Source organism: Sinorhizobium medicae, from assembly GCF_007827695.1.
GTDB lineage: Bacteria > Pseudomonadota > Alphaproteobacteria > Rhizobiales > Rhizobiaceae > Sinorhizobium > Sinorhizobium medicae.
In genome coordinates, this window is sequence record NZ_VITA01000005.1 from 341,911 (window position 1) to 398,515 (window position 56,605).

The 56,605-nt window shown below is 62.7% G+C and carries 51 protein-coding genes, 1 tRNA gene and 1 pseudogene (2 of these 53 running past the window's edge); 24 read left to right on the plus strand and 29 right to left on the minus strand.

Translation table 11 applies throughout. The features are described 5' to 3' along the window. Positions 1–890: the 5' end (the start) of a FecR domain-containing protein gene (locus FB009_RS11310; RefSeq protein ID WP_028054030.1), read on the minus strand. 2,707 nt of this gene lie to the left of the window's left edge; only the first 890 of its 3,597 coding nucleotides appear in the window; it begins with the start codon at positions 888–890; its stop codon lies beyond the left edge, outside the window. A 130-nt stretch (positions 891–1,020) separates the two neighbouring features. Between FB009_RS11310 and FB009_RS11315 the strand changes: the two are divergent. Next, positions 1,021–1,565, plus strand: a pseudogene (locus FB009_RS11315) (Pycsar system effector family protein). A 53-nt stretch (positions 1,566–1,618) separates the two neighbouring features. On the opposite strand, the gene FB009_RS11320 reads toward FB009_RS11315, so the two are convergent. From FB009_RS11320 to FB009_RS11340, 5 genes are all read right to left on the minus strand, one after another. Beyond that, positions 1,619–2,215 carry a hypothetical protein gene (locus FB009_RS11320; protein WP_011974274.1) on the minus strand — a complete coding sequence of 199 codons (597 nt, stop codon included), beginning with the start codon at positions 2,213–2,215 and terminating at the stop codon, positions 1,619–1,621. After that, on the minus strand, positions 2,202–3,395 hold the full coding sequence (gene dapE, locus FB009_RS11325) for a succinyl-diaminopimelate desuccinylase (RefSeq protein ID WP_024325029.1): 1,194 nt from the start codon (positions 3,393–3,395) through the stop codon (positions 2,202–2,204). Before dapE ends, FB009_RS11320 begins: the two co-directional genes overlap by 14 nt. Before the next feature lie 182 nt (positions 3,396–3,577). After that, complete coding sequence (locus tag FB009_RS11330) at positions 3,578–6,763, minus strand: efflux RND transporter permease subunit (RefSeq protein ID WP_011974276.1); 3,186 nt, start codon at positions 6,761–6,763, stop codon at positions 3,578–3,580. 127 nt (positions 6,764–6,890) lie between these two features. Then, positions 6,891–8,099 carry an efflux RND transporter periplasmic adaptor subunit gene (locus FB009_RS11335; RefSeq protein ID WP_011974277.1) on the minus strand — a complete coding sequence of 403 codons (1,209 nt, stop codon included), beginning with the start codon at positions 8,097–8,099 and terminating at the stop codon, positions 6,891–6,893. A gap of 66 nt (positions 8,100–8,165) precedes the next feature. Beyond that, positions 8,166–8,978, minus strand: coding sequence for an alpha/beta hydrolase (locus FB009_RS11340; protein WP_018209034.1), 813 nt, complete (start codon positions 8,976–8,978; stop codon positions 8,166–8,168). Positions 8,979–9,117: 139 nt separating this feature from the next. Between FB009_RS11340 and FB009_RS11345 the strand changes: the two genes are divergently transcribed. Further along, positions 9,118–10,026, plus strand: a complete 909-nt coding sequence (locus tag FB009_RS11345) for a LysR family transcriptional regulator (protein WP_011974279.1) — start codon at positions 9,118–9,120, stop codon at positions 10,024–10,026. A gap of 9 nt (positions 10,027–10,035) precedes the next feature. Here FB009_RS11345 and FB009_RS11350 read toward each other — a convergent pair whose 3' ends face one another. The 4 genes from FB009_RS11350 to dapD all read right to left on the minus strand — a co-directional run bounded on the left by FB009_RS11350 (position 10,036) and on the right by dapD (position 13,573). Further along, positions 10,036–10,191: a hypothetical protein gene (locus FB009_RS11350; RefSeq protein WP_011974280.1), complete on the minus strand. Its 156-nt coding sequence runs from the start codon at positions 10,189–10,191 to the stop codon at positions 10,036–10,038. A 102-nt stretch (positions 10,192–10,293) separates the two neighbouring features. Next, positions 10,294–12,174 carry a DEAD/DEAH box helicase gene (locus FB009_RS11360; protein ID WP_011974281.1) on the minus strand — a complete coding sequence of 627 codons (1,881 nt, stop codon included), beginning with the start codon at positions 12,172–12,174 and terminating at the stop codon, positions 10,294–10,296. 152 nt (positions 12,175–12,326) lie between these two features. After that, a complete protein-coding gene (locus FB009_RS11365) occupies positions 12,327–12,713 on the minus strand; it encodes a DUF805 domain-containing protein (RefSeq protein WP_011974282.1) in 387 nt (128 codons plus the stop codon). A gap of 2 nt (positions 12,714–12,715) precedes the next feature. Beyond that, on the minus strand, positions 12,716–13,573 hold the full coding sequence (gene dapD, locus FB009_RS11370) for a 2,3,4,5-tetrahydropyridine-2,6-dicarboxylate N-succinyltransferase (RefSeq protein WP_145161593.1): 858 nt from the start codon (positions 13,571–13,573) through the stop codon (positions 12,716–12,718). 261 nt (positions 13,574–13,834) lie between these two features. On the opposite strand from dapD, the gene FB009_RS11375 reads away from it, so the two are divergent. Continuing rightward, a complete protein-coding gene (locus FB009_RS11375; RefSeq protein ID WP_011974284.1) occupies positions 13,835–14,734 on the plus strand; it encodes an LOG family protein in 900 nt (299 codons plus the stop codon). Here FB009_RS11375 and FB009_RS11380 read toward each other — a convergent pair whose 3' ends face one another. After that, positions 14,735–15,448, minus strand: a complete 714-nt coding sequence (locus tag FB009_RS11380) for a pyrimidine 5'-nucleotidase (protein ID WP_011974285.1) — start codon at positions 15,446–15,448, stop codon at positions 14,735–14,737. 208 nt (positions 15,449–15,656) lie between these two features. Between FB009_RS11380 and FB009_RS11385 the strand changes: the two genes are divergently transcribed. The 3 genes from FB009_RS11385 (at position 15,657) to FB009_RS11395 (ending at position 18,573) form a co-directional block, all read left to right on the plus strand. Then, positions 15,657–16,571 (plus strand): DMT family transporter, encoded by a 915-nt coding sequence (locus FB009_RS11385; RefSeq protein ID WP_102045675.1) that lies wholly within the window; start codon positions 15,657–15,659, stop codon positions 16,569–16,571. Positions 16,572–16,646: 75 nt separating this feature from the next. Next, a complete protein-coding gene (locus tag FB009_RS11390) occupies positions 16,647–17,759 on the plus strand; it encodes a bifunctional transcriptional activator/DNA repair enzyme AdaA (RefSeq protein ID WP_102045674.1) in 1,113 nt (370 codons plus the stop codon). A 37-nt stretch (positions 17,760–17,796) separates the two neighbouring features. Next, positions 17,797–18,573: an isocitrate lyase/PEP mutase family protein gene (locus FB009_RS11395; RefSeq protein ID WP_011974288.1), complete on the plus strand. Its 777-nt coding sequence runs from the start codon at positions 17,797–17,799 to the stop codon at positions 18,571–18,573. 99 nt (positions 18,574–18,672) lie between these two features. Here FB009_RS11395 and argB read toward each other — a convergent pair whose 3' ends face one another. Then, complete coding sequence (gene argB, locus FB009_RS11400) at positions 18,673–19,560, minus strand: acetylglutamate kinase (RefSeq protein ID WP_011974289.1); 888 nt, start codon at positions 19,558–19,560, stop codon at positions 18,673–18,675. Between the two features lie 353 nt (positions 19,561–19,913). Between argB and FB009_RS11405 the strand changes: the two genes are divergently transcribed. Next, positions 19,914–20,624: an anti-sigma factor gene (locus FB009_RS11405; RefSeq protein WP_011974290.1), complete on the plus strand. Its 711-nt coding sequence runs from the start codon at positions 19,914–19,916 to the stop codon at positions 20,622–20,624. Between the two features lie 98 nt (positions 20,625–20,722). On the opposite strand, the gene FB009_RS11410 is transcribed toward FB009_RS11405, so the two are convergent. From FB009_RS11410 to rpmH, 5 genes are all read right to left on the minus strand, one after another. After that, positions 20,723–21,262, minus strand: coding sequence for a DUF1269 domain-containing protein (locus tag FB009_RS11410; protein ID WP_011974291.1), 540 nt, complete (start codon positions 21,260–21,262; stop codon positions 20,723–20,725). A gap of 142 nt (positions 21,263–21,404) precedes the next feature. Further along, positions 21,405–22,058 carry a ribosome biogenesis GTP-binding protein YihA/YsxC gene (gene yihA, locus FB009_RS11415; RefSeq protein ID WP_011974292.1) on the minus strand — a complete coding sequence of 218 codons (654 nt, stop codon included), beginning with the start codon at positions 22,056–22,058 and terminating at the stop codon, positions 21,405–21,407. Positions 22,059–22,205: 147 nt separating this feature from the next. Continuing rightward, complete coding sequence (gene yidC / locus FB009_RS11420; RefSeq protein ID WP_024325034.1) at positions 22,206–23,996, minus strand: membrane protein insertase YidC; 1,791 nt, start codon at positions 23,994–23,996, stop codon at positions 22,206–22,208. Continuing rightward, positions 23,996–24,394 (minus strand): ribonuclease P protein component, encoded by a 399-nt coding sequence (gene rnpA, locus FB009_RS11425; protein WP_011974294.1) that lies wholly within the window; start codon positions 24,392–24,394, stop codon positions 23,996–23,998. Before rnpA ends, yidC begins: the two co-directional genes overlap by 1 nt. 21 nt (positions 24,395–24,415) lie before the next feature. Then, positions 24,416–24,550: a 50S ribosomal protein L34 gene (gene rpmH, locus FB009_RS11430; protein WP_003531576.1), complete on the minus strand. Its 135-nt coding sequence runs from the start codon at positions 24,548–24,550 to the stop codon at positions 24,416–24,418. A 317-nt stretch (positions 24,551–24,867) separates the two neighbouring features. Between rpmH and FB009_RS11435 the strand changes: the two genes are divergently transcribed. The 8 genes from FB009_RS11435 to FB009_RS11470 all read left to right on the plus strand — a co-directional run bounded on the left by FB009_RS11435 (position 24,868) and on the right by FB009_RS11470 (position 34,674). Continuing rightward, entirely contained in the window at positions 24,868–26,865 is a 1,998-nt protein-coding gene (locus FB009_RS11435; protein ID WP_011974295.1) for a methyl-accepting chemotaxis protein, read from the plus strand. A gap of 286 nt (positions 26,866–27,151) precedes the next feature. Continuing rightward, positions 27,152–27,952, plus strand: a complete 801-nt coding sequence (locus FB009_RS11440; RefSeq protein ID WP_011974296.1) for a TVP38/TMEM64 family protein — start codon at positions 27,152–27,154, stop codon at positions 27,950–27,952. A gap of 25 nt (positions 27,953–27,977) precedes the next feature. Continuing rightward, on the plus strand, positions 27,978–29,399 hold the full coding sequence (locus FB009_RS11445; protein ID WP_011974297.1) for a dihydrolipoyl dehydrogenase family protein: 1,422 nt from the start codon (positions 27,978–27,980) through the stop codon (positions 29,397–29,399). Positions 29,400–29,420: 21 nt separating this feature from the next. Next, a complete protein-coding gene (locus FB009_RS11450; protein ID WP_011974298.1) occupies positions 29,421–30,902 on the plus strand; it encodes a sensor histidine kinase in 1,482 nt (493 codons plus the stop codon). Between the two features lie 132 nt (positions 30,903–31,034). Further along, positions 31,035–31,111, plus strand: a tRNA-Arg gene (locus tag FB009_RS11455). Positions 31,112–31,729: 618 nt separating this feature from the next. Continuing rightward, the gene (locus tag FB009_RS11460) at positions 31,730–33,397 is read left to right on the plus strand and encodes a YadA-like family protein (protein ID WP_234824761.1); all 1,668 of its coding nucleotides are present in this window, start codon (positions 31,730–31,732) and stop codon (positions 33,395–33,397) included. A gap of 1 nt (position 33,398) precedes the next feature. Beyond that, positions 33,399–33,974: an invasion associated locus B family protein gene (locus FB009_RS11465; RefSeq protein ID WP_011974300.1), complete on the plus strand. Its 576-nt coding sequence runs from the start codon at positions 33,399–33,401 to the stop codon at positions 33,972–33,974. A gap of 13 nt (positions 33,975–33,987) precedes the next feature. After that, positions 33,988–34,674 carry a hypothetical protein gene (locus FB009_RS11470; protein WP_011974301.1) on the plus strand — a complete coding sequence of 229 codons (687 nt, stop codon included), beginning with the start codon at positions 33,988–33,990 and terminating at the stop codon, positions 34,672–34,674. A 26-nt stretch (positions 34,675–34,700) separates the two neighbouring features. Here the strand turns inward: FB009_RS11470 and FB009_RS11475 are convergent, their stop codons facing one another. From FB009_RS11475 to FB009_RS11505, 7 genes are all read right to left on the minus strand, one after another. Further along, positions 34,701–35,171, minus strand: a complete 471-nt coding sequence (locus FB009_RS11475; RefSeq protein ID WP_011974302.1) for an aminoacyl-tRNA deacylase — start codon at positions 35,169–35,171, stop codon at positions 34,701–34,703. Positions 35,172–35,494: 323 nt separating this feature from the next. Further along, complete coding sequence (locus tag FB009_RS11480; RefSeq protein WP_011974303.1) at positions 35,495–35,926, minus strand: DUF1810 domain-containing protein; 432 nt, start codon at positions 35,924–35,926, stop codon at positions 35,495–35,497. Positions 35,927–36,112: 186 nt separating this feature from the next. After that, positions 36,113–36,697 (minus strand): IMPACT family protein, encoded by a 585-nt coding sequence (locus FB009_RS11485; RefSeq protein ID WP_011974304.1) that lies wholly within the window; start codon positions 36,695–36,697, stop codon positions 36,113–36,115. A 73-nt stretch (positions 36,698–36,770) separates the two neighbouring features. Further along, complete coding sequence (putA, locus tag FB009_RS11490; protein ID WP_011974305.1) at positions 36,771–40,472, minus strand: trifunctional transcriptional regulator/proline dehydrogenase/L-glutamate gamma-semialdehyde dehydrogenase; 3,702 nt, start codon at positions 40,470–40,472, stop codon at positions 36,771–36,773. Positions 40,473–40,649: 177 nt separating this feature from the next. After that, positions 40,650–40,970 carry a YkgJ family cysteine cluster protein gene (locus FB009_RS11495; RefSeq protein ID WP_011974306.1) on the minus strand — a complete coding sequence of 107 codons (321 nt, stop codon included), beginning with the start codon at positions 40,968–40,970 and terminating at the stop codon, positions 40,650–40,652. 58 nt (positions 40,971–41,028) lie between these two features. Beyond that, positions 41,029–41,835, minus strand: a complete 807-nt coding sequence (gene spdA / locus FB009_RS11500; RefSeq protein WP_011974307.1) for a 2', 3'cyclic nucleotide phosphodiesterase SpdA — start codon at positions 41,833–41,835, stop codon at positions 41,029–41,031. Between the two features lie 109 nt (positions 41,836–41,944). Then, the gene (locus FB009_RS11505; protein WP_011974308.1) at positions 41,945–42,508 is read right to left on the minus strand and encodes an SEL1-like repeat protein; all 564 of its coding nucleotides are present in this window, start codon (positions 42,506–42,508) and stop codon (positions 41,945–41,947) included. 192 nt (positions 42,509–42,700) lie between these two features. Here FB009_RS11505 and FB009_RS11510 point away from each other — a divergent pair, with 192 nt between their 5' ends. Then, positions 42,701–43,315, plus strand: a complete 615-nt coding sequence (locus FB009_RS11510) for a FecR family protein (RefSeq protein ID WP_011974309.1) — start codon at positions 42,701–42,703, stop codon at positions 43,313–43,315. Positions 43,316–43,363: 48 nt separating this feature from the next. Here the strand turns inward: FB009_RS11510 and FB009_RS11515 are convergent, their stop codons facing one another. Together FB009_RS11515 and FB009_RS11520 are read right to left on the minus strand one after the other, a co-directional pair. Then, positions 43,364–45,232, minus strand: coding sequence for a CHASE2 domain-containing protein (locus FB009_RS11515; protein ID WP_028054035.1), 1,869 nt, complete (start codon positions 45,230–45,232; stop codon positions 43,364–43,366). A gap of 127 nt (positions 45,233–45,359) precedes the next feature. After that, positions 45,360–46,064, minus strand: a complete 705-nt coding sequence (locus FB009_RS11520; RefSeq protein WP_011974311.1) for a Crp/Fnr family transcriptional regulator — start codon at positions 46,062–46,064, stop codon at positions 45,360–45,362. 238 nt (positions 46,065–46,302) lie between these two features. On the opposite strand from FB009_RS11520, the gene FB009_RS11525 reads away from it, so the two are divergent. After that, positions 46,303–46,740 carry a DoxX family protein gene (locus tag FB009_RS11525; protein WP_011974312.1) on the plus strand — a complete coding sequence of 146 codons (438 nt, stop codon included), beginning with the start codon at positions 46,303–46,305 and terminating at the stop codon, positions 46,738–46,740. A gap of 84 nt (positions 46,741–46,824) precedes the next feature. Here FB009_RS11525 and FB009_RS11530 read toward each other — a convergent pair whose 3' ends face one another. Continuing rightward, positions 46,825–47,253, minus strand: a complete 429-nt coding sequence (locus FB009_RS11530) for an RbsD/FucU family protein (protein WP_011974313.1) — start codon at positions 47,251–47,253, stop codon at positions 46,825–46,827. 4 nt (positions 47,254–47,257) lie between these two features. Continuing rightward, positions 47,258–48,487, minus strand: a complete 1,230-nt coding sequence (locus tag FB009_RS11535) for an ROK family transcriptional regulator (protein ID WP_011974314.1) — start codon at positions 48,485–48,487, stop codon at positions 47,258–47,260. A 219-nt stretch (positions 48,488–48,706) separates the two neighbouring features. On the opposite strand from FB009_RS11535, the gene FB009_RS11540 reads away from it, so the two are divergent. The 7 genes from FB009_RS11540 (at position 48,707) to FB009_RS11570 (ending at position 55,476) form a co-directional block, all read left to right on the plus strand. Continuing rightward, positions 48,707–49,732, plus strand: a complete 1,026-nt coding sequence (locus FB009_RS11540; protein ID WP_011974315.1) for a sugar ABC transporter substrate-binding protein — start codon at positions 48,707–48,709, stop codon at positions 49,730–49,732. A gap of 276 nt (positions 49,733–50,008) precedes the next feature. Further along, positions 50,009–51,091, plus strand: coding sequence for an ABC transporter permease (locus tag FB009_RS11545; protein ID WP_011974316.1), 1,083 nt, complete (start codon positions 50,009–50,011; stop codon positions 51,089–51,091). Continuing rightward, positions 51,091–51,873, plus strand: coding sequence for an ATP-binding cassette domain-containing protein (locus FB009_RS11550; protein WP_011974317.1), 783 nt, complete (start codon positions 51,091–51,093; stop codon positions 51,871–51,873). The genes FB009_RS11545 and FB009_RS11550 overlap by 1 nt, the downstream gene beginning before the upstream one ends. Beyond that, positions 51,870–52,490: a nucleoside triphosphate hydrolase gene (locus FB009_RS11555; RefSeq protein WP_011974318.1), complete on the plus strand. Its 621-nt coding sequence runs from the start codon at positions 51,870–51,872 to the stop codon at positions 52,488–52,490. Before FB009_RS11550 ends, FB009_RS11555 begins: the two co-directional genes overlap by 4 nt. Positions 52,491–52,680: 190 nt before the next feature. Then, positions 52,681–53,724, plus strand: coding sequence for a dihydroorotase (pyrC, locus tag FB009_RS11560; RefSeq protein ID WP_011974319.1), 1,044 nt, complete (start codon positions 52,681–52,683; stop codon positions 53,722–53,724). A 73-nt stretch (positions 53,725–53,797) separates the two neighbouring features. Next, complete coding sequence (locus tag FB009_RS11565; protein WP_011974320.1) at positions 53,798–54,496, plus strand: orotate phosphoribosyltransferase; 699 nt, start codon at positions 53,798–53,800, stop codon at positions 54,494–54,496. A gap of 53 nt (positions 54,497–54,549) precedes the next feature. After that, positions 54,550–55,476 carry a carbohydrate kinase family protein gene (locus tag FB009_RS11570; RefSeq protein ID WP_024311559.1) on the plus strand — a complete coding sequence of 309 codons (927 nt, stop codon included), beginning with the start codon at positions 54,550–54,552 and terminating at the stop codon, positions 55,474–55,476. A 111-nt stretch (positions 55,477–55,587) separates the two neighbouring features. On the opposite strand, the gene pgi is transcribed toward FB009_RS11570, so the two are convergent. Next, positions 55,588–56,605, minus strand: partial view of a glucose-6-phosphate isomerase gene (gene pgi / locus FB009_RS11575; protein WP_127581863.1) — the 3' portion only. It continues 608 nt past the right edge of the window; 1,018 of the gene's 1,626 nt are visible here — the last part of the coding sequence; its start codon lies off the right edge, out of view; its stop codon occupies positions 55,588–55,590.

Here is a 56,605-nt window from a genome sequence, read left to right on the forward strand (position 1 = left end):
AGGCGCGCCGCCTCGCGGTACTGATTGGAGGAACCGGCGATCAATGCCCTGATGAGGTCGGCACGCGCCGCCTGCGCACCGGTAAGGCCCCGGCTCGTTGCCTGCGCGAGCGCGGCCAGTGCCTTGCGGCGGCCATCGAGCGACAGATAGATCTCGGAAAGTGTCAGCCATTCCTCCGCCGTGCGGGACGCTGCCGGCTCGGTCTCGATACGCGCCCGTTCGCGGCGCATCTCGGGAACGCTGAAAGGGGTGGCCGGCATCCAGACGAAGGCGTTGCGGAGCGACAGATGGAAGAGCATCTGCTCACGGTCTTTCGGCGTAACGATCACGACTTTTGTGGGCGCGCTGCCGATCGCGGCAACCGCGCCTTCACCCTGATTCACCGTGACGCTGCCATGGGCATTGCTGAGTTCGACCACCCCTTCGAGGACGACAAGTGACGTCTTGCCGTCTGTGCCGACAGAGAGCGTCCAGTCAGTGCCGCGGATGGCCGCGGCTGCTGCCGGCGTATCGATGACAAGGCCGTCGCCGCCACGTTCGGCACGTGCCCAGATCGTACCCGATTCCAGGCCGAGCTTCGTGTCGCCCGCGCCGATCTGCTTCACGCGCAGCGCGGTATTGCGCCCCAGCCTTATCTGCGTGTGATCTTTGAAGAGGACGGCGAGCGCACCGGTCGCGTTGGTGCGCAGCACATCGCCGGGAAGCAGGTCCTGAGCGAGATCCACGATCCGCCAGCTGGAAACATCGACGAAGCGCACCTCTTCGCCGGATTTCCGGGCAATGACGGAACCGGCTGCGGGTGAGGGGCGTGGAACGGGCTCGGCAAACGCAGACCAAGGCACAAATAGAGTCGCCGCGGCAAGCAATGCCCCCGTTCTTATTACCTGCATTCGTGAGATACCCCTACCTATATTGGATCCAGTGTATTTATAGGGAGGAAAAGTCAAGAGCCCAGTTTTGGGCCTATCTCTTTACTGGAGTGGTGTAATAAAGAGGAGACGGAATAAAGGGGAGCGGTGCATGGAAGCAGGGGGAAATCTGTACAGACTCGATCCTTCCAGTGAAGGAGCGGGCCCCGAGGTGGCGTCGGGGGCCTATTACGACCACATCAGGAAGATCAACGACGTCTTTGCCGATCAGATAAAGACGTCCGACCAGAAAGCGGCCTATATCTTCACTTTCATGTTCGCCTTTCTGGTTACTTCGCAAGAAGGGCGCAGCGTCTTTGCCTGGCATCGCTACATGGAGGCCAGCAGCATTTCGATGGTATTCTCGGCTATGCTGGCGCTTGCGTCTATCTTCTCGATCATATCGGCCATCCTCGTGGTGCTTCCCAGGAAGAGCGCAACCTCGACGACATTGTTCTGGGGCGCCTGGTCCAAGCACCGCGACAGCTTTATCCGGGCGGCGGGAAGCGGCGACCAGCCTATCTTTTCCGCCAATATGCCGAGAATGCGGATGCGCTTGCTGCGATCGCCTGTGGAAAATACCGCTGCGTCAGCTTCGCCTTCCGCGGGCTGCTCGTGACAGTGCTTTCCTTTATCTGTCTCCTCGCGGTGAAATAGATTGCGCGGATTCCTTCTGCCCATCGCGAATGATGATCACGAATGCAGCCCAATCAAACCGGCATCAGTCCGAGCAGGCGCTGCAGGAACTGCATGATCATCAGCGGTGACAGCAGAAAGATCGCGGCAAGCGTGGCGGCGAGCAGATTCTGGTTGGCGGTAACGGTCCGCAAAAGGCGGAAGAGCAGCGCGGAGCAGGCGACGAGCAGCAGGAGCCACAGCAGGGCGGCCATGCCGACGCTGCCGGGGAGGACCAGCAGAAGCGCGGCCGGCACCGCCATTGCATAGGTCAGCGGGACCTGGAGCCAATTGGTCGTGACGATCACCGGCACAACCAGCACCGAGAAGCCGAGCGGGCGCGAGAGGAGCGCAATCAGCACGATCGGCAGCAGCCAGCTCACGAGATCGACGATGAGAAGCTTCCCGAAGAATGCAATGCCGACGGTCGCGCCGGTCGGCAATGCCGAGAGATAATAGAGCCGCCACGAGGCCCAGCCCACGGCAAGCGCCGGGAGCGTCCAGAGGATCGCCGTGAAGGAGCGCCACAGACCGCTCTCGCTGATGTCCAGCCAATGATAGCCTTCCTGGTTCCCCTGGATCAGCAGCCACAGTCCTTTGATATAGACAAGGACCTCATCAAGCAGCGGCATGATCGAACCAGCGAGCGATGAAGGTTTCGTAGATACCCGTCAGGGTTTCGAGATCGGCAAGCGCGACGCGCTCGTCGACCATATGCATGGTCTTGCCGACGAGACCGAATTCGACGACCGGGCAATAGTCCTTGATGAAGCGCGCGTCCGAGGTGCCGCCGGTGGTCGAAAGCCGCGGCTGCTGGCCTGTGACGGCCTCGACGGCGCCTGAAAGCGATTCGATGAGCGCATCGTTGCGCGTAAGAAACACATGGCTGGGACGCTCGTTCCAGACGATTTCGTATTTTACCGGAGCGCGGCCGGGTCTGAGCGCGCCGGCACTTGCGGCGCGATCCAGGCGTGCGACGATCTCGGTCATCAGGCTTTCGGCCGTCCAGAGGTCGTTGAACCGGACGTTGAATGCGGCGCTCGCCTTCGCGGGAATGACGTTTACGGCAGCATTGCCGACATCGATGGTCGTGACTTCGAGATTCGAAGGCTGGAAATTCTCCGTGCCGTCGTCAAAAGGCGGGTCCATCAGTGCGTGGGCGAGCTGCAGGATACTGCGTACGGGATTGTCCGCGAGATGCGGATAGGCGGCGTGGCCCTGGACCCCTTGAACGGTAATCCGGCCGGAGAGCGAGCCGCGCCGGCCGATCTTGATCATCTCCCCGATGCCGCCCGGATTGGTCGGTTCTCCGACGAGGCACGCGTCCCAGCGCTCTCCCTTCGCGGCCGCCCATTCGAGGAGCTTCACAGTGCCATTGATCGCCGGGCCCTCCTCATCGCCGGTGATGAGGAAAGAGATGGATCCCTTCGGGGCACCATGCTTTTCGATGTGGCGGGCGACCGCCGCTACGAAACAGGCGATGCCGCCCTTCATGTCCACGGCGCCGCGTCCATACATTTCGCCCTCGGCGATGGCGGCGGAAAAGGGCGGGTGGCTCCAGGCAATCTCGTCGCCTACCGGTACCACATCGGTGTGGCCGGCAAACATTAGATGCGGGCCACCGACGCCGATCCGCGCGTAAAGGTTCTCGATATCGGGTGTGCCCGCCTCCCTCGCCACGATGCGGTCGGCCTTGAAGCCGATCGGCGTCAGCATGGATTCGAGTGCCGTAAGCGCACCTCCCTCGGCCGGAGTGACGGAGGGGCAGCGAATGAGGGTGGCGAGATTGGAAACGGGATCGGTCGGGAACATGGAGGGTATGCCTGCGAAGCCGGTGGGCCAGGAAACGAAGCCGGAAACAAAGAGTGCCGGTTTATCCGATAGGCCGGCTGCTGTCACGCCCGATCAGCCAACGGGTATGCGGGTGTGGCCGAAAGTGAACGGGCCGGACGCATGTCCGGCCCGTTCATGGCGCCGTGTGGGGCAAGGGAAGGTCACTCGCCCGGAGCGAGATGCGGGGCTTCGAGATGCGCCCCGGTATGCTTCAGCGGCCGTTCGCCGGACACTTTGCGGATGAGCACATAGAACACCGGCGTCATGAAGATCCCGAAGGCCGTGACGCCGATCATGCCGGCAAACACCGCCACGCCCATGGCCGAGCGCATCTCGGCACCCGCGCCGGTGGAGGTGACGAGTGGAACGACGCCCATGATGAAGGCCATCGAGGTCATCAGGATGGGCCGCAGGCGGAGCCGGCTTGCCTCGATCGCGGCGCTGACGGCATTGCTGCCGGACAACTCCAATTCGCGTGCGAATTCGACGATCAGGATCGCATTCTTGGCCGATAGACCCACCAGAACGATAAGACCGATCTGGGTGAAGACGTTGTTGTCGCCGCCTGTCAGCCAGACGCCCGTCAGCGCCGCCATGATGCCCATCGGCACAATCAGGATGATCGCGATGGGAAGCAGCAGGCTCTCGTATTGGGCGGCAAGCACGAGATAGACGAGCAGCAGCGCCAGCGGGAAGACGAGGATGCCCGAATTGCCGGCGAGGATCTGCTGATAGGTCAGGTCCGTCCACTCGTATGTAATGCCGGGCGGCAGCGTCTCGGCCGCAATCCGCTCTATCGCTGCCTGTGCCTGGCCGGAGGAGAAGCCGGGTGCCGGCCCGCCGTTGATATCCGCGGCCAGGAAGCCGTTGTAGCGGATCGCCCGTTCGGCGCCGACCGTCTGCTCGATGTTGAGCAGAGCCGATAGGGGGATCATCTCGCCCGTCTGCGAACGCACCTTCAGCTTGCCGATGTCGTCGGCATGGCTGCGATAGCTCGCATCGGCCTGGATGCGCACGCTGTAGGTCCGGCCGAACGCATTGAAGTCGTTGACATAGAGCGAGCCCAGATAGATCTGCAGCGTTTCGAAAACGTCCGTCACCGCCACGCCGAGCTGCCGCGCCTTGGTGCGGTCAAGATCGGCATAGAGTTGCGGCACGTTGATCTGGAAGCTCGAATAGAGTCCGGCCAGTTCCGGGGCCGCCATTGCCTTGGCGAGGACGGCCTTGGCCGCGTCGTCGAGCGCCCGGTAGCCGAGGCCGTTGCGGTCTTCGATCTGCAGCTTGAATCCGCCGGTCGTACCGAGACCCTGCACGGGCGGCGGCGGGAACATGGCAATGAAGGCGTCCTGTATCGCACCGAATTCCTGGTTCAACTGCATGGCGATGGCGCCGCCCGAAAGCTCGGCCGTCTTGCGCTCCTCGAACGGCTTCAGCGAGACGAAGACGATGCCCGAATTGGACGAGTTGGTGAAGCCGTTGATCGACAGTCCCGGGAATGCGATGGCGTGCTCGACGCCCGGGTGCTTCAGCGCGATCTCGCTCATGCGCCGGATGACGTCTTCCGACCGGTCGAGCGTCGCTGCGTCCGGCAACTGCGCAAAGCCGATGAGGTACTGCTTGTCCTGGGCCGGCACGAAGCCGCCGGGCACGGCGCGGAAGAGCACGAAGGTGACGCCGAGGAGGACGACATAGACGCCCATGACCAGCGACTTGCGGGTGAGAATACCACCAACGCCGCGGCCATAGGCCTCGGAACTCGCTCCGAAGAAGCGGTTGAAGCCTCGGAAGAACCACCCGAACAATCCGTCCATGACTCGCGTCAGCCAGTCCTTAGGCGCGTGGTGGTCCTTCAGAAGAAGGGCAGCGAGCGCTGGCGAGAGCGTCAGCGAGTTGAGTGCGGAAATCACCGTCGAAATCGCGATGGTCAGCGCGAACTGGCGATAGAACTGGCCGGTGAGCCCGGTGATGAAGGCGAGCGGCACGAATACCGCGACGAGCACGAGCGCGATCGCGATGATGGGCCCGGAAACCTCCTGCATGGCGCGGTAGGTTGCCTGTACCGGCGAGAGACCCTGGGAGATGTTACGCTCGACATTCTCCACGACGACGATGGCGTCGTCGACGACGATGCCGATCGCCAGCACCAGGCCGAAGAGGCTGAGCGCGTTGATCGAAAAGCCGAAAACATACATCACCGCGAAGGTACCGACGATCGATACGGGTACCGCGACAAGCGGGATGATCGAGGCGCGCCAGGTCTGCAGGAAGACGATGACGACAATGACTACGAGCGCGATTGCTTCGAGCAGAGTATGGATGACCGACTCGATCGAGGCACGGACGAACTGCGTCGTGTCGTAGACGATCTCGTAGTCGACGCCTTCCGGCATGGTCTGCTTCAGCTCGGCCATAACCTTGTGGACGTTTTCGGATATCTCGATGGCGTTCGATCCGGGAGCCTGGAAGACGCCCATGCCGACGGCGGCCTTGTTGTCGAGAAGCGAGCGCAGCGAATAGTCCGCCGCCCCCATCTCGACGCGGGCGACATCGCCGAGCCGCGTGATCTCACCGCCCTCGCCCGATTTGACGACGATGTCGGCGAAATCTTCGGGTGTCTTGAGGCGCCCCTGGGCGTTGACGGAGAGCTGAAGATCGAGGCCCGGAACAGACGGCGAAGCGCCAATGACGCCGGCGGCGGCCTGAACGTTCTGCCCCCGGACAGCATTGGCAATGTCGCTCGCGGCCAGGCCGCGCTCGGCCGCCTTTTCGGGGTCGATCCAGACGCGCATCGAATAGTCGCCGCCGCCGAAGATCTGCACTTGCCCCACGCCGTCCACCCGCGCCAGCCGGTCCTTGACGTTGAGGACGCCGTAGTTGCGCAGATAATTGATGTCATACTGTCCGTTCGGCGAAATCAGGTGCACGACGAGCGTCAGGTCGGGCGAGCTCTTGACTGTGGTGACGCCGAGCCGACGGACCTCTTCGGGCAGGCGCGGCTCAGCCTGCGAGACGCGGTTCTGCACCAGCTGCTGGGCCTGGTCCGGATCGGTTCCGAGCTCGAACGTGACGGTCAGGGTCATCAGGCCGTCAGCGGTCGCCTGGCTCTGCATGTAGAGCATGCCCTCGACGCCGTTGATCTGCTCTTCCAGCGGTGTGGCGACGGTTTCGGCGATGACGGCCGGATTGGCGCCCGGATATTGCGCCCTGACCACGATCTGCGGCGGCACGACTTCCGGATATTCGGAAATAGGCAGACCAGTCATGCCGATCAGGCCCGCGACGAAGATGATCACGGAGAGAACGCCCGCGAAGACCGGGCGGTCGACGAAGAAGCGTGAGAAATTCATGGCATCCCCCTTGGGAAACTTCAGGCAAGCAAAAGGGCATCTGCGGCGAAGACGTTCGCCGCGAGCACCGCTGCATGCCGTTGGAAAGTCTGTCCGGCCCTGCCTCTATGATCTGGCAGGATCTGATCTATGGTTTGGCGATCGAGGCGGTTGCCTGTTCGACCGGCTGCGGGGCGACGACTACACCGGGGCGTACGCGCTGCAGGCCGTTGACGACGATGCTCTCGCCGGGCTTCAGCCCGTTCTCCACGATCCGAAGACCGTCGGCGACGGGTCCGAGGGTGACCTGGCGATACTCCACCTTGTTGTCAGCCCCGACGACCAGGACGAATTTCTTGTCCTGATCCGAACTGATGGCGCGGTCGCTGATCACCAGCTTTTCCTCCGGCTGCGGATCTCCGATCCGGATACGCACGAATTGACCCGGGATCAGGCGGCCGTCGGCATTGGCGAGTTCCGCCCGCAGCCGAATTGTGCCGGTTGCCGCGTCCACCTCGTTGTTGATGAGCTGAATGTGGCCTGTAATCGGCGTCCCCTCGTCGGCGGCCGTGCCGATCTCGACCGGGATGCGCTCGATCGCTTCGATGCTGCCGGCCGAGGCGGAAAGTTCTGCCAGCGCGGTCGCGACGACTTCCTCGCTGACGTTGAAGCTCGCATAGATGGGGTCGACCGAGACGAGCGTCGTCAGGACCGGCGAGGCGGAGCCGGCAGAGACGAGATTGCCGGCCGTCACATTGAGTCCTCCGACACGGCCTCTGATCGGCGCGCGCACTTCGGTGTAGGCTAGGTCGAGTTTGGAGGTCCGCAGGGCAGCCTTCGCAGAGCGGAGGTTGGCCTGGGCCTCGTCGTAAACGCTAAGCCTCTGGTCGACGCCGCTCTGCGGGATCGCGCTCGTGGTCACCAGCTTGCGGCCGCGTTCGAGCTCGGTTTTAGCGAGCGCGACACGCGCTTCGGCGGCGGCAACCTGCGCCTCGGCCCGCTCGACTGCAGCGGCGAAGGGCTCGGGGTCGATGGTGACCAGCAGATCTCCCTTTTCGACCAGGGCCCCTTCGCGGAAGTGAGCGCTCAGGATCGCGCCGCCGACGCGGGGACGGACCTCGACGCGCTCGATCGCTTCAAGACGGCCGGAGAAGCTCTCCCAGGTCGTGATCCGTCTCGACTCGGCCTTGGCGACGGAGACCGGAACGGCTGGAGCCGCGGCAGCGGGCGCCTCGACCGCGGCGTCCGCATGAAAGCGCTGAGGCAGTCCGAAGAAGACGGCTGCGCCGCCGCCGACGGACAAAAGAATGCTCAAACCGGCGCCCCACAGGACCCGGCGGGTTACTGTCGATGTCATGTTTTCTCCTCGCCGGTTGGGAGTCCGGCTCTATGCTTAGTGCTTTATGGCTTACTGTTTACGTGTTTACTCTTTGCCCGGCTTCTCTCCCGCCTGCTTGAAGAAGCGGGAGAAAATGTCGGATATAATTTCCTTGTGTGACGGCCAGTTTTCCTGTGCGGCGCCGGCAGGCAGCCACGAAGTGCGCCCCGGCAGGATGTGCGTTTCCACCGGAACGCCGGCCTTGCGGAGGCGCTCGGCATAGGCTTCGGCCTCATCGCGCATCGGACATTCCTCGCTGGTGATGACGAGGGCGGGAACGAGGCCGCCAAGCCGGCTGCAATGGCCCGGTGCGGCATAGGGGTGCGTCAGTCCGCTGCGTTCGCCGAGATATTGCTGCCACCCGTCTGCGATGGATTGCACTGAGCTCTGCGGGCAGAACTTGCGAAACGAAGCGGTTGCCAGGCATGGGTCCAACAGCGGCGAAAGCAGGATCTGGCCCTTGAGATCGGTCAGGAACTGGTCACGCGCCATCAGCGCCAGACCGGCCGCGATATTGCCACCCGCCTCCTCGCCGGCGACGAACAGCATCGACTTCTTGTGTGCGAATTGCGGGCAGCGGCTGCGCATGGATGAAAGCATGGCATAGGCACAGTCGAGTGCCGCAGGAAAGGGGTTCAGGCACGCGGAAGGGTATTCGGGCGAGATGACGACCGCGCCGGCCGCCGCCAGCGCATCGGCCACCTTTTCACCCGCCGCCACTGAGTCTCCGACGAACCCACCGCCGTGGAGATGCAGCACCAGCGGCGGCGGCGACAACAGCGAAGCGCCGCGGTAGACACGCGCGCGGCACGAGCCCTGGCTCGTCTGCATCGTCTCTTCCGTAAATTGCGCGTTCATCTCTCTTGTCTCCTACACGGGTGAATCCCTAGATGAGGGACAACTCGCGATGTTTGCAGCATAACATTGTCTTCTGTCTGGAATAGTCTGTGGGTTCTGATTACACTATTCGGTATTTCGAACAATTCGGTTATTGAAAATGGACCAGCTTACGGCCATGCGCGCTTTTCTTCGGGTGGTGGAGACGGGGAATTTCACCCGCGCTTCCGTCTCTCTCAATATGCCGAAGGCGACCGTCACCAATCTCATCCAGGGGCTGGAGGCGCATTTGCGGACGAAACTCCTCAACCGCACAACGAGACGCGTCCTCGTCACGCCCGATGGCGCGCTCTACTACGAGCGCGCGGCACGGTTGCTTTCCGACCTGGATGAACTCGACGGCAGCCTTTCGACCGCCCAGAGCCTGCCGAAGGGAAGACTGAGGGTCGAGACGGCGAGCGCCTTCGCCAATCTGGTCATCATTCCGGCGCTTCCCGAGTTCCACAACAAATACCCTGACATCCAGATCGATCTCGGCGTGTCCGATCGCACGATCGACTATCTTGCGGAGAATGTCGATTGCGCTATCCGCGCCGGCACCCTTACCGATCAATCGCTGATCGCCCGGCGCATCACCGAAATGCAGTTCGTCGCCTGCGCTTCCCGGGACTTTCTCGAGCGGCATCCGGTGCCGCAGCATCCTTCCGACCTGGAGAAGAATTGCTATGTCGTCGGCTACTTCCTGCCGAAAACCGGTCAGCAGATGCCGTTCCATTTCCGGCGGGGAAACGAGGAGATAGAGGTCAGTGGCCGCTATACGGTGGCCGCGAACGAGTCGACCAGCTACATCGCCGCCGCCCGGGCGGGGCTGGGGGTCATCCAGGCGCCGCTCTTCATGGTACGTGAGGACCTTCGCAACGGAACGATGCTTCCGGTTCTTCCCGACTGGCAGGTCGATCCGATGCCGGTTTATCTCGTCTATCCGCCGAACCGTCACTTGAGCAGCCGCCTGCGTGTGTTCGCCGACTGGGTTGTGAAGGTGATGGCGCAGTCGCAGAACGGCGCGTGACGACCGTTCTCAACGACCTGCGTCGCAGCGTTCGCGAGCGGGATCGAGCTCGCCGAAATGGATCTCCGCCCAGCGGCCGAGTACGATCAACGCTTCGCTCAGCCGGTACCCGACATGCGGCGGCACCGATCCCGTGTCTTGGCTCAGGCTTGCCTGCATCGGCATGATCGTCGCCGTCGCAGGCTTGCGGCTTCTGGAGGCTTAATCAGCCGAGGGGTTCAGGGACAATGTCCCGGCTGGGTGCTTGCCATCCGGGACAATCCCGCCTCAAGACTGACGATTCTTCGCATTATTGCGCTTGGCGCCGGATTTGAAGTCGCCGGTTTTCTGCGCCTCGGGCTTGCCCTTCTTCTTGCTCCAGGGCTTCTCGTTCGAAGGTGCATCGTTCGCGACGGAAGGCTGCTTTTCGAACTTGCGTTTCGGCTTGAAGTCTTTTTGCTCGCGCTCCGATGCGGGCGCCGGCCGTTTCTTTTCGAAATCCGGTCTGTCCTGTCGCGATCTGGAGACGTCGGGAGCGCCTGGCAGCGCTTTGACACGAATGCCCCTTTCCAGCATCCGGTCGGGGCCGATTGCGGTAAGAAGGCGTTCGGCCCCGTCGGCCGTCATCTCGACGTAGGTTTCCTCGGGCTGCATGCGGATCGCTCCGATGTCGCGTTTGCTCAGCTTGCCGTGACGGCAAAGCATCGGGATGAGCCAGCGGGGTTCGGCGTTCTGCTTGCGCCCCACCGAGAGGGAAAACCACCGGCCGTCCGCGAAATCGGCGCGGGGGGCGGGATCGCTATCGCCTGAGAAGGCCGGGCTCTCGCGACGGGCCTTCTTACGGTCGTCGTAAACGGCGACCTCGGCAAGCTCCTCTGGCGCGGAGCGGTTCGAACGGAACTGCCGTACGAAGGCAGCGGCAATCTTCTCGGCACCATAGAGGCCGATCAGTGTCTCCACGATCGCCTGTTCGTCCTCGCGCGGAGGCTCGGCGAGCGCCGGGTCGGCGGCGATTCGCTCGTCGTCGCGCAACGCCACCTCGTCGGCGGACGGGGGCTTTGCCCAGGCCGCGGTGATTCGTGCATTTTCGAGCAGCCGTTCCGCCTTGCGACGCGCATTCACCGGGACGATCAGCGCGCTCACGCCTTTCTGGCCGGCGCGGCCGGTCCGGCCGCTGCGATGCAGCAGCGTGTCGGAGTTGGTCGGCAGGTCGGCATGGATCACCAGCTCCAGGCCCGGAAGGTCGATACCGCGCGCCGCGACGTCGGTCGCGATACATACGCGAGCGCGGCCGTCGCGCATGGCCTGCAGCGCATGGGTTCGTTCGTTCTGGCTGAGTTCACCGGAGAGCGCCACGACGGAAAATCCGCGATTGTTGAAGCGCGCGGTCAGATGGTTGACCGCAGCGCGCGTCGAACAGAAGACGATCGCATTGCGCGCTTCGTAAAAGCGCAGCACGTTGATGATGGCATTCTCGCGGTCGCTCGGCGCGACGAGCAGCGCGCGGTACTCGATATCGCCATGCTGCTTCTGTTCGGAGGTGACCCCTATGCGCACGGCATCGCGCTGGTAGTTCTTTGCAAGCGTCGCGATCGAACGCGGCACGGTGGCCGAGAACATCAGCGTGCGGCGATCCGCCGGTGCCGCCTCGAGAATGAACTCCAGATCCTCGCGGAAGCCGAGATCCAGCATCTCGTCGGCTTCATCGAGCACGACGGCTTTCAGCTCCGATATGTCGAGGGATCCCCGGCGGATGTGGTCGCAGAGCCGCCCCGGCGTGCCGACGACGATATGGGCGCCGCGATCGAGCATGCGCCGCTCGCTGCGCATGTCCATGCCGCCCACGCAGGAGGCGATGGTGGCTCCGGCAATCTCGTAGAGCCATTCAAGCTCGCGCTTGACCTGCAGCGCCAGTTCGCGCGTCGGCGCGATCACGAGTGCAAGCGGAGCGCCCGGCTGCGCGAATTGTCTTGCCGAACCGATGAGTGTGGGCGCCAGCGCCAGGCCGAAGGCCACCGTCTTGCCGGAACCGGTCTGGGCCGAAACCAGCGCGTCGGCGGTGCCCAGCGCCGGGTCCAGCATGGCCTGCTGAACCGGTGTCAGCGTTTCGTAACCGCGTTTTGCCAACGCCTCGGCGATCGCTGGTGCGATCCCTGCTAGTTCTGTCATGTCTCTTCTTTCGGATTTCGGTCGTCGCCGGCGGAAGAGCGAACCTTGGTGCAGGTTGTCATCAGGCGTCGATTGCCGCGGCCAACGTGGTCGCGGCCCTGTTCAGTTGCCGCGCTACATACTTGGTGAGCAGGCAAATGTACAGGGCGGAATCAATCGCCGGCCGGAGCGTTGCGCCGGCTCCCGTATTCGTTCGCCCGGTTCGCGCCAGGCCAGAGGCAGAGACCTATGAAAACGATCGGGCTCAGAACCGGGATGAAGAGGCAGAGCGCCAGTGGCCCGGGATAACCGATGTCGTGCAGGCGCTTGATTGCCAGCATGGCGATGGAGACGGTTGAAATTACGCCGGAAACGATCAGCGCCAGCGTCCAGAGGGCGAGCGCCGTATCGTCCCCCTCGTCCTTCATCATCTGCACCAGAAAAATGGAGCCGACGGCGAACCAGAACAGCCAGGCAAGGAAAAAGGGGAGGCGGCCGATACGGCCGGAGGGGCTGAAGAACAGCCACGTCATGCTCGGCTGACGCCCCTCCTTGGCCATAGTCAGTCCCGGAGCAGTTCGTTGATGCCGGTCTTGGAGCGGGTCTTCTCGTCGACCCGTTTGACGATGACGGCGCAATAGAGGTTCGGAGCCGGCTGGCCGTTGCCCATGGCGGAACCGGAGGGCATGGAGCCTGCCACGACGACGGAATAGGGCGGCACCTCGCCGTACATCACCTCACCCGTCGCCCGGTCGACGATCTTCGTCGACTTGCCGATGAAGACGCCCATGCCGAGCACCGAACCCTCGCGCACGATGCAGCCCTCGACCACCTCGGAGCGCGCACCGATGAAGCAATTGTCCTCGATGATGGTCGGACCGGCCTGCATCGGCTCAAGCACGCCGCCGATGCCGACGCCGCCCGAAAGATGCACGTTCTTGCCGATCTGTGCGCAGGAGCCGACGGTCGCCCAGGTGTCGACCATCGTTCCCTCGCCGACATAGGCGCCGAGATTGACGAAGGAGGGCATTAGGACCGCATTCGGCGCGATATAGGCCGAGCGGCGGACAACGCAGTTCGGAACGGCGCGGAACCCGGCCTTCTCGAACTCGTTGACGCTCCAGCCGTCGAACTTGGAGGCAACCTTGTCCCACCAGACGGCTTCGCCCGGCCCGCCTCTGACGAGTTCCATCGGATTGAGACGAAAGGAGAGGAGTACCGCCTTCTTGAGCCACTGGTTGACGGTCCAGGTCCCGTCCGCAGCGCGTTCGGCGACACGTACCTTGCCGCTGTCGAGCAGGTTCAGTGCCGCTTCCACGGCATCGCGAACCGCGCCGCGGGTGCCGGTATTGACGGCATCGCGATTTTCGAAGGCGGTCTCGATCGTCTGCGACGGGGAGGCGAGGTCGTGGTTCGTCATCGGAATTCCTTGAGTTCGGCGGTTTGTGCTGCAAGCTCTACTGCATAATTCCCGGAATCGGAACCGGCTTCGCCGGATTTTGCAGCGATTCGGGGCGGCATGGTTTTTCGGCTCACGCTTGCTAACGGGGCTTGGTCGGCTAATGGGACTTGGCAAGTCTCGGCAATTCCGGCAGTAGGAACCGGACTGTGGTCGAGAATGGAACGAAAGCACGCGTCCGGACGAGGTCTCCGGTGTTCGAAACGCGACGGGAAGCGAAGTATGGCACGCATGAAGAAGCGCACTTTGCGGCGCAAGGATGGGGTCTGGGACCCGCTCGCAGACAGCTCGCAGAGCAAACAACGCGCATCGGGCGTGCCGTTGACGCCGCAGTCGGCGTCCCCGACCTATCGTCTCGCCTATGTCGACGATGACTTCCTGTGCCGCGAGGAACTCAGGCCGGTCCGCCTGCAGCTCGAGCTCCTCAAGACCGAGATGATGCTCGAGGAGCGCGGCATAAACTCAACCGTGGTGATGTTCGGCGGCGCCCGCATTCCGGAACCCGGCGGCGAGGCCTGGGCGGCCAAGAACGACATCCAGCGCAAGAATCTCGAGGCCGCTTCGATCTATTATGATGAGGCGCGCAAGTTCGCGCGGCTGTGCTCGGAACAGTCCGCAAAGCTGGACTACAAGGAATATGTGGTCGTCACCGGTGGCGGCCCCGGCGTCATGGAGGCGGGCAATCGCGGAGCGGCAGACGTAGGCGCTCCCTCAATCGGCCTCAACATCGTGCTCCCGCACGAGCAGGCGCCGAACCAGTTCGTCACGCCGGAACTGTCCTTCAACTTCCACTATTTCGCCATCCGCAAGATGCATTTCCTGTTGCGGGCCAAGGCGGTGACGGTATTTCCCGGCGGCTTCGGCACGCTCGATGAGCTTTTCGAGACCATGACGCTGATGCAGACCGGCCGCCTTGCCCTGGTGCCACTCATCCTCTTCGGCGAAAAGTTCTGGCGCAGCATCATCAATTTCAAGGCACTGGCCGAATTCGGCACCATCGCGCCCGACGACATCGACCTTTTGCATTTCGTCGAGACCGCCGAAGAGGCCTGGGACATCATCGCCGCCTTTTACGAGAAGGTCGATCCCAAGTCGGTGCCGATGGCCTCCGGGCGGCGGTAACTACACGGCCGGGACCACGCAGCGCAGGAAAGCGGCGAGATCCTCCGTGACATAGTCGATCTGATCGTCGGCGTCGCTCGAGGTCTCCCAGGCCTCGGCGAACTCGTATTCGAGATTGCGCGGTACGAGCAGCACCGTTTTCATGCCGAGCGCCTTCGGGACCACCAGGTTGCGCGGCAGATCCTCGAACATGGCCGCGTTCTGCGTATCGATGCGGTGAAGGCCCATGAATTTGTCGTAGGTGTCGCCGGCAGGCTTCGGTATGAAACCGGCCGCGACGATGTCGAAAATGTCGTCGAAGTGCTCGAGGATACCGAGTGCCCTTGCCGTCATCTCCGCATGGGCGACGCTGCCATTGGTGAAGATGAACTTGCGTCCGGGTAAAGCCCTGATCGCCTCGCCGAGCGCCGGGTCGGCCGGCACGACGCTGTAATCGATGGCGTGGGCTCTTTCGAGAAAATCGTTCGGGTCGATGCCGTGGTGGAGCATCAGGCCCTGCAGCGTGGTGCCGTGGTCGCGGTAGTAGTCCTTCTGAAGCTTCTTCGCTTCCGCCGGTTCAAGCGACAGGAGTTCGGCGACATAGGCCGTCATGTTGCGGTCGATCTGCGAGAACAGATTGACGTGATGCGGATAGAGCGTGTTGTCGAGGTCGAAGACCCAGTCGGTGACGTGGGCGAATTCGGCACGGGTCGGCTGACGGTCGAGCTTTTTCATGGCCGGCTTTATGACACGGTGAGGCTTGCGAAGCAAAACGGTTTGTCGAACTCTGCCTCGATAGGCGATGGATTGTTTCCCGCTTGCATGTTAGAGCGTCGCACTGTTTCGCTCGAACGCTGAAAAAATCAACTAACCTCTTGAACTGTAAGCGCTTCCGGACGGAAGGTCGTTACACGTTTTCCTGGGAGTACTTTAGCAGGTAAATATGGAAACCTGGGTTCTCATCACCGTCGCAGCGGCCTTCCTTCAAAATGTCCGCTCCTCCATGCAGAAGCACTTGAAAGGGGTCATGGGCACCACCGGCGCGACATTCGTCCGCTTTGGTTTCGGCCTACCTTTCGCACTTCTTTACCTCGTTCTGCTCTGGCGTGTCGGGGGGCACCAGCTGCCCGTGCCGAACGGCACATTCTATCTCTGGGCGGTGGTCGGAGGTTTGGCGCAGATCGCGGCGACTTTCCTGCTCCTGCATCTCTTCTCCTTCCGCAACTTCGCGGTCGGGACCGCCTATTCCCGGACCGAACCCGCCCAGGCGGCGCTCTTCGGGTTGATTTTCCTCGGTGAAAAGGCGAGCCAGGGAGCGCTGATTGCGATCGCCATTTCAGTCGTCGGCGTTATGCTGATCTCCGTCGCGCGGACGACGCTCAGCGCGCGCTCCCTGGTGACCTCCGTTCTCAGCCCTACGGCCGGGATCGGCTTGCTCTCCGGTACTTTCTTCGGGCTCTCAGCCGTTTCCTATCGTTCGGCCTCGCTTGCACTGGAGCCAAGTCTGCCTCAGCCGGACTATCTGATCCAGGCGAGCTTCACGCTCGGCTTCGTCATCCTGCTGCAGACGATCATCATGCTCGTCTGGATCGTCGCGCGCGAACGCGACGAACTGAAACGCATAGGCGCCGCCTGGAAGCCGGCTTTCGTCGTAGGCTTCGTCGGCGCGTCCGCTTCCTTCGGCTGGTTCGCAGCGATGACTTTGCAGCAGGCGGCGATCGTAAAGGTGGTTGCACAGGTGGAGATGATCTTCACCTTCGCCTCGTCTTTCTTCATCTTCCGGGAATGGATCAACCGGCTCGAACTCTTCGGCTGCCTGCTGATCGTGCTCGGCGTGGTCATGCTGCTCGTGATATGAATCACCGGCGCGGTTGCACGAAATAGATGCCCGAATTTCGGCGGACGTCGCGCCTGACGGATGCTACAAAGCAATATGCTTTTCGATCTTCCGAATGATGATATCCTTTACGATGCGCTGCTGGCCCGCAGTTCCGATTATGAGGGCCAGGCCTTCGTCTGCGTCAAAAGCACCGGCATCTTCTGCCGGCTCTCATGTCCCGCGCGCAAGCCGAAGCGGGAAAACAGCATTTTCTTCGACAGTGTGTCCGCCTGCGTCAATTCCGGCTTCCGGCCGTGCCAACGCTGCCGACCGCTGGAGCAGGTGTCCGGTAAGGATCCGCTGGTCAAAGACCTCCTGCGACTGCTCGACAGCCGTCCGGATCATCGCTGGACCGAGGGCGATCTCGTTCGGCGCGGCTTCGATCCCTCCACCGTGCGGCGCGCCTTCAAGCGCAGCCTTGGCGTTACCTTTCTCGATCTCGCCCGGCAGCGGCGAATGGGTGAGGCCGCGCGCCAGCTCTCCGTCGGCTCCAGCGTCATCGAGGCGCAGATCGACGCGGGCTACGAGTCTCCGAGCGGTTTCCGCACCGCCTTCGCGCGGCTGGTCGGAGAGGCTCCTGCGAAATCGCAGGGCCGCGTGCTGCTGTTTGCCGACTGGGTAGAGACGCCGCTCGGTCCGATGGTGGCCGTTGCCGACCGGACGCATCTTCATCTGATCGAGTTTCATGACCGCCGCGCGCTTCCCGCGGAAATGGAAAAGCTCAAGCGCAAGACGCTCTCGGCGGTGGTGCGCGGTAGAACGCCCCCCATCGACCAGGCGGAGCGTGAGCTCAAGAATTATTTTGCCGGTCGCTCTGCCGATTTTCGCACGCCCCTTGCGATGGACGGCAGTGCTTTCGAGCGCCAGGTATGGGCAGAACTGGTGGCGATACCCGCAGGGGAGACGCGATCCTACAGCGACATCGCGCGGAAAATCGCCAGCCATCAGGCGGTCCGGGCCGTTGCCAGGGCCAATGGCGCCAACTGCTTTGCAATTCTCGTGCCTTGCCACCGCTGCGTCGGTGCGGACGGATCTTTGACGGGCCATGGCGGTGGGCTGCAGCGCAAGCGATGGCTGCTGCGCCACGAGGGCAGAATGCATCCTGCGGAGCTGTTCAAAGGTTGGGACGGGGAGGAGCCGGTGCAGGCCGGCGCTCTTTCGGTTTGACAGGATCGATGAACGCATTGGATTGGGAGAAGACACGATGAGCCAGGAAGAAAATGCGCTTGCCTTCGAGGCACTGCACCGGAAAGGCGATCCGGTGATTCTGTACAACATCTGGGATGCGGGCAGCGCCCGCTGCGTGGCAGAGGCCGGCGCCAAGGCGCTTGCCACCGGGAGCTGGTCGGTCGCTGCGGCACACGGCTATACGGACGGGCAGAAGCTGCCGCTGCCTCTGCTGCTCGAGACCGTGCGCGAGATCGTCGCGGCAACCGGCCTCCCGCTCTCGGTGGATTTCGAGGGTGCCTATTCGGAGGATCCGGCTCAGGCTGCGGCGAACGTCGCGCAAATTATGGATGCGGGGTGCATCGGGATCAATTTCGAGGACCAGGTGATAGGAAAGGGCGGTGTCCATCCGATCGACGGGCAGGCGGCTCGCGTCCGCGCAATCCGCGAAATGGCCGAGCGACGGGGCGTTCGGTTGTTTATCAACGCTCGCACCGACCTCTTCCTGCAAGAGGGTGATGCGGAGCGCCACACGGCACTGATGGAGGACGCGATTGCCCGCGCCGAAGCCTATGCCGATGCGGGCGCGAGTGGTTTCTTCGCGCCGGGGCTCGCCGATGAGACCCTCATCGCCAGGCTTTGCGCGGCTTCGCCTTTGCCTGTCAACGTGATGATGAAGCCGGGAGCGCCGGATATCGCCAGGCTTTCCGCTGCCGGCGTGGGGAGAGTGAGCTATGGACCGTTCCCTTATCGGGGCATGATGGCTTGGCTGCGCGGCGAGGCCGAGAAAGTCTATGCGAGCGCGGGGAAGTAGCGAAGGGCGGGATAGGGTGCGCTGATGTACAAGAGATTCGCTCCTCTCCTCGGGTTGAACCCGAGGAGAGGAGCGAAATGACGCGAATTAAGGCGCGCCTCACGGCACGATGAGTGTGCCCGCACCGTGCTCGGTGAAAATTTCGAGCAGTACTGCATGTGCCGTCTTGCCGTTGAGGATGACGACGCCCTGCACGCCGGCCCCGATGGCCTCGATGCAGGTCTCCACCTTCGGGATCATGCCGCCCGATATGGTACCGTCGGCAATCAGCGCCCGTGCCTCTGCGACAGAGAGCTGCTTGATGAGCTCGCCCTTCTTGTTCAGGACGCCGGGGACATCGGTCAGGAAGAGGAGGCGCGTCGCGTTGAGTGCGCCGGCGATCGCGCCGGCAAAGGTGTCGGCGTTGATGTTGTAGGTGTGGCCGTCCCGGCCCGGCGCGACCGGAGCGATCACGGGTATCATCTCGGAGCGGGCAAGCAGATCGAGAAGCGTGCGGTCCACCTCGACCACATCTCCGACGAAGCCGAGGTCGAGTACGCGCTCGATATTGGAATCCGGGTCGCGGATCGTCTTCTTCGCCTTTTCCGCAAAGACCATGTTGCCGTCCTTGCCGCAAAGGCCGATCGCCCATTCGCCGGTCTGATTGATCAGCGCGACGATCTCCTTGTTGATCGATCCGGCAAGCACCATCTCCACGATCTCGACCGTCTTCTCGTCAGTGACGCGGAGCCCGCCTTCGAACTTTGATTCGATGCCCATCTTGTTGAGCATGGCGCCGATCTGAGGGCCGCCTCCATGCACGACGATCGGATTGACGCCGGACTGTTTCAGAAGCGCGACATCGCTTGCAAAAGCGCGCCCGAGCTCGGCATTTCCCATGGCGTGGCCGCCATATTTGACGACGATCGTCTTGTTCTCGTAGCGCTGCATATAAGGCAGTGCCTGGGCGAGCAGACGGGCCTGGATTTCACTTTCTGATGCGGACATGGCGGATCCTCGAAATTATCGGCTGCTGTTTAGCGCAACTTTCCGGCGGATGGAATGATCCGGCCGCAACATAAAGCCATTGTGACGGCGGTCGCCTGCTGTGCGAAGGGTGGTGCCGCATAGCCGATAAGCCGATTGACGAGCCCCGTAATTTGGCTGATCCTGCGTTGAGCCGGAATGTCATAGGTGCGGGGAAGCTTACGCGCGTTCGGCGGAATACGCGCCGCCGCATGCTCGAAAATGAGCTGCGGGGTGCGGAACGAGATGATTGCGTTTCCGTTAATTGCGATGCGGATGCGTTGACGCGCGCTGCGGTTCCAGGACCATCGTGATCTGAGAGAGTGCAGGGATCCATGACGACGCAGAAGCCCGAAAGCGGGGATTCCCGCCGCGACGAGGTGATCGCGGGGGAGTACGTGCTCGGCGTCCTGTCGGCCGAGGATCGCCGCAAGGCCGAAGCGCGCATGGCAACGGACCGCAATTTCGCGGCCATGGTCGCTCGATGGCAAAACAATCTTGCTGCCTTCGGCGACCCCTATGAAACGGTCGCGCCACGGCGCCGATACGGTGGCTCAGTCGGGCGCGGAGCCTTCGAAGAACGCCGAGGGGCGCACGACCAACGCGGTGTCTGGGGCTCGCTTGCTCTCTGGCGCAGCCTCGCCCTCGCATCGCTTTCGGCAATCGTCGTAATGGCCGGCGCGATGGCCGGACTTTTCAGCAGCCGCCCAGGCGGCACTCCGCTTGTGGCAAACCTCGAATCGTCTGGCGGCCCGGTCAACCTGGTCCTGCACTTCGAACCGGATACGGGACGCCTGTGGCTGTCGCCGACCGCCGCGGTAAGAGACAGATCGCTCGAACTCTGGCTGACCAAGGGCGACGATGCACCCGTCTCGCTCGGCGTGCTGCTGCCCCCGAGTGAAGGCGCAACCGTGCTCGAGCCGCGATTGCGTGGCCGAATAGCCCCGGGGTCCAGGCTTTTCGTAAGCGTCGAACCACGGGGAGGATCGCCGAAAGGCGCGCCTACCGGAGCGGTCATCGCGCAAGGCATGGCGCGCGTCTTCTGAGCCGAGATCACGGTGCGTTGGAGCAGCGGGGATGCGATTGGAACCGCACGCGATTGTCATCCCGCTCCAGGGCTGCCCCTTGCCGCGCCGCGCAGCCTTCAGAACGTCCCCGCCTGCGGCGATGGTGTCTGCGCTTGTGAGAGCGCTGCCTGAAGCCTCTGCTCCTGTTCCGGAGAGAGCGACGTCTTCAGCACGCGGCCGCGAAGGCCCGAAAACTCGGCGAGCACCTTTTCGGGCTGCACCTTGCGCACCAGAACGAAGAGCGCCGAAGAACCGTTCGGGATGGTGTTGCCGAGCGACTTGATGAATTCGTCGTCTATGCCGTAGTCGGCAAGCGACCCGGAAAGCGCGCCGGCACCTGCTCCGAGAGCGCCGCCGATGGCAAAACCGGCGATCGGATTGAGGAAGAGCAATCCGACGAGCCCGCCCCAGAGCGAGCCGGACAGAAGACCGGAAGTGGCGCCGACGGCGGTGAGGTTCAGGCTCTGCTTCAGGTGCACCTTTCCTTCTGCGTCGCGCACGACGACCACCGCATCTTCGAGGTCGATCAGATATTCCTTCCGCAGGCTGTTGAGCTTCAAGAGGACCTTGTCGGCCTCATCCGTCGAATCGAATCCCACTACAATCAAATCGGACATGTCTCTCTCCTGATCTTCGGGCAGACAATCTGACGCCGCGAAGCAGAGAGATAAAGCGATTTTCATGTCGGGGTAGTGACGCGGGTCAGCACGCGCGCTGAAAGCCGCTCGATATAGCCGGTGTGGCTGTCGTGATGTCGTGTCAGCGCGCCACGGCAAGCTCGATCGCCGCGCGGAGCTCCTCGATGCCTTCGCCCTTTTCCGACGATGTAGATAGCACCTCGGGAAAAGCGGCCGGCCGCTTCCTGATCTTCTCGAGCGTTTCGGCGAGCAGCCTCGGCACGCCGGCAGCCTTGATCTTGTCCGTCTTGGTCAGCACGATCTGGTAGGACACCGCCGCCTTGTCGAGGAGAGCCAGCACCTCCTCGTCGTTCTTCTTGATACCGTGACGTGCGTCGATCAGCACATAGACGCGCTTCAGCGTGGAACGTCCGCGCAGATAGTCGAACACCAGCTTTGTCCAGGCATCGACCTGTTCCTTGGGCGCCTGGGCATAGCCGTAGCCCGGCATATCCACAAGCGCCATCGGCGGCAGGTCGTCGGCTTCTCCCGAATAACCGTCCGGCACGAAATAGTTGAGTTCCTGAGTGCGGCCCGGCGTGTTCGATGTGCGTGCAAGGCCTTTATGGCCCACGAGTGCGTTGATCAGGGACGACTTGCCGACGTTGGAGCGGCCGGCAAAGGCGATCTCCGTCGGCCCTTCCGGCGGCAGGAACTTCATCGAGGGCACGCCGCGGATGAAGATCCAAGGCCGGCCGAAGACGCTTGCGGCATTCTGGTTGTTCGTCGCGGACATGATCTGGCGTACCTCTTTGCCTCGCCGGCATCCGGCTTTTAGGGTGGCTTGTCAAGCTTTAGAGAGCTTGTCGGCCGGGTGACGAGGATCTAAAAGAAAAGCCCCGGAACGCATCGCTCCGAGGCTCCATGCGAGCGTATCTGCCGGCTATTCCGCCGGTTTCGGTTTCTTCGAGAACAGCGACTTCAGATTGTCGAAGAGTTCGACCTTCACGCCCTGACGCTTCATAATGATGCCCTGCTGCAGGATCGAGAGCGTGTTGTTCCACGCCCAGTAGATCACCAGACCGGCGGGGAACGACGCCAGCATGAAGGTAAAGACCACCGGCATCCAGGTGAACAGCATCGCCTGGGTCGGGTCCGGCGGGGTCGGGTTCATGCGCATCTGCAGGAACATGGTGACGCCCATGACGATCGGCCAAATGCCGAGGTGCAGGAATGCCGGTCCCTCGAATGGCAGAAGACCGAAAAGATTGATAATCGTCGTCGGATCCGGGGCGGAGAGATCCTGGATCCAGCCGAAGAACGGTGCATGCCGCATCTCGATGGTGACGTAGATCACCTTGTATAGCGCGAAGAAAACGGGGATCTGGATGAGGATAGGCCAGCAGCCCGCCAGAGGGTTGATCTTTTCTTCCTTGTAGAGCTGCATCATCGCCTGCTGCAGACCCATGCGGTCGTCGCCGAACTTCTTCTTCAGTTCCTCCATCTTCGGCTGAACCTTCTTCATGTTCGCCATCGAAGCGTACTGCTTGTTGGCGAGCGGGAAGAAGATGAGCTTCACCACAATGGTGGTGATCAGGATGGCGATGCCGAAATTGCCGAAGAGACGGAAGAAGAAATCCATCATTTTGAACATCGGCTTGGTGATGAAGTAGAACCAGCCCCAGTCGATCAGCTTGTCGAAATTGGGGATGGAATAGGTCAATTCGTAATTGTCGACGACCGGAACTTCCTTGGCGCCGGCGAAGATGAGGTTCTTCACCTCTGCCGATTGACCAGGCGCAACCGTGACGGCATCGCTCTTATAGTCGCTCTGGTAGCGCGGGCGGCCGTCGGCAAAATGCGAGAAGCGGATGTCGAAGGGTGTGTCCTGCGGAGGGACGATGGTCGCCGCCCAGTATTTGTCGGTGATGCCCAGCCACCCGCCGGTCGATTTGCCCGGTTCGACCGGCTCCTCGTCCTCGACGTCGGAGTAGCCGACTTCCTGGAGGCCATGCTCTCCCGCGACTCCGACAAAGCCTTCGTGGAGCACGTAGATGCTCGGTGTGCTCGGCTTGTTGAAGCGCGTGACGCGGCCATAGGAGGAAAGCGAAACCGCGGCGGCGGCGTCGTTCTTGATGCTGTCGACCACTTCGAACATGTAGCGGTCGTCAACCGAGATGGTCCGGGTAAAGGTAATGCCCTTGTCGTTCGTGTAGCTCAGCGTCACCGGCGTCGAGGGCGTGAGCTTGTCGCCGCCCGAAAGCATCCAAACCGTTTGAGGGCCCGGAACCGACCCGGTCGCATCCGACCCGATATACCCGATTTCGGTGAAATAGCCGTCGGCGGTCTCCGCCGGGCTGAAGAGCGTGATGACAGGGCTCTTCGGATCCACCGTTTCGCGGTAGCCCTTGAGCTTCAGGTCGTCGAAGCGTGCGCCGGTCAGGTTGATGGAGCCGGAAAGCGCCGGCGTGTCGATCGCTACGCGGGCCGACTTGCCGATCGCCTGATCGCGGCTTTCGGCGGCGCTCGGGATTGCCCCGCCGGGCAAGGCTTGTCCCGGTGCAGCCTGTCCGGGTGCCGCCTGCTGCGTACCCGGTTGCGACTGGGCCTGCTGGGCTTTTTCCGCGGCAATGCGGTCCTTCTCCATCTTCGGGCTGACATAGAAGAACTGCCAGGCGATGAGGATCAGCACGGAAAGGGCGATCGCCACGAAATAATTGCGGTTGTTTTCCATCATGATTTCCTGGAACCGGCCGGTGGCCGCTTCTGTTTCGGCTTGATTTCGATGCGATCCCGAAGCGCCCGAGTCAATGCGTCGAATGGGGCATTCAGGAGATCGCGCCGGGCGACAATCACATAGTCGTGTCCGGGTTTCATTGCAAACCCGGCCGAAAGCCGCACCGCTTCCTTGAGTCGTCGGCGCATCCGATTTCGCTCGACGGCATTGCCGTGCTTCTTGGTAACGGTGAAGCCCACGCGGGCTTCACCCTCCGGATCGTTCCGGTCAAGAACCTCGAGAAGAAATAACGGCCCTCTGCGGCTTTCGCCAGCCCGGACCGCCAAAAACTGCGGACGGCTTTTCAGCCGCCCGACAGCTATCTTGTCTTTATCTGTCGTCATTTGCCCGGACATAAGGTTTCGGGCAGATCCGGCTTACGCCGAAAGACGCTTGCGGCCACGAGCCCGGCGGGCTGTCAGGACCTTGCGCCCACCCTTGGTGGACATACGTGCACGGAAGCCGTGACGGCGCTTGCGAACAAGCTTGGACGGTTGGTAGGTACGCTTCATTTATTTAATACCGCGGTGTGCGGCCCTTCTTGGGTTTGCATGACTTGCAAGAGCGTTTACGCGCCGGGCATGGCTCCGCCGACGGGCGGATCGACCGGACGTGCGCGGCTTATAGGTATAAATGTCCGGCCGAGTCAATTCCCGAGTGCCGGCGACATGCTCACCGTCGCCAGCCCCCGACGAAGAACACCCCTAAAAATAGGCTGCCTGATGGATGCTTTGTTAACCGTGCGCATTTTAGCATTTACTCAGTTGCGTGCAGGCCGTGAGTTGTTCCCGTCTGGGGCGAGTGGGCGGCTGGGGGACAGGAACAGGACATGAAAATACGCGGGAAAATTAACTTGATCGTCGGCATCATGAGTCTGCTGGCGATAGCGATCACCGGTATGTCGTTGCTTATCGTGAGCGAGTACAACCAGCGGCTCGGTGAATACCAGAACGCTTCCGACCGGGCCTTCAAAGGCGAGCGGCTCAATCGTCTCGTAACGGCCGTGGTCATGGAGGCGCGGGGCATCTATGCGGCGCCGACGGTTGAAAAGGCAAAGCCATTTGCCGAGGGCATTCTCAAAAATCTCGGCAAGATAGATACGCTGCTGGAGGAGTGGCGGCCGCTGGTGCCGGCCGACGTCCTGCCCGCCTTCGATACCCTCGTAAAGCGCGCGGAGGAATTCAAGGTGTTCCGAAGTGAGACGGCGCGCCTGGGCACGGAAGTTGCGCCGCAGGCGGCCAACGAGCAGGGCAACAATGAAGCCAATCGGGCCAACCGCAAGGCTTTTCAAGCTGAGATCGACGTCGTCGTGGACGCGAACCTTGCCTTGCTTCAGACGATTACCGCCGACATCGCCGAATACAAGCGCTCGATCGTGCTGATCGTGCTTGCAACCGCAGCTCTTGGCATGCTGGCCGGGATCGGCGCTGCCTTCTACATTGCGACCAACCACCTCAGCCGCCCGATTCTCGATCTGACGGCCAAGATGAAGGTGCTTGCCGGCGGTGACCTCACGGCGGATGTGCCCTTCGCCGGGCGCAAGGACGAGATCGGCGATATGGCGGCAGCGGTCGAAGTCTTCAAACAGAACAGCCTTGCCGTTCGAGAGCTCAACGCCCAGGAAGAAGTCCTGCGTGGAAAGAGCGCGGACCTGCAGTCGAGCATCGCCACGGTCGTCGCGGCGGCTGCGGCGGGCGATTTCACCCAGCGCATCAGCAAGGACTATGACAACGACGATCTCAACCGTTTTGCGGCAAGCGTCAACGAACTGGTCAACAGTGTCGATACCGGTATTGCCGAGACCCGAAGGGTCATTGCGAGCCTGGCAACGGGCGACCTAACGCAGAGCATGAAGGGTCAGTTCCAGGGCGCATTCGCGGAGCTGCAGACGAACGTCAACGACACCTTGCAGACGCTTCAGAAGACGCTCCGCGAGGTCCGCACGACGACGGACTCGATCAATGGAAACTCTACCGAGCTGCGCAGTGCTGCCGACGACCTTTCCAAGCGGACGGAACAGCAGGCCGCGGCGCTTGAGGAAACCTCGGCAGCGCTCGACCAGATAACCGCCGCAGTCCGCAATTCGACCGAACGGGCTCATGAGGCGACCGTGATGGTTACGGAGGCGAAGGACAGTGCTGCGCAGTCGGCATCGGTCGTCCGCAATGCCATCGATGCCATGGGCCGGATCGAACAGGCTTCGAGCGAGATCGGCCAGATTACCAACGTCATCGACGAAATTGCCTTCCAGACCAACCTGCTGGCCCTGAACGCAGGCGTCGAGGCGGCACGCGCCGGAGATGCCGGCAAGGGTTTCGCCGTCGTCGCCCAGGAGGTCCGTGAACTCGCCCAGCGTGCCGCCAGCGCCGCCAAGGATATCAAATCGCTGATTTCCAAGTCCGGTGACGAGGTGTCAACCGGCGTCAAGCTCGTACAGGCAACGGGAGCGGCGCTCGGCCAGATCGAGACGCGCGTCCTCAAGATCAACGATCACATCCATTCGATCGCGACGGCCGCGCGTGAGCAATCGACGGGCCTTGGCGAAGTCAGCACTGCCGTCAACCAGATGGATCAGGTCACCCAGCGCAATGCCGCCATGGTGGAAGAGGCGAATGCTGCCACGCATAAGCTATCCGCTGAAGCTGACAACCTTGCCAACCTGATCGCCTATTTCAAGATCGAGCGCGACCCGGTGCGTACGATCACGCCGGCAAGGGAAACGAACCGCCCCGTTGCATCGCCCGCCCGCCGTATGATGGGGTCGGTCGCGCGCGCTTTCGGCAACGGTTCCGCCGCGGTCGCCCGTGATGATTGGGAGGAATTCTGAACGGCTCGGAGCTCAACCAGGAAAGTGCACACACTATTCTTCATCCCGCTCCGGCTGTGATCCCCTCGGGTATCGGCATAGGGCTTCTCGCGGCGGCCGGACAGTCGCCGCGAGCAACTTTCGGGGCGGGAATTTCCCGGCGTGCGCGTGCCGCGGTTTTGTCACGTTATCGTGAATTGGGGCCGCGGCGTGGTCACGCCGACTTTTGCGGACGCGACCATTCTTTATTGGTTCCGAATATGAAATCCTTCTAACCCAAGGGGTCATCTCACCGGAAGCGAATCGCATGAGTCATGGTGTCAGCAACGGGACGGAAGAACGTCCGGCTCCGAAATCCCGGAAGAGCCGGGGGGCTCCCACACCCGGTCCGCGCCGTTCCCCCGTGCGGTTCGTGCCCCTTGCCATCCTCCTGGCCGGTGGCGTCCTGGCATATGCACTTGGTCTGCAGGACTATGTCTCGCTTTCCGCGCTCGTCGACCAGCGCGATGCACTTGCCGCCCAGGTCGCCGCCCATCCGATCCAGTCGGCTCTCGTCTTCTTCGCGGTCTATGCCGCGGTCGTCGTCTTCTCCATTCCGGCGGCATCAGTGCTGACGATCTTCGCAGGCTTCCTCTTCGGCTGGCTTGCCGGTGCGGCCGTTGCGGTTCTTTCGGCCACGCTCGGTGCGTGCCTGTTGTTCCTCGCCGCGCGCGGCGCCTTCAGGGATGTCCTCAGGCGCCGCGCAGGCGGTTTCCTGGACCGGTTCGCCGTAGGATTTCGGGATAACGCCTTCCTCTATCTCCTGGTTCTGCGGCTGGCACCGGTCTTCCCGTTTTTCGTGATCAACATCGCGCCCGCCTTTTTCGATGTGAAACTGCGCACCTTCGCGACCGCTACGCTGATCGGCATCGTGCCCGGCACTCTCGCCTATGCCTGGCTCGGCTGCGGCCTCGGCGACGTGCTCGCCATGGCGGCTGCAAGCGGGCGTTCGCTCGCCCTTTCCGATTTCGTCACCAGGGACGTATCGCTGGCGCTCATCGCCCTTGCGCTGATTGCTACATTGCCCCTGGCATTCAGGCTTATACAGTCGCGCCGCAAAGAAGCGTGACGGAGATACGGATAGGGTAGAGGGCGTGGTGAAACAATTGACACCGGACATCTGCGTAATTGGCGGCGGTGCAGCCGGGCTCACGGTAGCCGCCGGAGCTGCCGCCTTCGGCGTGCCCGTCGTGCTGGTGGAAAAGGGGCCGATGGGCGGCGACTGCCTGAATCACGGCTGCGTGCCTTCGAAGGCTCTGATCGCGGCGTCAAGGCATGCGCATTCCATCAGGGTTGCAGCGGAATTCGGCATCGCCGCAGCAGGGCCCGTCATCGATCAGGAACGCCTGACGGCGCGCATCCAGTCCGTCATAGTCGGCATTGCACCGCATGATTCCGTCGAGCGCTTCACGAGCCTCGGGGTCGAGGTCATCAAGGATGAGGCTTGCTTCGTCGATAACCGCACCATCGCTGCCGGTGACCGCCTCATCCGCGCCCGGCGTTTCGTGATCGCTACCGGCTCATCGCCGGCAATTCCCCCGATCCCGGGGCTGGCGGAGACGCCGTTCCTCACCAATGAAACGCTCTTCAGTCTGAAACGCCTGCCGCGCCATCTTGTCGTCATCGGCGGGGGGCCGGTCGGACTCGAAATGGCTGGGGCTCACCGCCGCCTGGGCGTCGAGGTGACGGTCGTGGACAAGACGGAGGCCCTGTCCGGGCAGGATCCGGAACTGGCGGCGATTGTGCTCGACGGGCTGAGAGCGGAAGGCGTGCACCTCCATGAACGCACGGCGATCCACGCGGTCGAACGGACGGAGCGTGGTATCCGGCTGCGGTGCGAAAACGGGAACGGTCCTTTCGGGATCGAAGGAAGCGATCTGCTGGTGGCCGCCGGCCGCGCGCCCGTTCATGCATCTCTCGGTCTCGATGCGGCAGGGATCAGACACGATCCGAAGCGTATCGAGGTCGGTCCGAATCTAAGGACCAGCAACCGCCGGGTCTATGCGATCGGCGATGCGGCGGGTGGCCTATTCACGCATCAGGCGAGCTATCATGCCCGCCTGGTGCTGCAGCAGATACTCTTCCGCCTGCCGGCGCGCGAGAAGCCGTTCATCGTTCCACGGGTGATCTTCACCGAGCCCGAACTGGCTCATGTGGGGCTGACGGAAGAGCGTGCGCGCGAAGCAGCCCCGGGGGCGACGATCCTTCGCCTGGATTATTCCGCGAACGACCGCTCCCGTACCGATGGTCTTGGCCGAGGGTTGATCAAGGTGGTCGTCGGCAGGCGGGGCCGGGTGCTCGGTGCAGCCATTGCGGGTTCCGGAGCCGGGGAGATGATCAATCTCTGGGCCTTCGCCGTTGCCAATCGCCTGACCCTCAAGCATTTCCAGACTTATGTCGCACCCTATCCGACCCTCTCGGAGATTGGAAAACAGGCGGCGATCTCCTATTATTCCCCGATGGCGCGAAATCGCCTTCTGCGGACCGTGCTTCGGTTCCTCAGACATTTCGGCTGACGGCAGGGAATATTGAGAGTCATGGTGGAAGATGCGCGTCCGGCCGATCCGAGTGCGGCGCCACGAGCGGCGGCCGGCTATCTTGGTGGCCTTTCCGGCAAATTGCTGCTGCTGACGGTTGCCTTCGTCATGCTGGCCGAGGTGCTGATCTTCGTGCCCTCCGTCGCCAATATGCGCATTCGCTGGCTGCAGGACCGCCTGAACACCGTGGCGGCGGCGGCTGTCGTCGTCGACGGCCTGCAGAATGTCGAGCTGCCCCGCGCCGTTCAGCGCGAGACCCTGATGGCGACCGGCACGAAAGCCATCGTCATCCGCCGAAAGGATGCCTCGCGGATGATCGCCAGCGTCGATATGCCCCCGGCCATCGACGGGGAGTACGACCTTGCCGACTTCACGGCCCTCGGCGCAGTCCGGGACGCTTTCGACACGCTTCTTTTCGGGGGCCACCGGGTGGTGCGAATCTATGGGCCGCTAGGCGAGGGCGATGCGACGATCGAGCTGGTGATGAAGGATGCCAAGCTGCGCACGGCCATGCTCGTCTATTCCCGCAACGTCTTCCTGCTGTCGATCGTCATATCGCTGATCACCGCGGCCCTCATCTTCCTGGCAATCAATCGCATGCTGATCGTTCCGATACGACGGCTGACCAAAAGCATGCAGGAGTTCTCGAACGAGCCGTCGAACCCCGAACGCGTGCTCGTGCCGCCGGACGGCAAGGATGAACTGGCGGTGGCCGGGCAGCACCTTGCCAGCATGCAGCGCGAATTGCAGAGAACTTTGAAACAGCAGAAGAGCCTTGCCGAGCTCGGCCTTGCCGTTTCCAAGATCAACCACGACATGCGCAACATCCTCTCTTCCGCGCAGCTCATTTCCGACCGCCTGGCCGCTGTCGACGATCCGGTGGTCAAGCGCTTCGCACCGACATTGCTCAGGGCCATCGATCGCGCCGTCGGCTACACGCGCGAGGTTCTCTCCTACGGGCGCACCACGGAGGCGGAGCCCCATCGCCGCTTCGTGTCGCTCCGGCCGCTTGTCGAGGACGTGGCCGAACTGCTTTCCGTCGACCGGCAGGACGGCATCGATTTCCAGATACAGGTGCGAGAAGACATCGAGGTGGATGCGGATAGCGAGCAGCTCTTTCGCGTCGTCCACAATATCTGCCGCAATGCCGTCGAGGCGCTTGCAAACTACACGCCCGAGAACGGTTCCGAGAGACGGATCTCCGTTTCGGCGGTGCGGACCGGCAGCGTTGTTACGATTTCGATCGAGGACACCGGTCCTGGCATGCCGGCCAAAGCGCGCGAAAATCTCTTCGCCGCCTTCCGGGGCTCGGCCCGATCGGGCGGCACGGGCCTGGGTCTCGCAATCGCACGCGAACTGGTGCTCGCCCATGGCGGAACCATCGCCCTCGTCGAAAAGCCCACCCCCGGCACGCTGTTTCGCATAGAACTGCCGGACCGCCCGGTACGGCTCGATGCCTTCCGCGCCAAGGGACGGTCCTGATGAGGTTCTCGTCCGCACCGGAGGAGACGCAGGGATACCGTCGCAAAAACAGAATTTTTGGCTAAAGGCGCTTGCAATCGCCGAAAGGACCCTTTAGAGGATCGCCACGCAAGCGGTTCACCGCTTAGGCACGCACCCGTAGCTCAGCTGGATAGAGCACCAGACTACGAATCTGGGGGTCAGGAGTTCGAATCTCTTCGGGTGCGCCATTTTCTTTTTTTCCCTGCGAACATGCAAAAGCTTAAGAGCATCTTTGGCTCTTAGGGGTTCGGACCGGCCATTGCGGCACAGGTAATTGCTCCTTGAGCGCCGATTGCCTCGCGCCATCGGTGAGTTCCGGCCAAATCGGGCCGGGCCATTTCCAATCAGGGGTTATAGAGCGCCTTTCTCTATGATTCGGATTAGCCCGCGGCCAGCGCGAGAGAGCGAGTTTTTCCGACCGCTCACGCAAACCGGCCCGTTCTTGGGCGTCCCATCTACTTATTTGCACATAACCTTCTATTCGATCACTTCTATGCGTTCAACCTTTGGGTGAATCATGCGTCCGAGCGCCTGTTGTCGTGGTGCCAGGTTCCACACTTGGGCGAGAGCGAAGCAGAACGGCTGCTCTTCTCGGGCTTGGGTACCGAACAGGACTTATTCCCGAGCGACGGTGAGCGCTGGAGAGAGCAGGATCATTCTTGAAGGAGGTTATCTTGGTAGTAGCGACTTGCACACGTTCTGTTGATCGCAGGCGAGATCGAGGTGTCTCTTCAAGCTGGTTTCGGCTTGCGCTGGGGAGACGACGGCTGATTGGGCCGGGTACGGCCGTCTTGCTGGCAGCTGCCGTGGTGACAGGTTCCGCGCCGGCAGTCTCGGCCGCCACGCTGACCTCGATCTTCGCGACCGAGGCCAACAGAACCGGCGAAAACGGCGCGACCGCCAACTCTGCATGTGATTCGGAGCTGAGATTTTGCTCCACTGCGATCGGCACTGGTGCCGACGCAAGCGGTGTCGCTTCAACCGCGCTTGCTTCCGAGGCCGTGGCATCCGGAACGAAAGCAATTGCGATCGGCGGACGCTCGTCAGCGTCCGGGGAGAACAGCATTGCTCTAGGCACGTCTGCGCAAGCCGCGGGAAGTCAGGCCACCGCCGTCGGTCTGCAATCGAATGCCGGTGGCGGCAATTCGATCGCCTTGGGCTTTGGGGCGCAGACGAGGGCCGGGGATGCAACGGATCCGGACGGCGCGACCTCAGCCGTAGCGATCGGATCCGGCGCGCAGGCCAATGGCGAACAATCCCTGAGCTTCGGCTCATTAGCCGAGGCGACCGGTGAAGGAAGCGTCGCCATCGGTCCGCTCAGCAAAGTGTCGGCCAAAAATGGCGTCGGCATCGGTAACGATAACAAGGTTTCAGGCATCGACAGTGTCGGTATCGGTACCGGCAATTCGGTGACAGGTGAAAAAAGCGTCGGCATCGGATACGCCAATACCGTCTCGGGCGATAGCAGTGGTGCAATAGGCGACCCGACCACCATTACGGGCACCGGTTCCTATTCTCTCGGCAACGACAACACCATCGACGCCGACAACGCCGGCACGTTCGGCAACGACAACAAACTGGCGAATACGGCCGATGGCAGCCGCATCGTAGGCAACGGCAACGACATAGATGTCGGGGACGCTTTCGTGCTCGGCAATACGGCCGACGTCACGGTCGAGGGCGGCGTCGCGCTCGGTACCAGCTCTGTTTCCGACACCGGCGCGGTGGACGGCTACGTGCCGTTTGGTGCATCGGAAGCGGACAGAAACGCAATCGCCGAAACGAAAAGCACGAGCGGCGCCGTGGCAGTGGGCAATGATGCCCCCGGTGCCGAAATCTATCGCCAGATCACGGGGCTTGCCGCCGGTACGGCGGATTCCGATGCCGTCAATGTCTCACAGCTCAAGGCCCTCGAAGGCGGCGTGAAAAATGCCGTATCCTATGACACCGACGCCGCCGGCCAGAAGCTCAACACGATCACCTTGAAGGGTGGCGACCCCAACCAGCCGGTTCTCGTGGCCAATGTCGCCAAAGGCGTAAAGGACACCGATGCCGCCAATGTCGGTCAGGTCAAGGAAGGGATCGCCGAAACCAAGCACTACACGGACGAAAAGACCAATTGGGCGATAGATCAGTCGGCCAGCTATACGGATACCGTCACGGACACCAAGGTCCGCGCGGCGAACCACTACACGGATCAGAAATTCTCGCAGCTGTCGGGCGAGCTCGGGGAAGTTCGCGGGGAAGCCCGCCAGGCCGCCGCAATCGGCCTCGCGGCATCCTCCCTGCGTTTCGACGACCGGCCTGGCAAGCTAAGCGTAGCGCTTGGAGGCGGGTTCTGGAGGAGCGAAGCAGCACTCGCATTCGGCGCCGGCTACACGAGTGAGAACGGCCGCATGCGGGCAAATCTCACCGGAACGGCGGCCGGGGGGCACGTCGGCGTTGGCGCGGGGCTCAGCATCACTTTGAACTGAGATGTCCAGGCAACTCGCCACCGTGCTTCCCGTCGCGGCTTGCATGGTCCTGTCCGGCGGCGCTCCCGCCGTCGGGCAGGGTGCGACGCCGGAACCCCGCTACTGGATCAAGCCGTCCGAGGTCGCGATTCCGCCCGACGTGCCGATCGGCATGTATCGCCGCCTCATCCGTCCTTTCGAGAACTGGACTCTGATTTGTGACGAGAATCTCAAGTCCAAACAGAGAATCTGCAACGTGTCTCAACTCGTCGTCGATAAGGCCGGCAACACTGTTTTCAGCTGGTCGCTGGCCGCAACCGCACAAGGCAAGCCGGTGATGATCCTGCGCGTCCCCCCCGCGGCGGGAAAAGGTTCGATCATCCGTCTGTCTTTCTCCGACCGAAAGGAGCCGGTCGAGGTGCGGGTGGAGAGCTGTGACTCCGTTGTATGCCTGGGAACGGTACCGGTAGGCCCGATCCTTCGCTCCCATATCGCTCGGCAGTCGACGGTCCGCCTGTCCTATGGCGCCGATCAGGGGGACGTCAGTTTCAATCTGCCCTTCCAAGGGCTGCCTCAGGCATTGGAGGCGATAGAGTAGAAATGCAGACGACATGAACAAGATCGACGGAAATGATCAGTCTTCTGCCGGCAGCTTGCGCGATGGCGCCCCTGCCGAAACGGCCGATCCGCGCCCGGCTTCCCGGGAGCACATCTGGCGGAGGCTCTTCTATGGCGCTGCCGGCGTTCTCGTTCTCGGCAGCGCCGCGGCGGCCGTGATGTATTATCAAGGTGTGATCGGCTTGAGCGCTTCGTCCGGCGGGTCGGGTCAGGCCGCGGAAACGAAGGACAGGCTATCGACGAGCGTTTTTGCCCGCCATATGCACCAGGCGGGGATGAAGAAGTGTACGACAGTGTTTCCGCTCCTCGGCGACCTGCTGGTCGCCGGATCCCGCCACAGCGCGCGCACCTACTGGAACGCGGAAGAAGCGGATGCGCACATGGTGCAGACACTTGTCGGCCTTGATTACAGGACACCCGGTTATCAGGGTTCGGCAGGCGGCCTGATATTCGCAGCTCCCCTGCCGAATGGCGGCTGCGAGGGGGCCATGGTTCGCATCGCGCCTTTTGCGAAGTCCTGCAAGGACATGGTATCCCTCCTGCCGAAGGGCAGCGCGCCTGCCGATAATCTCTCGGGCGTTCAGACCTACGCTCTCGGTAATGGCCAGGGACAGGCGATGCTCATTCCCGTAGGCGATGCACATTGCATCGCCGTCTCGACGACAGCGCTTGCGCAATGATTTGCGAGATCGACGGCACCACCAAATCACGACGGATGGCTGAACCGGGCTACCTGCGCGTCCTTGGTCAGGTTGCGGAAATTCGGGCCACTCATATGCACGAGCGTCCTGTGGTCGCCTCCTTCGAAATAGACGTCGCTCGCCCGGTCTAGGCTTTCATCGAGAATAACGGCAACGCCGTAGGCCGATCCGATGGGCGGAACGGCGCCCGTCTCGCAATCGCTGAACAGCTCGCTGACCTCTTCCTCGGAGGCGAGGCCCAGCCGGCGGTTCATGACCTCCTGCAGCGTGGACAGCTCGACCCGGTGCGAGGCCGGCACGACGGCAAGCACATAGCCCGTCTCGTGGTGAACGACCACGGATTTGGCGAGTCTGTTGCCCGGTACATGGGCCGCTTCGGCAGTCTGACTGGTGGTCGCGGTGCGGTGATGAGCGAGCGTGTCGTAGTCGATGCCCTCGCTGTCGATATAGTCCTGAAGTTTCCTGGCTATCGTCATCGCAGGCCCCCTTTTCTTCGTGGTGGCGCGGAAACCAGCATTTTCCTCTCATCATTCGCGGAGTCAACGAGGAAAGGAACGTCCCGACGGCGCGTGTGTTTTGTAAATGTGGCGTTCACGGTCTTGTGCTTGGCAGGTGCCTGAAATGCGCTGGCCGGAAACCCATATGAATTGAGTGCAGATCGCCGCCCGTAAGGAGGGACGCGATGTATCGCTATATGATGAAGGAACTGATGCTCATCATCGCCGGCCTGACGGTCTGTGCGGTGCTCTTCCTGCTTGTGCTCTCCCAGGGAGCGGCCGCGTCTCTTTGAGTGTGCGGATCAGCTTCGGCCGAGAATTTCGAGTGTCTTCGGGTCCCGAACGCCGTTGAAGTAGAAGTCCAGCGCGCGGGCGAATGCATCGGCCTCAGGCGCTGCGGCTTCGAAGAGCGTCATCGACGATCGGAATTTGAAGTCGTCCGGCCGGCCGAAAATCTCCAGAGCGCTACGCCCTCTGACGCCGTTTACCGCTTCGGTGCATTCGAGGATGCGACGGCCGAGGAGAGGGTGCCCGAAATAGGCCCGCGCCTCGGGAAGACCCGGCAGGGCATAATATATCGCCGTCGGCGAGCGACCGAGGCCGGCGATTTGCGGAAAGATGAACCACATCCAGTGCGTATGCTTGGCTCCGGCGCGAAGCTCCGCCAGTGCGGCCGGATAACTGCCTTCCTGCGCCGCGGTAAAGCGTTCGAGATCGAAAGCCGCGCCTGCCATGAATGAGGGATTCTCCGCCCGTGCTCGTTCCAGTGCTGCGGAGCATAGACCTTCGATCACGATGTTTTTAGGTCGTCTCGACCTAACACATGAACGTGCTCGATTTCAAAAAATTTCCATCGATCAGGCGCGACGGGCGACCGCATCCGGTGCGCGCCTGTGCTTGCCGCAGACGAAAGGCTCGGGTCAGTCGCAGAGCTTCAGGAGCGCCTTGCCGCGGCTGAGGTCGCTTACGAGAGCGCTCACTTCGTCCACAGCATTCTGCGGTATCTCGACCGAAAGCACCGAACCCGTGTCGGTGAAGGTCTCTGCGGCAGTCGTCACCCCGCGCGCCGCAAGCCGCGCCCTGATCAGCGCGAGATCGGCGAAGTCGCAGGCAATCTCGGCGCGCTGTCGTTCCACGAGTTCAATCTTCTCCGCGGCCCGCAGGCAAAGCGCCGCAGTGCCGCCATAGGCACGAACCAGTCCGCCGCTGCCAAGCAGGATGCCCCCGAACCAGCGCGTGACGACGACGGCCACCCGGTCCAGCGACTGGCCGTCTATCGCCGAAAGGATCGGCTTGCCCGCCGTGCCGCCCGGTTCGCCGTCGTCACTGAAGCGATAGTTCTGGCCGACCCGCCAGGCCCAGCAATTGTGATTGGCCGCAGGGTCGGCGTGGGCGGCAAGGAAAGCTTTGGCGGATTGCTCGTCCTCAACCGGCCCGGCGATCGCCAGGAAGCGGCTCTTCCTGATTTCCTGTGTCGAGGACTCGATGCGTTGAAGGGTGAACATCCGCTTTTTTCCGTTTGCGATCCGATAGCGGATTTGCAGCCGAGAGGCCAAGAACGATGTTCCCGGCCGGCCCTCACCCGATCGCCATAAGACTCGCATTGCCCCCGGCTGCTGCCGTGTTGATCGAGGCGGAGACCTCTTCCACGAGCCAGTTCAGGCAATAGGCGTCGGGGTTGCGGGCGATCTCTTCACTCGATGCTGCCTGGACGAGCAGCAGCGGCCCCGGCAGTGCGGCGATCGCTTTATTGACCGCGCGGATTCGCTCGCCATCGCCTTCGACGAGGGCGCCGGCGAACGGACCGTCGGCAGCCCAATCCTTGGACCAGGAGACACGCAGGCCGACGGTTTGCGGCAGGTCTTTCAGCGAAGGCTGCAGGCCGGAGGCAGCATCGATCACCACGCTGTTGCCGGTTGCAAGGGCGGCGGCAAGCTGGTGATAGAGCCCACTCGCCGTTGCCGGCACGAGGAGGATGCGGCCGCGCGCATGGAGGGTATAGAGATTGCGTTCGCCGACCGGGCCGGGCAATTCGAGATCAAGGCCGAGAGCCGAGCTGCTCCCGGCATTGCGGGCCGCTTCGGCCTCCGCGCATGCGCCTTTGCCATCCAGCCATTTCGTGAAGTCGAGAAGGACCGGGTCCGTGTGCACCGAGCTGTGCTGCGGCGGGACCGGTGCGGTGGCGACAAGGCGGCCGAGATAAAGCGGACCGCCCGCCTTCGGCCCGGTGCCGGAAAGACCGCGGCCGCCGAAGGGCTGCACGCCCACGACCGCGCCGATGATGTTTCGGTTGATGTAGAGGTTGCCTGCCTTGATGCGGCTTGTCACATGCGCGATCGTCTCGTCCAGGCGGGTGTGCAGGCCGAAGGTGAGGCCATAGCCGGTCGCGTTGATGTCGTCCACCAGCCGGTCGAGACCATCGCGCCGGTAGCGAATGACGTGCAGCACCGGTCCGAAGACCTCGCGTTCGAGATCGGAAAGTTTTTCGAGTTCGATGATCGTCGGAGGGACGAAGGTGCCCTGGTCCGTCTCCGAGGCAAGTCCGATCTGCTCGACCTTGCGGCCGAGCTCGCGCATCCGTGCGATATGCTTTTCTATATTCTCCTTCGCCTCTGACGTGATGACGGGTCCGACGTCCACGGAAAGGCGATCGGTGCGGCCGATCTGCAGTTCGTGCAGCGCTCCCTTCAGCATGGTCAGGATGCGCTCGGCCACGTCTTCCTGCAGGCACAGCACGCGCAACGCCGAGCAGCGCTGGCCGGCGCTGTCGAAGGCGGAGGCGATCACGTCGCCGACCACCTGCTCGGCCAGCGCCGAGGAGTCGACGATCATGGCGTTCTGGCCCCCCGTTTCGGCGATCAGCGGAATCGGCCGGCCGGCTAGCGAGAGGCGGTCGGCAAGCTGCGCCTGAATCAGCCGCGCGACTTCCGTCGATCCGGTAAACATCACGCCTGCGGTTTCGGGCGCGGCAACCAGAGCAGCGCCGATGCGGCCGTCGCCCGGAAGAAGCTGCAGCGCCCTCGCCGGAATACCCGCTTCCTGAAGGATACGGACGCCCTCGGCGGCGATCAGGGGCGTTTCTTCCGCGGGTTTCGCGAGCACCGGATTGCCGGCGACCAGTGCCGCGGCAATCTGGCCGGTGAAGATCGCCAGCGGGAAGTTCCATGGACTGATGCAGACGACGGGACCGAGAGGCCTGTGGCCGGGACCGAGGGTACGACGCGTCTGTTCGGCATAGTAGCGGAGGAAGTCGATCGCTTCGCGCACCTCGGCAATGGCGTTCAGCGCCGACTTGCCCGCTTCCCGGATAATCAGTCCGAGGAGCGTCGGCATGCGTGCCTGCATGAGGCCGGCGGCGCGGTCCAGGCAGGCGGCGCGCTCGGAGGGTGAGACCGCCGCCCAATCCGCCGCCGCTTCGGCGGCCAGACGCGCGGCGCGCCTTGCGTCCTCTTCCGAGGTTTCCGTCACCGAACCGACGACGTCGCGATGATCGCCGGGGTTCAGAACAGGCAGTGTCTCGCCGGCAACAGGTCCGGTTGCGAGCCGCGGAACGCAAGTCCAGCCATTTGCGGCGCTTGCCTTCAGCGCATCCGTGAGGGACGCAAGCGTTTCCTCGTTGGAAAGATCGAGCCCGGCGGAGTTGGTCCGGGAATCGCCGAAGAGTTCGGCGGGCAGGGCGATCTTGTCGTGCCTGGCCCCGACGACCGGCATGCCACGAACGATTTCGACGGGATCGGCGATCAGCTCGTCGATCGAGACCTTCGGGTCGTTGATGCGATGCACGAAGGAAGAGTTCGCGCCGTTTTCGAGCAGGCGGCGGACCAGATAGGCAAGCAGTGTTTCGTGCGTGCCGACCGGAGCATAGATACGGCAGGGACGATCGAGATTTCCGAGGCCGACGACCTCTTCGTAAAGCGGCTCGCCCATGCCGTGCAGGCACTGAAACTCGTATTTGCCCACCTGAAAATCCTTGCCGGCCATGTGGTAGATGGCAGCGAGCGTCTGGGCATTGTGAGTCGCGAATTGCGGGAAAATCACGTCTGTCGCGGCAAGCAGCTTGGCTGCGCAGGCGAGATAGGAGACGTCGGTATGGATCTTTCGCGTGAAGACCGGAAAATCCTCGAGCCCATCGAGCTGCGCGCGTTTGATTTCGGCATCCCAATAGGCACCCTTTACGAGCCGGACCATGATCCGCCGGCCGGAGCGGCGGGCCAGATCGATGACGAAGTCCAGCACGAAGGGGCAGCGCTTGCCATAGGCCTGCACGACGAAGCCCATGCCGTTCCAGCCGGAGAGCTCGGCGTCGAGGCAGAGCTCCTCAAGGAGATCGAGCGAGAGTTCCAGCCGGTCCGCTTCCTCGGCGTCGATGTTGAGGCCGATATCGTATTTCCTGGCGAGCAGGGCGAGCGCCTTCACCTTGGGCAGCAATTCGCCCATGACCCGCACCGCCTGAGCACGGGTGTAGCGGGGATGCAGCGCCGAGAGCTTGATCGAGATGCCGGGGCCCTCATAGATGCCCCGTCCGGCGGAAGCCTTGCCGATGGCGTGAATGGCACTCTCATAATCCCTGTAATAACGCTCGGCATCGGCGGCGGTGGTCGCCGCCTCGCCGAGCATGTCGTAGGAGTAGCGGAAGCCCTTGCCTTCGAGCTCCTTCGAACGCTTCAGCGCCTCCTCGATCGTCTCGCCGGTGACGAACTGTTCGCCCATCATCCGCATGGCCATGTCGACGCCGCGCCGGATCACGGGCTCGCCGCAGCGCGAGATGAGCCTTGTCAATGCCGCCGAGAGGCTGCGGTCGTTGACCGTGGAGGTCAGCTTTCCGGTGACCACAAGCCCCCAGGTCGCCGCATTGACGAAGAGCGAGCGGCTGCCGCCGAGATGCGATTTCCAGTTCCCATCGGCAATCTTGTCGCGGATGAGCGCGTCACGGGTCGCGGTATCGGGAATGCGCAGCAGCGCTTCCGCAAGGCACATGAGCGCCACGCCTTCCTGGCTCGAAAGTGAATATTCCTGCACGAGCCCTTCGACGCCGGAGCCGCTGTGCTTGCCGCGAAGCGCCTCGATCAGCTTGCGCGCGGTCCTCGATGCGGCTTCCCGTGTTTCCTTCGATTGCGTCGCCGCCTCGACGAGCGGAGGCAGGCATTCCGTTTCCGGGCGGCGGTATGCGGCCGTAATCGCCTGGCGCAGCGTGCTTTGCGGCTGGACCGGCGGTGCGAAGTCGGCGAACGGTGCGGGTGCAGCATCGATAGCGGGTTTCTGAAGCGGGCTCTGGCTCATTGATGCTGTCCTCCACGGAACGGTAGCGGGCGCTCCGACGCCCTGATGTCGTGGCAGAAAATACGCGTGCTGCCACCGAACATCCATCCGGCAAATCAGCCATCGCGCCGAATCTCTCTCTATCGGTCTACGAAAAAAGAGAGACTTATACGGAGGGCGGGCGAATGGCCCGGACGATCATAGGCCAGCCGCCACTCCAAAGAATTGCTCCCGCGCCATCAGGCACTCGTCGTCGCCTGGCATGCAGGTGCGACAGACGATGGGGCGCATCTCGTACACCTTGCAGCCTACGGAGCGGCCGAGCTTGCCCTCGAGCGCCGTGCAGCGATCGTTCTCGCAGCGCATGCCGCCGAGATCCGCGGCCACATAGGCTGCCGGAATGCGTTCGAGCTCTTCCTCCGTCTCCAGCGAGAAACGAGGCCAGTCGGCCGAATAAGCGCAGCAGGCGCCGCAACTCTGGCAGTCGAAATCCGGATTGGCGGCAACAGCATGGTTCATGGCGCAAGCCTATCACGAAGCGGGTGGCGGCGGGAATGCCTCAGCTTGCGCCGGCGGATCACGTGCCCATCGCGTCGCGCCGCGCTATCTCGTAGTCTTCCGTGTGTACGAGCACGCCGTCCGGGGTCACCAGCGCGATCCCGTAGGCTGCCGGTTCGTCAACCGAAAGGGACGCATCCGCCGTGGCGAAGGGCATCGGCTGCTGATGTACCGGGCTTTTGAAAATCGAGAAGGGGATGCCTCGACTTGAGCCGCTGATGGTGCGGTGAACGTGGCCGGCGAAGATATGGCGAACATTGCCATGCCGCTTCACCAGGGCATAGAATTCGTCTTCATTGACGAGGCGGATCATATCCATGCCGGCAAATCCGCTGGCATGCGGCGGGTGGTGCATAAAGATGAGCGCCGGCCGGTCGCCGGCCTCGCCGAGCTGCCGGTCGAGCCAGGCGAGTCGCGTTTGGCAGAGATGGCCGGCATGGCTCACGGGATAGTCGTAGGGCGGCGCAAACAAGGTGTCGAGGAGAATGGCGCGGCAATCGGGGAAATCGATCGCCTGCTGGACGAAGCCGTTGGCGTCCGTCACCGCTTCGGCGAAGACGTCCAGAAACAGCTCGCGCCTGTCGTGATTGCCGATCATGAGTGCTGCCGGAGGCATCAACTCGCGGAGAAGCGCCTGCAGCCGCTCATAGGATTCGCGATCCGCCGCATGCGCGAGATCGCCGGCAAAAATTACCAGGTCCGCATCCGCATGAAAGCGATTGACATGGGCAATGCCGTTGGCAAGCCGCCGGTGGGGGTCGAGTCCGATGATGGTCCCGCCTTCGGGAACCATGTGCAGGTCGGAGAAAATGATAAGTTTCGTCATATGCGTCCCGCGTGATGTCTCTCGCGCCACGCTCCTGCGCCTGCTCATGGGCGTCAAGCGGAATCTTCGGGCTGGTCTTGGGCATATCGGGCGGCGCGGGCGCCTTTCGTCACCGCGACGGGTCGGCGCTTACCTGAGCAAAGCGCCGGGCAGCCATTACATCACCTGAGGACGTGTCGGCAGTATCGCGGAGGGCGACGGCGAGGCTGCGGGCGGCGAGTGCATTTCCCTGTCCCGCGGCGCGCTGATAATAGCGACGCGCGGACTCCAGATCGCCGCGTCCGGCGAGCAGATCGGCATAGCTGACCATCGCCGAAGCGTGGCCGTTCTGCGCGGCCTGTTCGAGAATTTGGGCCGACTGCAGCTTCTGGCCAGCCCTGTCGAGAACACGTGCCAGCTGGAACTGCGTTCGGCCACCGCCATTTTGATTGTAGGCTTCCCGGCAGGCCGAAAGCGCGACGCCGATCCGGATGTCTTTCGTAGCGACGGCCGGAAAATTCCGGTTGCGTTCGACGTCCGATTCGCTGCCCGCCTCCCGGTCGCATTGCTCGGCGGCAGTGAGATCGCCTGCGCGCGCCGTGGAAGACGCCATCGCGGCAAGAGCAAGGAGCAGGATGGCCGCGAGCGGATAGCCCAAGCCAATCCGAAGGCTCGATTTAACGTGCTTGTTCATGGTGCCCTCCCTCTACCCGACACCACCCTAGGGCCGTCCCAACCCGGCAGCTGTTCCGAGGGAAACAGCGATGATGGAGCTGAACCGGTGATTGAACCCCAAGATGCATCTTGAATCGGGCACGCCTCGGTCTATCCTCGCAATGAGCCGGTGGCCGAACAGGGAGCGCTGCGAAATGCAGGGGAGAAGCCGATGCGGCAGTTCGAGATGAGGAGACGGAATTTTCTTGGCGGCCTGCTGCTTGCCACCGCATTTGGCGGTCGCTCGATGGCAGCCGCTCCCGTCGTCGGCAAGGCCGCGAAAATCCGCGGTAATGTCCGCCGCCGGCAGGGCGGGGACGAAGAACGGCTGGCGATCGGCGGCGCGGTTCTCGACAGGGACTACGTCCTGACGAGCACCAACAGCTTCGCCGATCTCGCGCTGAGCGAGACGCGCCTTCTGCTGGGTCCGCAAACCGAACTCCTGATCGACAGCTACATCGCCGGCCAGGGCGGAACCCTGGAACTCGGCCTGGGCCGGATGGTGTTCGACCGGCCCGAGGGCTTGCCGAAGGTGGACATGGCAGTGCGCACCGCCTTCGGCATGATCGGCGTTCGCGGAACGAAGTTCTTCTGCGGCCCGAGCCGCGCGGCTTTCGCGGTCTTCGTGGAACGTGGCGTCGTCTCGGTCCGGGGCGGCGGCGTTACACGGACCGTCGCAGCAGGCGAGGGCGTCGATTTCAGCAGCCCCGGCGCCGCTCCAAGCGAACCGATCCGCTGGGGGCAGGCAAGAATACGCCAAGCCTATGCGAGTGTCGGGTTGAGGTAGGGGCGACAGCTGGCATCCCGCGATGCGGTTGCTGTAGATGTGTGCCTGTCATTCCGCTCGAAGGTGCTTATTCAGTCCGTCACCCGCTACCGTGAAAAGCTCGATCGGCCCGAAGCCCCTGATGTCATGCCGCCCAAGCGCCGTTAGCGCCGCTTTCGACTGCGCGGCCGCTGCCGGGCCGATGCAGATGCCGGTGCCGAGGAACTTGTTCGCCTCCTGAAGGCGCGCAGCGAGATTCACCGCATCGCCGTGGGCGGTATAGTCGAGCTTCCCGCCGGCGCCCACTTCTCCCAGCACCGCCGCGCCCGTCTCGATGCCGATGCGGGTCCTGCCGAAGCCCTGTTCGGCGAATTGCGGGCGGCAGCGCATTTCCTCGGTAAGAAGATGGATCGCCATGGCGCAGTCGATCGCCTGGTCTACATGGCCGGGCAGGTCCTCAGGAGCGTTGAAGAGAGCATGGACGGCATCGCCGACGACCTTGTCGACCATGCCACCATATCCGGAGACGAGCGCGTTCACCTCGGCGAAATAGATGTCGAGCAGGGCGACAAGTTCGCGGGGACCAAGCTTTTGCGAAAGCGTCGAGAAACCCTCGATATCGGTGAAGAGCGCCGTTACCGGACGTTCCTCACCGGCCAGGCGTTCGCCATCGGGCCCGTCTATGTAGCGCGCCACCACGGACTGCGGCAGGTATTGCGAGAATTTCCGCCGGGCGGCCGCCTCGGCGCGAAGCGTGCGCGCGAGCTGTAATGCGCTGGTGACGACGAGGACCGCGATCAGTGCCAAGGATGTGCCGACCGCGTCGAAGAGCCAACCGGTGGAGGCATAGATCGCACCGGAGAAGGTGATGAAGGCGAGCACCGCCGCGGCCCCCAGTATAAGGGACGATTGCGGGCGGAGCCTGGTTGCCGCATAGGCGGCAGCGACTCCCGCGGCCAAACTGAAGACAGCTTCGATAAGCGGCAGGTGGCTGCCGCGGTAGGGCACGAAGCCGGTCATGATCGCATTGGCGACATCGGCGTGGATCTGAACAGATGGCTGGAGCGGCATGGATGCGGTGGGCCGCAGGCCACCGAGGCTCGGCATGCTGCTGCCTATCAACACTACCCTTCCTTTCAGATGACTTTCGTCGACGCGTCCGTCAAGAACGTCGGCGGCCGAGATCGTGCGCGCGGCGATCGCCTCTTCAGAACTTGCTGCGAAGCGCAGGTTGCCGCTCTCGTCGAGGGGGATGATCGCGTGATCGAGTCTCAACCAGGCGGGCTCTCCGCCGAGAACAGGCGTGCTGCTGCCGGCGGCAAGCCGGCCCGCTTCGATACCAAGGGACGGGTAGGCATCATTGCCCAGGATGGCGAAGGCCTGCACGCGCCGGACTCGCGCATCCTCGTCGCCGACGAGAAAAGCCGCAGTCGCGGCCTCGGATCGGTCCATGAAGCCGGGGCAGGAGGTCTCCGCCCCTTCAATGAACCATTGCGCTGGGACGGCCAGCTGGCGCCTGCGGGCCAGGGGCGGGACGGGGCGCGGCCGTTCGATAACGCGGTCGGCCGCCAGGAAGCCGAGGGCTGCGGGCACCTTGCCGATTGCCGCAGCAAGCGCGGCGTTGGCGGATGAAGCCGGATCGCAGGCGGAACTGAAGACGAAATCAACGGCAAGCATTTTCGGCGCGGCCGCGGCCAGGCGCGAAATGAGGTCGGCGGTTGCGGCCCTGTTCCAACTGCCGCCATTCGCTTCGTAGGCCTCGCGATCGACGTCGACGACGATGATGTCCGGCGACCTTGGCGGAGGGACCCATTGGGTCAGATTGTCGAAGAAAAGTTCACGCTGGGTGCCGAGGATGGTTGCAGCATAGAAAAGCAGCGCCGCCGCGGCGAGGCTGGCAAAGACCCCGCCCCAGAGCGGGGTGACGCGGTAAAGCAGCCTGGGTTCTATGCGCAGCCGCCCTAGAACGCGTCGCATTCGGCCGTCCTCTTGGGATGCGCTTCAGGTCCTCGTTTTGCCGAATGTCGCCGTCCCAAAACCGCCGCGCTTTTTTGGGCGACATGCATCAGTCCTCTTCCGGGTCGGCTATGCTGAGCAGACGCCCGACATTGCAGCAGATGATGCCGTCCGCGCGCTTGATCGCGCCGCTCTCTTCCAGTGAAAGGATGGCCCGGTTCACCTTTGGGCGGCTTGCTCCAAGGATCGAGGCGATATCCGTCTGGCTGAGCGTCAGACGGAGATTGGCGCTTTCGGGCAGTTCGCTGCCGTGGATCTGGCGGAGCGTTGCCAGGAAGAAGCGGGCGACGCGGGCATTCAGGTCGTAGAGCGCGATGGTTTCCAGCCTGTCCGTCGTATCGCGCAATTGCGCGCAGAGGAAGCGGATGACCGCCTCTGCGGTTTTCGGCCTGTGGGTGATGAACGCGAGGAAATCCTTCCGGCCGATCACGTAGCCGTCGGCGGCGGTGACGGCGGTCGCATCCGCCGATCGCGGCTGACCGTCAAGCAGCGCCATTTCGCCGAAGAGCGCTCCGCCCTCGTGCTGTCGCAACAGGAGTTCGCGGCCTTGCGGCGTGAACAGCGAAAGCTTGATGCGTCCGGAAACCAGCACGATCATATAATCGCCCTGGTCGCCGCGTTGGAAGATGACCGTCCCCGCGGACCATTTCCGGTAGCTGGCGATGCCGGCGAGCTCGCACAGGGCTTCGTTATCGAACTCTTCGAAAATAGGGAAGGACCGCCAGAAAGCGGAACTCCGGATGACTTCGGCCATTGCTATTACCCCTGCGTTTCCCCTGATACGCGCTGGGGAGTTTTCACCCTGTCGGCCCATCTTGCAACAGAAAAGCGCCTTTAGGGCGCGGGCGAACCGGGTGCCGTAAAAATCCGGTTGACGACCAATCGATTCCGTTTCCAGATTGTGAACGATCTGTCGCCGCGCGGGCGGCTGGAGGATTTCGAAGAACGTGATATCGCTGCTGCCAACACGTTTCCCAACAGGAGCCTCGCGCATGTCTCAGAACGTCATCGTGCTCATCGGGCGCATTCTTCTCTCGATCATCTTTATCACTTCCGGCTTCGGAAAACTTACGGATCCGTCCGGAACGGCCGGTATGATCACCAATGCCGGCTGGCCCGCCGCCACGGCGCTTGCATATCTCGCCGGTCTCTTCGAGCTCGTCGCCGGCCTTGCGATCCTCGTCGGCTTTCAGACGCGCATCGCCTCTTATCTGCTCGCCGCTTTCTGCCTTGTGACGGCGTTTGTCTTTCACAGCGGCGCGATCAATGTCCCGGATTTCCCGCCGGCGGCAAACGGTCTCCTGACGCTCTTCAACCAGATCATGATGATGAAGAACGTCACCATTGCCGGCGCGTTCCTCGTGCTGGCGGGCTTCGGTCCGGGCTCGCTATCGCTCGACGCGCGTGCCGGAACGGCCGCCACGGCCTGACCGTCCAATCAACCGCGACAGAGGGGCCCGTCGGCACCGCCGGCCGGCCCCTTTGCGTTGGCTCCAGGATGCGAAGCCTTTCAGTCAGGGATAGATCACGCCCTTGCGCAGGATGACGTTGCCGTAGAGCCGGGGCTCGCTGGTCTGTACCACCGCATGCGCAGCCATGACGCGCGGATAGAAATCGGCGCCGAGCAATGGAACGACGGGCTGCGCCGGCTCGTATTTCCGGCAGCATGCGATGATGTCGCGATGCACCGGGTCAAGCGCGTCGCGGTGTTCTTTCACAGTCGCCCGAAAGATCGCCTCCGGCACGACATCGTCGATCGGCAGAACGCTCATTATGGCATCGAGCACGGGAATGAGGGCGTGCCCGTCCAGCCGGATAAGCCGGCGCGCGTGTTCCTGTCCTGGATAGTTTCCGTCGACGATGGCGATCTCGTCGCCGTGTCCCATCGCCCTCAATGTGGAGAGAAGCTCCGGACTTAGAACGGGGTTTATTCCTTTCAACAACGGCTCAAAGCTCCTTGAAGAGGACATTGGTGTCCAGCAGATAGCGGGAAAAGAGCGGCAGGCTGGCACCGCCGATCGCACGGGCGTGGCTGCCGACGGTGCCTTCCACGAGGTCCGGAAGCGTGACGCCCTGCAGGTCGAGCGTATTGAGGGCCTTGCGCGTTGCCGCAAGAAGGCGCACACGAACCCAAGGCGGGAAGCCGCCGTCGATCACGACCGCGGAAAAATCGACGATCGAGACGGCGGAAACGACGGCCTGCGCAAGCGCCGCGCCCGCATCCTGGATCCAGACCTCCAGCGGTTCGCCGAAATCGATCCAGTCGTCGGCGGAGTACCAGAGCGGCTGGGGGTCCATCCCGCGTTCTCGCAGGAGTTTTTCCAGCACGAAGACCGAGGCGATCTTCAGCAATTGCGTCGACTTGCCGTCCTTGCCTGCAACGGGCAGCGGGCCGACCGCACCGGCGGTTCCGGTTCGGCCGGAGAAAAGCGCGGAATTGATGACGACACCGCCGCCGATGAAGGAGCCTATGTAGAAATAGACAAAGTCCGGATAGCTGGCGCCGACGCCGAAGGCGAGTTCGGCACCGCAGGCGCTGGTCCCGTCATTCTGCAGAAAGACGGGATGTGAGATTCGCGAGGAGACCGCCGCCTGCAGATCGAAGTCGCGCCACCTGTCCATCTCGTTCCGCGGTGCGCCGACTTCCTCCGCCCAGTTCCACAACTCGAACGGCGTGGCGACGCCGACGCCGACGATGCGCCCGCGCTCGCCGGGGCCAAGCTCTCTCTCGAGCTTGTCGATGCCGTTGACGATGAAGTTGACGATATCCTCGGGTAGCGGATAGGTGTGGATCTGATGCAGGTGCAGCCGGATGGTGCCGAGGAAATCCATCAGCACCAGGTCGGCGCTACGCCGCCCGATCTTGACCCCGAACGAATAGACCGCATCCGGATTGAGCCGCATGGGGATGGATGGCTGACCGACGCGGCCGCGTACCGGGGCACCACGGACAAGCAGCCCGTCGGCTTCGAGCGATCGCATGATGACCGATACGGTCTGCGCCGAAAGGCCGGAGCGGCGCGCGATTTCGGCCTTGGAAAGACTGCCGTGACGGCGCACCAGCGACATGACGAGCCGTTCATTATAAGCGCGCACGCGCGTCTGGTTCGCCCCGCCGCTCGGGTCGATCACATCAGGCTGGTTCACCCCCGCATGAGGGCCTTCTGTCAAAGACATGCCGCCGCTTCCTCCCCGTCGGCGCCGTGAATCCGGATGGTATCCGAACAAAGCACCACGTGCAGAATGCCACAAAGAAATAATAATTCAATTTGATTTATTTATTGACAGGCCGGAAGTTTGATGTTTGATTGGCTCTTGGAAGCGTCGTCGGCAGCTGAGGAGAATGCTGCGGGCATGAAGTCGGCGCTCCGGCATTGTCATCCTTGGGAGGATCTAATGAAGAAGACTGTTCTTTCTGCCGCATTCGGCGCGCTTGCACTCGGCGTGGCCTTCGCATCGCCTTCGCAGGCGGCCGACGTGTCGGCCTGCCTCATCACCAAAACCGACGCCAATCCTTTCTTTGCGAAAATGAAGGAAGGCGCGACCGCCAAGGCCAAGGAACTGGGCGTGGCCCTGAAGTCCTATGCCGGTAAGATCGATGGAGATTCCGAGAGCCAGGTTGCCGCGATCGAGACATGCATCGCCGACGGTGCGAAAGGTATTCTGATCGCCGCCTCCGACACCCAGGGCATCGTGCCTCACGTCAAGAAGGCGCGGGACGCCGGTCTCCTGGTCATCGCACTCGATACGCCGCTCGAGCCGCTCGACTCCGCCGACGCGACCTTTGCAACGGACAACCTGCTCGCCGGCAAGCTGATCGGGCAATGGGCTGCCGCAACGCTCGGCGACGCCGCCAAGGACGCCAAGGTGGCATTCCTCGACCTTACGCCGTCTCAGCCTTCCGTCGACGTGCTGCGCGACCAGGGCTTCATGATCGGCTTCGGCATCGACCCCAAGGACCCGAACAAGATCGGCGACGAGGATGATCCGCGCATCGTCGGCCATGACATCACCAACGGCAACGAAGAAGGCGGCCGGTCTGCAATGGAGAACCTCCTCCAGAAAGATCCGACCATCAATGTCGTCCACACGATCAACGAACCGGCGGCCGCCGGCGCCTACGAGGCGCTGAAGGCTCTCGGCCGCGAGCAGGACGTGCTGATCGTTTCCGTCGATGGCGGTTGCCCGGGGGTCAAGAACGTCGCCGAGGGTGCAATCGGAGCGACGTCGCAGCAATACCCGCTGATGATGGCGGCGCTCGGCATCGAGGCAATCAAGAAGTTCGCTGACACCGGCGAAAAGCCGGTGCCGACAGAGGGCAAGGATTTCGTGGACACGGGAGTCTCGCTCGTCACCGACAAGCCGGTTGATGGTCTGGAATCGATCGACACCAAGACCGGCCTGGAGAAGTGCTGGGGCTGACCGGCCCGTTCCGGATTGGATGCGAACGGCGGCTCGTCCGCCCTTCGCACAAGCGCCGAGTTCTTTGACAAGGCACGAAACCTGTGCAGTTTCATCAGGGCGGGGCAAGGGTGACGCGAAGCGCTTCTGCTCGCGTTCCGTTCTGATTTCGCGGGACCGGTCGCGGCGCAAGCCGGATCGACGAGAGCGTCCGAGGCGTGCCGTATGTATCGGCAACTGTGCATCCTGTAGCAATGCGCCCCTCTCTTGAGAGCGGGGTTCACGGGAGGAGTCTCCATGGGCGATTCAACCACAACCGCGCAACCATCCCAGGATTTCGAAAAGGTTCTGGTCGACAGTTCGACAGAAGTCGCGTCTTTCGATTCACACCATAAGACGCCACTGCAGCATCTTCAGCATTTCCTGCATTCAAACCCGGCCGCCGTACCGTTGATCGTGCTGATCCTGTCGGTGATCATTTTCGGCGTTCTTCTCGGTGGCAAATTCTTTTCCGCCTTCACCATGACGCTGATCCTGCAGCAGATGGCGATTGTCGGCATCGTCGGAGCGGCCCAGACGCTGGTGATTCTGACCGCGGGTATCGATCTTTCCGTCGGTGCGATCATGGTGCTGTCATCTGTCGTCATGGGGCAGTTCGCCTTCCGCTATGGCGTGCCGCCTGTGCTTTCCGTGCTCTGCGGCCTCGGTGTAGGAGCGCTCTGCGGCTACATAAACGGAACCCTCGTCGCACGCATGAAGCTGCCGCCCTTCATTGTGACGCTGGGCATGTGGCAGATCGTGCTCGCTTCGAATTTCCTCTATTCGGCCAATGAGACGATCCGGGCTCAGGCGATTGCCGCCGACGCTCCGATCCTGCAGTTCTTCGGCCAGAACTTCCGCATCGGCAATGCCGTCTTCACCTACGGTGTGGTCGCCATGGTGCTCCTCGTCGCTCTCCTCTGGTACGCGCTGAACCGCACGGCGTGGGGGCGCTATGTCTATGCCGTCGGCGACGATCCCGAGGCCGCCCAGCTGTCCGGTGTCAACGTCAAACGCATGCTCATCTCCATCTATACGCTCTCCGGTCTGATCTGCGCCCTTGCCGGTTGGGCTCTCATCGGCCGCATCGGCTCGGTGTCACCGACGGCCGGGCAGTTCGCGAATATCGAATCGATCACCGCGGTGGTGATCGGCGGCATCTCGCTCTTCGGCGGCCGCGGTTCCATAATGGGCATGCTCTTCGGCGCGCTGATCGTCGGCGTCTTCTCGCTGGGCTTGCGCCTCATGGGCACCGACCCGCAATGGACCTATCTCCTGATCGGCTTGCTGATCATCATCGCCGTCGCAATCGATCAGTGGATCAGAAAGGTAGCAGCCTGATGGCACAGGAACCCATTCTCACCGCCCGCGGCCTCGTTAAGCGCTATGGCCGCGTCACCGCCCTCGACCGCGCCGATTTCGACCTCTATCCCGGTGAAATCCTTGCGGTGATCGGCGACAACGGCGCCGGCAAGTCCTCAATGATCAAGGCGATCTCCGGTGCGATGACGCCCGACCAGGGGGAAATTCGCCTCGAAGGCAAGCGCGTCCACTTCCGCTCGCCGATGGAAGCGAGGAAAGCCGGCATCGAAACCGTGTACCAGAACCTCGCACTGTCTCCGGCGCTGTCGATCGCCGACAACATGTTTCTCGGCCGGGAAATCCGCAAGCCGGGGATCATGGGCAAGTGGTTCCGCTCATTGGACCGTGCGGCCATGGAGAAGCAGGCGCGGGAAAAGCTCACCGAACTCGGCCTGATGACGATCCAGAACATCAACCAGGCCGTCGAGACGCTCTCCGGCGGGCAGCGGCAGGGCGTCGCGGTCGCGCGGGCTGCCGCCTTCGGCTCCAAGGTCGTCATCATGGACGAGCCGACGGCGGCGCTCGGCGTCAAGGAAAGCCGGCGCGTGCTGGAACTGATCCTCGACGTGCGCGGCCGGGGCCTGCCGATCGTGCTGATCTCTCACAACATGCCGCATGTGTTCGAAGTCGCGGACCGCATCCACATCCATAGGCTCGGCCGCCGGCTCTGCATCATCAATCCGAAGGATTACACCATGTCGGATGCGGTGGCTTTCATGACCGGCGCGAAGGAGCCGCCGCGCGAGGCGATTGCGGCATGAGCATCAAATCCCTTGTGGATGAAATCCTGAAGCGGGCGGCTCAGTCCGGCCGCTTCATTGCCGCCATAGCCGGTCCGCCCGGCGCAGGTAAGTCCACGCTTTCGGAAGCGCTTGCCGGCGCAATCGCCGAGGCGGGGGGGAGCGCGGCGGTGTTGCCGATGGACGGCTTCCACATGGACAACGCCGTTCTCGTCGAGAAAGGGCTGCTCGCCCGCAAGGGGGCGCCAGAGACCTTCGACGTCCGATCCTTTCTCGCAACGCTCGCGGCCGTGCGCGCCGATGACGGGGAAGTTCTCGTCCCGGTCTTCGACCGCTCCCGGGAACTCGCGATCGCCTCTGCGCGGATCATCGCGCCTCAGACGCGCATCGTCCTTGTCGAGGGCAACTATCTGCTGCTCGACGAGGCGCCCTGGACCCGGCTCGACGGCGCGTTCGACTATACGATCTTCGTCGATCCCGGTCTGGAGGTGCTCGAACGGCGACTGCTGCAGCGCTGGTCCGATCACGGCTTTGACGACGAAGCGGCGCGCAGCAAGGCCTATGGCAACGATATACCAAATGCACGCCGGGTCGTCGAAAGGCGCAGACCAGCGGACACCGTGATCCGGGACTTCTAGAAGGGGCGCTAAAGGTCGCCCGGGCTCCGACCGCTGGCCGCCCTGGACCTTTCGAATCGCCATTGTCTTCGGCGGAGCAATGATGGTATCGAGGCTCGGTTTCACCACATGAGTTGCCGCCCATCGAGCGCACCGGTACATCCTGACACCGGCCGCGCGGAACGGGCGCGAGCATCGGGAGAATGCTGATATGCAACACCTCGTCATCCGCCGCCCGGACGATTGGCACCTTCACCTGCGCGACGGCGGCATGCTGCGCGGTGTCATCGCCGATACGAGCCGCCATTTCGCGCGCGCCATAATCATGCCCAATCTGGTGCCACCGGTGGTCACCTCCGCCGACGCGGCCACCTATCGCGAGCGTATCCTTGCCGCCATTCCCGCAGGGCACCGGTTCGAGCCCCTGATGACGCTTTATCTCACCGAGGGCACCGATCCCGATGATGTGGAAGAGGGCTTCAGGAGCGGCCTCGTCAAGGCCGTCAAGCTCTATCCGGCGGGCGCCACCACCAACTCGTCGAGCGGCGTGCGCGATATCGACAAGGCGATGCCAGTGCTCGAGCGCATGGCCGAGGTCGGCGTGCCGCTCTGCGTCCATGGTGAGGTGACGACGGCGGACGTAGACATTTTCGACCGCGAAGCTGTTTTCATCGAAACCGTTCTCGACCCGCTCCGCCGGCGATTGCCCGATCTCAGGATCACCATGGAGCATGTGACGACGAAGGACGGCGTCGACTACATCCGGGAACATGCGGTCAATCTTGCCGGGTCGATCACCACTCATCACCTGATCATCAATCGCAACGCCATCCTCGTCGGCGGTATCAAGCCGCATTACTACTGCCTGCCGGTGGCAAAACGCGAGATGCACCGGTTGGCGCTGCGCGAAGCGGCGATCTCTGGCGACGTACGCTTTTTCCTGGGAACGGACTCGGCTCCGCATGTCGATCCGCTCAAGGAATGCGCCTGCGGTTGTGCCGGGATCTACACATCCATCAATTCATTGAGCTGCCTTGCCCATGTCTTCGAGGAGGAGGGCGCGCTCGACCGGCTGGAAGCCTTCACCTCGCTGAACGGTCCCGCCTGGTACGGATTGCCGCCAAACGAAGAGACGATCACGCTACGCAAACAGGAAGAGCCGGTCGGCTATCCCGCCAAAATCGAGACTGAAGCCGGTCCGGTGACGGTTTTCGACCCGATGTTCCCGCTCTACTGGACGGTGATCGAAGCCTAAGGGTTTGTGTTGTCGCGTGACTCTCCCGAAAAGCGGTTGGCATATTTCGGGGTCACGCCAGGAAGGAGAATTCATGTTTTCGAACGCGTTCACGGAGAAGGCCGTGATGGCCGAACTGGTCGCCAAGATGCTCTGGGAGATCAAGGCGGTTCATTTTCGCGCCGATGAGCCCTACAAGCTCTCCTCCGGCATGGCGAGCCCGGTCTACATCGACTGCCGCAAGCTGATCTCCTATCCGCGCATCCGCTCCGCCGTCATGGATTTCGCAGCGGCGACGATCCTTCGCGAAGCCGGCTTCGAGCAGTTCGACGTGGTGGCCGGTGGGGAGACCGCAGGCATTCCCTTTGCGGCGATGCTTGCCGAGCGTCTCGGATTGCCGATGATCTATGTCAGAAAGGCCCCGAAAGGCCACGGCCGCAACGCCCAGATCGAAGGCAATATGCCGGAGGGGGCGCGTGTCCTGGTGATTGAGGATCTGACGACCGCTGGCGGCTCCATGTTCAAGTTCATCGATGCGATACGCGCAGCCGGCGGCATGGTCGAGCACGGCATCGCCCTTTTCTACTACGATATCTTCCCGGAGGCCCGTGGCGACATGAAGTCGAAGGGCGTCGACCTTCACTTTATCGCCACCTGGCGCAACGTCCTTTCCGTCGCGCGCGAGCTGGCGCTGTTCGACGACAAGACCCTGAACGAGGTCGAGGCTTTCCTCGACGCACCGCTTGCCTGGTCTGCGAAGAATGGCGGCGTCGGCGCACTCGCGGACCGGTAACGGGGTGCGCGCAATTTTTCGATTCGTTTGAAAATGTCTGGGGAGGAATGGTCATGATCGTTTGCTGCGGAGAGGCCCTGATCGACATGCTGCCGCGGGAGACGACGGCGGGCGAGAGCGCCTTTGCGCCCTATGCGGGCGGCGCGATCTTCAACACGGCCATCGCGCTTGGCCGGCTCGGCGTCCCCACCGGCTTTTTCACCGGCCTTTCGGACGATATGTTCGGCGACATCCTGCGCGCGACGCTCAAGGCCGCGAATGTCGATTTCGCTCCCTGCGCGACGCTGCCGCTGCACACGACGCTCGCCTTCGTGAAACTCGTCAACGGGCACGCAAGCTATGCCTTTTTCGATGAGAACACGGCGGGGCGGATGATAACGACCGAGCACCTTCCGGCGCTCGGCGATTTCTGCGAGGCGCTGCATTTCGGTGCGATCAGCCTCATTCCCGAGCCATGCGGCTCCACTTACGAGGCGCTGATGGCGCGGGAACACGAAAAGCGCGTAATCTCCTTCGATCCCAATATCCGGCCCGGCTTCATCAAGGACCGAAACGCGCATGTCGCCCGCATGAACCGCATGGCGGCCATGTCGGATATCGTCAAGTTCTCCGACGAAGATCTCGCCTGGTTCGGAATGGAGGGCGACCATGACGCACTCGCAGCCGAATGGCTCAAGCGTGGCCCGAAGCTGGTGCTGATCACCCGGGGCGCCGATGGTGCCGTGGGTTACACGAACGACCATAAGGTCGAAGTCGAAAGCGAGCGCGTCGAGGTCGTCGACACGGTCGGCGCGGGTGACACTTTCGATGCCGGCGTTCTGGCCTCGCTGAAGTTCGGTAACCTGCTGACCAAGGAAAATATAGCAGGCTTGAGGGACGAGGACATTTACCGGGCTGTGGCGCTCGGAGCGAAAGCTGCGGCGGTCACCGTCTCGCGCGCGGGCGCCAACCCGCCGTGGCGACACGAACTCGGACTTTAATTCCGCGCGCGCCGCCGACGCGAGGCTGCTGGATTCCTGTGACAAGCACGGGAATGATGGGGAGAAGGAAATGTTGAGGCGCCGACTGGAACAGCGCCTCGATTTTTCCAATCAGCGGGCCGCTTTCAAGAGCGCGGCAACGAGGCCGGCAGTCGAGGAATCGTGGCCCTCGGCGCTTTCCCTGCCTTCAACGACGGGCAGCAGGCCGGTCGCCAGTTCCTTGCCGAGCTCGACGCCCCACTGGTCGAAGGAATTGATGTTGAAGAGGGCGCCTTCGACAAATACGCGATGCTCGTAAAGAGCTATCAGGCGACCGAGCGCGAAGGGATCAAGCTGATCATATACGATGGTCAGCGACGGCCGGTTGCCGGTGAAGACGCGATGCGGCGCGATTTTGTCGGCCTTCGCTTCGTCCATGCCCTTCGATGTCAGCTGCGCCTTGGCTTCCGCCAGAGTGCGCCCTTTCATCAGCGCTTCCGATTGCGCCAGGCAGTTTGCGATCAGGAGCTGGTGCTGATGGCGAAGGTCCTTCTCGTGGCCCTTCGCTGCAATCATGAATTCGGCGGGGATAATGTCGGTTCCCTGATGAATCAGCTGATAAAAGGCATGCTGACCGTTGGTGCCGGGTTCGCCCCAGACGACGGGACCCGTCGAGAATTCGACTGGCTGGCTCTCGAGCGTCACGCCCTTGCCGTTCGATTCCATGTCGAGTTGCTGCAGATAGGCCGGAAAGCGCGTCAGCCGCTGATCGTAGGGCAGGATCGCCCGCGACGGATAGCCGAGAACATTTCGATTATAGAAACCGATGAGCCCGAGCAGCACGGGTATGTTCTGGCGAAGCGGCGCTGCGCGGAAATGCTCATCCATCGAATGGCCACCGTCGAGGAAGCGGCCGAAGTTCTCTTTGCCGATTGCGATCATCAGCGGCAGCCCGATCGCCGACCAGATGGAATAACGTCCGCCGACCCAATCCCAGAAGCCGAAGACGCGGGCGGCATTGATGCCGAAGGCACCGACCTTGTCGAGGGCAGTGGAGACGGCCGCAAAATGATGGCCGACCGCCGCCTCGCCGAGCTTGCCGGCAATGAAGGCACGGGCGGTCGCCGCATTGGTCATCGTCTCGATCGTG

What these genes read in the sequence shown, in the direction of transcription:
- pyrC (WP_011974319.1), top strand. Translation starts at nt 52,681, where the DNA reads ATGCAACACCTCGTCATCCGCCGCCCGGACGATTGGCACCTTCACCTG.
- FB009_RS11495 (WP_011974306.1), bottom strand. Translation starts at nt 40,970, where the DNA reads ATGAACCATGCTGTTGCCGCCAATCCGGATTTCGACTGCCAGAGTTGC.
- FB009_RS11550 (WP_011974317.1), top strand. Translation starts at nt 51,091, where the DNA reads ATGGCACAGGAACCCATTCTCACCGCCCGCGGCCTCGTTAAGCGCTAT.
- FB009_RS11505 (WP_011974308.1), bottom strand. Translation starts at nt 42,508, where the DNA reads ATGAACAAGCACGTTAAATCGAGCCTTCGGATTGGCTTGGGCTATCCG.
- FB009_RS11410 (WP_011974291.1), bottom strand. Translation starts at nt 21,262, where the DNA reads ATGTCCGATTTGATTGTAGTGGGATTCGATTCGACGGATGAGGCCGAC.
- FB009_RS11520 (WP_011974311.1), bottom strand. Translation starts at nt 46,064, where the DNA reads ATGGCCGAAGTCATCCGGAGTTCCGCTTTCTGGCGGTCCTTCCCTATT.
- FB009_RS11330 (WP_011974276.1), bottom strand. Translation starts at nt 6,763, where the DNA reads ATGAATTTCTCACGCTTCTTCGTCGACCGCCCGGTCTTCGCGGGCGTT.
- FB009_RS11480 (WP_011974303.1), bottom strand. Translation starts at nt 35,926, where the DNA reads ATGGCAGGCGCGGCTTTCGATCTCGAACGCTTTACCGCGGCGCAGGAA.
- FB009_RS11475 (WP_011974302.1), bottom strand. Translation starts at nt 35,171, where the DNA reads ATGACGATAGCCAGGAAACTTCAGGACTATATCGACAGCGAGGGCATC.
- FB009_RS11510 (WP_011974309.1), top strand. Translation starts at nt 42,701, where the DNA reads ATGCGGCAGTTCGAGATGAGGAGACGGAATTTTCTTGGCGGCCTGCTG.
- FB009_RS11395 (WP_011974288.1), top strand. Translation starts at nt 17,797, where the DNA reads ATGAGCCAGGAAGAAAATGCGCTTGCCTTCGAGGCACTGCACCGGAAA.
- FB009_RS11450 (WP_011974298.1), top strand. Translation starts at nt 29,421, where the DNA reads ATGGTGGAAGATGCGCGTCCGGCCGATCCGAGTGCGGCGCCACGAGCG.
- FB009_RS11385 (WP_102045675.1), top strand. Translation starts at nt 15,657, where the DNA reads ATGGAAACCTGGGTTCTCATCACCGTCGCAGCGGCCTTCCTTCAAAAT.
- FB009_RS11465 (WP_011974300.1), top strand. Translation starts at nt 33,399, where the DNA reads ATGTCCAGGCAACTCGCCACCGTGCTTCCCGTCGCGGCTTGCATGGTC.
- FB009_RS11570 (WP_024311559.1), top strand. Translation starts at nt 54,550, where the DNA reads ATGATCGTTTGCTGCGGAGAGGCCCTGATCGACATGCTGCCGCGGGAG.
- FB009_RS11565 (WP_011974320.1), top strand. Translation starts at nt 53,798, where the DNA reads ATGTTTTCGAACGCGTTCACGGAGAAGGCCGTGATGGCCGAACTGGTC.
- rnpA (WP_011974294.1), bottom strand. Translation starts at nt 24,394, where the DNA reads ATGTCCGGGCAAATGACGACAGATAAAGACAAGATAGCTGTCGGGCGG.
- putA (WP_011974305.1), bottom strand. Translation starts at nt 40,472, where the DNA reads ATGAGCCAGAGCCCGCTTCAGAAACCCGCTATCGATGCTGCACCCGCA.
- FB009_RS11405 (WP_011974290.1), top strand. Translation starts at nt 19,914, where the DNA reads ATGACGACGCAGAAGCCCGAAAGCGGGGATTCCCGCCGCGACGAGGTG.
- argB (WP_011974289.1), bottom strand. Translation starts at nt 19,560, where the DNA reads ATGTCCGCATCAGAAAGTGAAATCCAGGCCCGTCTGCTCGCCCAGGCA.
- FB009_RS11345 (WP_011974279.1), top strand. Translation starts at nt 9,118, where the DNA reads ATGGACCAGCTTACGGCCATGCGCGCTTTTCTTCGGGTGGTGGAGACG.
- FB009_RS11435 (WP_011974295.1), top strand. Translation starts at nt 24,868, where the DNA reads ATGAAAATACGCGGGAAAATTAACTTGATCGTCGGCATCATGAGTCTG.
- FB009_RS11535 (WP_011974314.1), bottom strand. Translation starts at nt 48,487, where the DNA reads ATGTCTTTGACAGAAGGCCCTCATGCGGGGGTGAACCAGCCTGATGTG.
- spdA (WP_011974307.1), bottom strand. Translation starts at nt 41,835, where the DNA reads ATGACGAAACTTATCATTTTCTCCGACCTGCACATGGTTCCCGAAGGC.
- FB009_RS11545 (WP_011974316.1), top strand. Translation starts at nt 50,009, where the DNA reads ATGGGCGATTCAACCACAACCGCGCAACCATCCCAGGATTTCGAAAAG.
- FB009_RS11350 (WP_011974280.1), bottom strand. Translation starts at nt 10,191, where the DNA reads ATGCCGATGCAGGCAAGCCTGAGCCAAGACACGGGATCGGTGCCGCCG.
- FB009_RS11340 (WP_018209034.1), bottom strand. Translation starts at nt 8,978, where the DNA reads ATGAACGCGCAATTTACGGAAGAGACGATGCAGACGAGCCAGGGCTCG.
- FB009_RS11555 (WP_011974318.1), top strand. Translation starts at nt 51,870, where the DNA reads ATGAGCATCAAATCCCTTGTGGATGAAATCCTGAAGCGGGCGGCTCAG.
- dapE (WP_024325029.1), bottom strand. Translation starts at nt 3,395, where the DNA reads ATGTTCCCGACCGATCCCGTTTCCAATCTCGCCACCCTCATTCGCTGC.
- FB009_RS11320 (WP_011974274.1), bottom strand. Translation starts at nt 2,215, where the DNA reads ATGCCGCTGCTTGATGAGGTCCTTGTCTATATCAAAGGACTGTGGCTG.
- FB009_RS11540 (WP_011974315.1), top strand. Translation starts at nt 48,707, where the DNA reads ATGAAGAAGACTGTTCTTTCTGCCGCATTCGGCGCGCTTGCACTCGGC.
- yidC (WP_024325034.1), bottom strand. Translation starts at nt 23,996, where the DNA reads ATGGAAAACAACCGCAATTATTTCGTGGCGATCGCCCTTTCCGTGCTG.
- FB009_RS11375 (WP_011974284.1), top strand. Translation starts at nt 13,835, where the DNA reads ATGGCACGCATGAAGAAGCGCACTTTGCGGCGCAAGGATGGGGTCTGG.
- FB009_RS11335 (WP_011974277.1), bottom strand. Translation starts at nt 8,099, where the DNA reads ATGACATCGACAGTAACCCGCCGGGTCCTGTGGGGCGCCGGTTTGAGC.
- FB009_RS11470 (WP_011974301.1), top strand. Translation starts at nt 33,988, where the DNA reads ATGAACAAGATCGACGGAAATGATCAGTCTTCTGCCGGCAGCTTGCGC.
- rpmH (WP_003531576.1), bottom strand. Translation starts at nt 24,550, where the DNA reads ATGAAGCGTACCTACCAACCGTCCAAGCTTGTTCGCAAGCGCCGTCAC.
- FB009_RS11360 (WP_011974281.1), bottom strand. Translation starts at nt 12,174, where the DNA reads ATGACAGAACTAGCAGGGATCGCACCAGCGATCGCCGAGGCGTTGGCA.
- FB009_RS11390 (WP_102045674.1), top strand. Translation starts at nt 16,647, where the DNA reads ATGCTTTTCGATCTTCCGAATGATGATATCCTTTACGATGCGCTGCTG.
- dapD (WP_145161593.1), bottom strand. Translation starts at nt 13,573, where the DNA reads ATGACGAACCACGACCTCGCCTCCCCGTCGCAGACGATCGAGACCGCC.
- yihA (WP_011974292.1), bottom strand. Translation starts at nt 22,058, where the DNA reads ATGTCCGCGACGAACAACCAGAATGCCGCAAGCGTCTTCGGCCGGCCT.
- FB009_RS11365 (WP_011974282.1), bottom strand. Translation starts at nt 12,713, where the DNA reads ATGGCCAAGGAGGGGCGTCAGCCGAGCATGACGTGGCTGTTCTTCAGC.
- FB009_RS11440 (WP_011974296.1), top strand. Translation starts at nt 27,152, where the DNA reads ATGAGTCATGGTGTCAGCAACGGGACGGAAGAACGTCCGGCTCCGAAA.
- FB009_RS11380 (WP_011974285.1), bottom strand. Translation starts at nt 15,448, where the DNA reads ATGAAAAAGCTCGACCGTCAGCCGACCCGTGCCGAATTCGCCCACGTC.
- FB009_RS11485 (WP_011974304.1), bottom strand. Translation starts at nt 36,697, where the DNA reads ATGTTCACCCTTCAACGCATCGAGTCCTCGACACAGGAAATCAGGAAG.
- FB009_RS11525 (WP_011974312.1), top strand. Translation starts at nt 46,303, where the DNA reads ATGTCTCAGAACGTCATCGTGCTCATCGGGCGCATTCTTCTCTCGATC.